This window comes from Nitrosomonas sp. (assembly GCF_021731985.1).
Classification (GTDB): domain Bacteria; phylum Pseudomonadota; class Gammaproteobacteria; order Burkholderiales; family Nitrosomonadaceae; genus Nitrosomonas.
The window spans coordinates 57,672-115,342 of sequence record NZ_JAKFWH010000056.1 but is presented as its reverse complement, the minus strand read 5'-3'; the positions used below and the strand labels follow the sequence as shown (position 1 = coordinate 115,342).

53 protein-coding genes, 1 tRNA gene, 1 other RNA gene and 1 pseudogene (2 of these 56 cut by a window edge) are annotated in these 57,671 nt (G+C 45.6%); 31 read left to right on the top strand and 25 right to left on the bottom strand.

From position 1 onward, the window contains the following. On the bottom strand, positions 1 to 1,177 hold the 5' portion of the coding sequence (gene glnA / locus QZ942_RS07395) for a type I glutamate--ammonia ligase (protein ID WP_292994185.1). It extends 233 nt beyond the left edge of the window; only the first 1,177 of its 1,410 coding nucleotides appear in the window; it begins with the start codon at positions 1,175 to 1,177; its stop codon lies beyond the left edge, outside the window. A 327-nt stretch (positions 1,178 to 1,504) separates the two neighbouring features. Between glnA and recQ the strand changes: the two genes are divergently transcribed. Then, the gene (gene recQ / locus QZ942_RS07390; RefSeq protein WP_292994183.1) at positions 1,505 to 3,307 is read left to right on the top strand and encodes a DNA helicase RecQ; all 1,803 of its coding nucleotides are present in this window, start codon (positions 1,505 to 1,507) and stop codon (positions 3,305 to 3,307) included. A 147-nt stretch (positions 3,308 to 3,454) separates the two neighbouring features. Next, positions 3,455 to 3,802, top strand: coding sequence for a hypothetical protein (locus tag QZ942_RS07385; protein WP_292994181.1), 348 nt, complete (start codon positions 3,455 to 3,457; stop codon positions 3,800 to 3,802). A gap of 120 nt (positions 3,803 to 3,922) precedes the next feature. Here QZ942_RS07385 and aroC read toward each other — a convergent pair whose 3' ends face one another. Beyond that, positions 3,923 to 5,098, bottom strand: a complete 1,176-nt coding sequence (aroC, locus tag QZ942_RS07380; protein ID WP_292994179.1) for a chorismate synthase — start codon at positions 5,096 to 5,098, stop codon at positions 3,923 to 3,925. 338 nt (positions 5,099 to 5,436) lie between these two features. On the opposite strand from aroC, the gene hemF reads away from it, so the two are divergent. Continuing rightward, complete coding sequence (gene hemF / locus QZ942_RS07375) at positions 5,437 to 6,333, top strand: oxygen-dependent coproporphyrinogen oxidase (RefSeq protein WP_292994177.1); 897 nt, start codon at positions 5,437 to 5,439, stop codon at positions 6,331 to 6,333. A 47-nt stretch (positions 6,334 to 6,380) separates the two neighbouring features. After that, positions 6,381 to 7,628 (top strand): dicarboxylate/amino acid:cation symporter, encoded by a 1,248-nt coding sequence (locus QZ942_RS07370; RefSeq protein WP_292994175.1) that lies wholly within the window; start codon positions 6,381 to 6,383, stop codon positions 7,626 to 7,628. Positions 7,629 to 7,649: 21 nt separating this feature from the next. Here QZ942_RS07370 and QZ942_RS07365 read toward each other — a convergent pair whose 3' ends face one another. Next, entirely contained in the window at positions 7,650 to 8,798 is a 1,149-nt protein-coding gene (locus tag QZ942_RS07365; protein ID WP_292994173.1) for an HD domain-containing phosphohydrolase, read from the bottom strand. A 352-nt stretch (positions 8,799 to 9,150) separates the two neighbouring features. On the opposite strand from QZ942_RS07365, the gene QZ942_RS07360 reads away from it, so the two are divergent. Both QZ942_RS07360 and QZ942_RS07355 read left to right on the top strand, forming a co-directional pair. Next, positions 9,151 to 10,017 (top strand): PA4780 family RIO1-like protein kinase, encoded by an 867-nt coding sequence (locus QZ942_RS07360; protein WP_292994171.1) that lies wholly within the window; start codon positions 9,151 to 9,153, stop codon positions 10,015 to 10,017. A gap of 80 nt (positions 10,018 to 10,097) precedes the next feature. Further along, positions 10,098 to 10,174, top strand: a tRNA-Met gene (locus QZ942_RS07355). Positions 10,175 to 10,381: 207 nt separating this feature from the next. On the opposite strand, the gene QZ942_RS07350 is transcribed toward QZ942_RS07355, so the two are convergent. After that, complete coding sequence (locus QZ942_RS07350; RefSeq protein WP_292994169.1) at positions 10,382 to 10,738, bottom strand: hypothetical protein; 357 nt, start codon at positions 10,736 to 10,738, stop codon at positions 10,382 to 10,384. A gap of 70 nt (positions 10,739 to 10,808) precedes the next feature. On the opposite strand from QZ942_RS07350, the gene QZ942_RS07345 reads away from it, so the two are divergent. Continuing rightward, positions 10,809 to 11,114 (top strand): hypothetical protein, encoded by a 306-nt coding sequence (locus QZ942_RS07345; RefSeq protein ID WP_292994167.1) that lies wholly within the window; start codon positions 10,809 to 10,811, stop codon positions 11,112 to 11,114. A 119-nt stretch (positions 11,115 to 11,233) separates the two neighbouring features. After that, entirely contained in the window at positions 11,234 to 11,605 is a 372-nt protein-coding gene (locus QZ942_RS07340; protein ID WP_292994165.1) for a hypothetical protein, read from the top strand. 269 nt (positions 11,606 to 11,874) lie between these two features. Here QZ942_RS07340 and QZ942_RS07335 read toward each other — a convergent pair whose 3' ends face one another. Then, positions 11,875 to 12,519 carry a PEP-CTERM sorting domain-containing protein gene (locus QZ942_RS07335; RefSeq protein ID WP_292994163.1) on the bottom strand — a complete coding sequence of 215 codons (645 nt, stop codon included), beginning with the start codon at positions 12,517 to 12,519 and terminating at the stop codon, positions 11,875 to 11,877. A 285-nt stretch (positions 12,520 to 12,804) separates the two neighbouring features. Between QZ942_RS07335 and QZ942_RS07330 the strand changes: the two genes are divergently transcribed. From QZ942_RS07330 to QZ942_RS07310, 5 genes are all read left to right on the top strand, one after another. Next, positions 12,805 to 13,626: a uracil-DNA glycosylase family protein gene (locus tag QZ942_RS07330; RefSeq protein ID WP_292994161.1), complete on the top strand. Its 822-nt coding sequence runs from the start codon at positions 12,805 to 12,807 to the stop codon at positions 13,624 to 13,626. Continuing rightward, positions 13,623 to 15,326, top strand: a complete 1,704-nt coding sequence (locus QZ942_RS07325; RefSeq protein WP_292994159.1) for an amidohydrolase family protein — start codon at positions 13,623 to 13,625, stop codon at positions 15,324 to 15,326. The genes QZ942_RS07330 and QZ942_RS07325 overlap by 4 nt, the downstream gene beginning before the upstream one ends. Positions 15,327 to 15,573: 247 nt before the next feature. Continuing rightward, on the top strand, positions 15,574 to 15,999 hold the full coding sequence (locus QZ942_RS07320; protein WP_292994157.1) for a hemerythrin domain-containing protein: 426 nt from the start codon (positions 15,574 to 15,576) through the stop codon (positions 15,997 to 15,999). Between the two features lie 5 nt (positions 16,000 to 16,004). Then, the gene (locus QZ942_RS07315) at positions 16,005 to 16,214 is read left to right on the top strand and encodes a hypothetical protein (protein ID WP_292994155.1); all 210 of its coding nucleotides are present in this window, start codon (positions 16,005 to 16,007) and stop codon (positions 16,212 to 16,214) included. Between the two features lie 119 nt (positions 16,215 to 16,333). Beyond that, complete coding sequence (locus QZ942_RS07310; protein ID WP_292994153.1) at positions 16,334 to 17,644, top strand: hypothetical protein; 1,311 nt, start codon at positions 16,334 to 16,336, stop codon at positions 17,642 to 17,644. Between the two features lie 245 nt (positions 17,645 to 17,889). Here the strand turns inward: QZ942_RS07310 and QZ942_RS07305 are convergent, their stop codons facing one another. Continuing rightward, positions 17,890 to 18,282 carry a surface-adhesin E family protein gene (locus QZ942_RS07305; protein WP_292994151.1) on the bottom strand — a complete coding sequence of 131 codons (393 nt, stop codon included), beginning with the start codon at positions 18,280 to 18,282 and terminating at the stop codon, positions 17,890 to 17,892. Positions 18,283 to 18,879: 597 nt separating this feature from the next. Here QZ942_RS07305 and QZ942_RS07300 point away from each other — a divergent pair. Continuing rightward, positions 18,880 to 19,914 carry a PEP-CTERM sorting domain-containing protein gene (locus QZ942_RS07300; RefSeq protein WP_292994149.1) on the top strand — a complete coding sequence of 345 codons (1,035 nt, stop codon included), beginning with the start codon at positions 18,880 to 18,882 and terminating at the stop codon, positions 19,912 to 19,914. Between the two features lie 192 nt (positions 19,915 to 20,106). Further along, positions 20,107 to 20,958 carry an alpha/beta hydrolase gene (locus tag QZ942_RS07295; protein WP_292994147.1) on the top strand — a complete coding sequence of 284 codons (852 nt, stop codon included), beginning with the start codon at positions 20,107 to 20,109 and terminating at the stop codon, positions 20,956 to 20,958. Positions 20,959 to 20,984: 26 nt separating this feature from the next. On the opposite strand, the gene QZ942_RS07290 is transcribed toward QZ942_RS07295, so the two are convergent. The 7 genes and pseudogenes from QZ942_RS07290 to QZ942_RS07265 all read right to left on the bottom strand — a co-directional run bounded on the left by QZ942_RS07290 (position 20,985) and on the right by QZ942_RS07265 (position 27,144). Next, positions 20,985 to 22,901: a DUF4105 domain-containing protein gene (locus QZ942_RS07290; RefSeq protein WP_292994145.1), complete on the bottom strand. Its 1,917-nt coding sequence runs from the start codon at positions 22,899 to 22,901 to the stop codon at positions 20,985 to 20,987. Positions 22,902 to 22,974: 73 nt separating this feature from the next. Then, the gene (locus QZ942_RS07285) at positions 22,975 to 23,496 is read right to left on the bottom strand and encodes a DUF3015 domain-containing protein (protein WP_292994143.1); all 522 of its coding nucleotides are present in this window, start codon (positions 23,494 to 23,496) and stop codon (positions 22,975 to 22,977) included. A gap of 260 nt (positions 23,497 to 23,756) precedes the next feature. Further along, a complete protein-coding gene (locus tag QZ942_RS07280) occupies positions 23,757 to 24,716 on the bottom strand; it encodes an alpha/beta hydrolase (RefSeq protein WP_292994141.1) in 960 nt (319 codons plus the stop codon). Next, positions 24,716 to 25,117, bottom strand: coding sequence for a hypothetical protein (locus tag QZ942_RS07275; protein ID WP_292994139.1), 402 nt, complete (start codon positions 25,115 to 25,117; stop codon positions 24,716 to 24,718). Before QZ942_RS07275 ends, QZ942_RS07280 begins: the two co-directional genes overlap by 1 nt. A gap of 121 nt (positions 25,118 to 25,238) precedes the next feature. Continuing rightward, positions 25,239 to 26,003 carry an HD domain-containing phosphohydrolase gene (locus QZ942_RS07270; RefSeq protein ID WP_292994137.1) on the bottom strand — a complete coding sequence of 255 codons (765 nt, stop codon included), beginning with the start codon at positions 26,001 to 26,003 and terminating at the stop codon, positions 25,239 to 25,241. A 63-nt stretch (positions 26,004 to 26,066) separates the two neighbouring features. After that, positions 26,067 to 26,492 (bottom strand): annotated as a pseudogene (locus QZ942_RS14080) (HD domain-containing phosphohydrolase); the annotation flags it as partial. 196 nt (positions 26,493 to 26,688) lie between these two features. Continuing rightward, on the bottom strand, positions 26,689 to 27,144 hold the full coding sequence (locus QZ942_RS07265; RefSeq protein ID WP_292994135.1) for an EVE domain-containing protein: 456 nt from the start codon (positions 27,142 to 27,144) through the stop codon (positions 26,689 to 26,691). A gap of 103 nt (positions 27,145 to 27,247) precedes the next feature. Between QZ942_RS07265 and QZ942_RS07260 the strand changes: the two genes are divergently transcribed. Next, positions 27,248 to 27,901: a TlpA family protein disulfide reductase gene (locus QZ942_RS07260; RefSeq protein WP_292994133.1), complete on the top strand. Its 654-nt coding sequence runs from the start codon at positions 27,248 to 27,250 to the stop codon at positions 27,899 to 27,901. A gap of 79 nt (positions 27,902 to 27,980) precedes the next feature. On the opposite strand, the gene QZ942_RS07255 is transcribed toward QZ942_RS07260, so the two are convergent. The 7 genes from QZ942_RS07255 to smc all read right to left on the bottom strand — a co-directional run bounded on the left by QZ942_RS07255 (position 27,981) and on the right by smc (position 34,836). Then, entirely contained in the window at positions 27,981 to 28,619 is a 639-nt protein-coding gene (locus QZ942_RS07255; RefSeq protein WP_292994131.1) for an HAD-IA family hydrolase, read from the bottom strand. Between the two features lie 80 nt (positions 28,620 to 28,699). Then, a non-coding RNA gene (gene ssrS, locus QZ942_RS07250) (6S RNA) lies at positions 28,700 to 28,879 on the bottom strand. Positions 28,880 to 28,899: 20 nt separating this feature from the next. Beyond that, positions 28,900 to 29,199: a cell division protein ZapA gene (locus tag QZ942_RS07245; RefSeq protein WP_292994129.1), complete on the bottom strand. Its 300-nt coding sequence runs from the start codon at positions 29,197 to 29,199 to the stop codon at positions 28,900 to 28,902. Further along, positions 29,196 to 29,390 (bottom strand): hypothetical protein, encoded by a 195-nt coding sequence (locus tag QZ942_RS07240; protein ID WP_292994127.1) that lies wholly within the window; start codon positions 29,388 to 29,390, stop codon positions 29,196 to 29,198. Before QZ942_RS07240 ends, QZ942_RS07245 begins: the two co-directional genes overlap by 4 nt. A 133-nt stretch (positions 29,391 to 29,523) precedes the next feature. After that, entirely contained in the window at positions 29,524 to 29,769 is a 246-nt protein-coding gene (locus QZ942_RS07235; protein WP_292994125.1) for a CDGSH iron-sulfur domain-containing protein, read from the bottom strand. Between the two features lie 250 nt (positions 29,770 to 30,019). Beyond that, positions 30,020 to 31,204 carry a cell division protein ZipA C-terminal FtsZ-binding domain-containing protein gene (locus QZ942_RS07230; RefSeq protein ID WP_292994123.1) on the bottom strand — a complete coding sequence of 395 codons (1,185 nt, stop codon included), beginning with the start codon at positions 31,202 to 31,204 and terminating at the stop codon, positions 30,020 to 30,022. A gap of 86 nt (positions 31,205 to 31,290) precedes the next feature. Next, on the bottom strand, positions 31,291 to 34,836 hold the full coding sequence (smc, locus tag QZ942_RS07225) for a chromosome segregation protein SMC (RefSeq protein ID WP_292994122.1): 3,546 nt from the start codon (positions 34,834 to 34,836) through the stop codon (positions 31,291 to 31,293). Between the two features lie 94 nt (positions 34,837 to 34,930). On the opposite strand from smc, the gene queF reads away from it, so the two are divergent. Continuing rightward, positions 34,931 to 35,350 (top strand): preQ(1) synthase, encoded by a 420-nt coding sequence (gene queF, locus QZ942_RS07220; protein ID WP_292994121.1) that lies wholly within the window; start codon positions 34,931 to 34,933, stop codon positions 35,348 to 35,350. A gap of 154 nt (positions 35,351 to 35,504) precedes the next feature. After that, entirely contained in the window at positions 35,505 to 36,794 is a 1,290-nt protein-coding gene (locus QZ942_RS07215) for a LysM peptidoglycan-binding domain-containing protein (RefSeq protein WP_292994119.1), read from the top strand. Between the two features lie 22 nt (positions 36,795 to 36,816). Here QZ942_RS07215 and QZ942_RS07210 read toward each other — a convergent pair whose 3' ends face one another. Beyond that, on the bottom strand, positions 36,817 to 38,274 hold the full coding sequence (locus tag QZ942_RS07210; RefSeq protein WP_292994117.1) for a leucyl aminopeptidase family protein: 1,458 nt from the start codon (positions 38,272 to 38,274) through the stop codon (positions 36,817 to 36,819). A gap of 169 nt (positions 38,275 to 38,443) precedes the next feature. Between QZ942_RS07210 and QZ942_RS07205 the strand changes: the two genes are divergently transcribed. Then, a complete protein-coding gene (locus tag QZ942_RS07205) occupies positions 38,444 to 39,238 on the top strand; it encodes a thymidylate synthase (protein WP_292994115.1) in 795 nt (264 codons plus the stop codon). Beyond that, the gene (locus QZ942_RS07200) at positions 39,235 to 39,753 is read left to right on the top strand and encodes a dihydrofolate reductase (protein ID WP_292994113.1); all 519 of its coding nucleotides are present in this window, start codon (positions 39,235 to 39,237) and stop codon (positions 39,751 to 39,753) included. The genes QZ942_RS07205 and QZ942_RS07200 overlap by 4 nt, the downstream gene beginning before the upstream one ends. Positions 39,754 to 39,868: 115 nt before the next feature. Here QZ942_RS07200 and QZ942_RS07195 read toward each other — a convergent pair whose 3' ends face one another. From QZ942_RS07195 to apbC, 4 genes are all read right to left on the bottom strand, one after another. Beyond that, entirely contained in the window at positions 39,869 to 41,044 is a 1,176-nt protein-coding gene (locus QZ942_RS07195; RefSeq protein ID WP_292994111.1) for a type III PLP-dependent enzyme, read from the bottom strand. 366 nt (positions 41,045 to 41,410) lie between these two features. After that, positions 41,411 to 42,676 carry a TIGR03790 family protein gene (locus QZ942_RS07190; protein ID WP_292994109.1) on the bottom strand — a complete coding sequence of 422 codons (1,266 nt, stop codon included), beginning with the start codon at positions 42,674 to 42,676 and terminating at the stop codon, positions 41,411 to 41,413. Between the two features lie 37 nt (positions 42,677 to 42,713). Further along, the gene (gene dcd / locus QZ942_RS07185; protein ID WP_292994107.1) at positions 42,714 to 43,280 is read right to left on the bottom strand and encodes a dCTP deaminase; all 567 of its coding nucleotides are present in this window, start codon (positions 43,278 to 43,280) and stop codon (positions 42,714 to 42,716) included. A 13-nt stretch (positions 43,281 to 43,293) separates the two neighbouring features. Next, complete coding sequence (gene apbC, locus QZ942_RS07180; protein ID WP_292994105.1) at positions 43,294 to 44,382, bottom strand: iron-sulfur cluster carrier protein ApbC; 1,089 nt, start codon at positions 44,380 to 44,382, stop codon at positions 43,294 to 43,296. A 123-nt stretch (positions 44,383 to 44,505) separates the two neighbouring features. On the opposite strand from apbC, the gene metG reads away from it, so the two are divergent. From metG to QZ942_RS07130, 11 genes are all read left to right on the top strand, one after another. Next, positions 44,506 to 46,614 carry a methionine--tRNA ligase gene (gene metG, locus QZ942_RS07175; RefSeq protein WP_292994103.1) on the top strand — a complete coding sequence of 703 codons (2,109 nt, stop codon included), beginning with the start codon at positions 44,506 to 44,508 and terminating at the stop codon, positions 46,612 to 46,614. A 14-nt stretch (positions 46,615 to 46,628) separates the two neighbouring features. Next, complete coding sequence (locus QZ942_RS07170; protein ID WP_292994101.1) at positions 46,629 to 47,006, top strand: DUF4440 domain-containing protein; 378 nt, start codon at positions 46,629 to 46,631, stop codon at positions 47,004 to 47,006. A 23-nt stretch (positions 47,007 to 47,029) separates the two neighbouring features. Further along, complete coding sequence (locus QZ942_RS07165) at positions 47,030 to 47,779, top strand: YggS family pyridoxal phosphate-dependent enzyme (protein ID WP_292994099.1); 750 nt, start codon at positions 47,030 to 47,032, stop codon at positions 47,777 to 47,779. A gap of 127 nt (positions 47,780 to 47,906) precedes the next feature. Next, positions 47,907 to 48,695 (top strand): hypothetical protein, encoded by a 789-nt coding sequence (locus QZ942_RS07160; RefSeq protein WP_292994097.1) that lies wholly within the window; start codon positions 47,907 to 47,909, stop codon positions 48,693 to 48,695. Positions 48,696 to 49,151: 456 nt separating this feature from the next. Beyond that, complete coding sequence (locus QZ942_RS07155) at positions 49,152 to 50,567, top strand: SEFIR domain-containing protein (RefSeq protein WP_292994095.1); 1,416 nt, start codon at positions 49,152 to 49,154, stop codon at positions 50,565 to 50,567. 12 nt (positions 50,568 to 50,579) lie between these two features. Beyond that, entirely contained in the window at positions 50,580 to 51,749 is a 1,170-nt protein-coding gene (locus QZ942_RS07150) for a MoxR family ATPase (protein WP_292994093.1), read from the top strand. 24 nt (positions 51,750 to 51,773) lie between these two features. Beyond that, positions 51,774 to 54,914 (top strand): formylglycine-generating enzyme family protein, encoded by a 3,141-nt coding sequence (locus tag QZ942_RS07145; protein WP_292994091.1) that lies wholly within the window; start codon positions 51,774 to 51,776, stop codon positions 54,912 to 54,914. A gap of 269 nt (positions 54,915 to 55,183) precedes the next feature. After that, positions 55,184 to 55,555 (top strand): diversity-generating retroelement protein Avd, encoded by a 372-nt coding sequence (avd, locus tag QZ942_RS07140; RefSeq protein WP_292994089.1) that lies wholly within the window; start codon positions 55,184 to 55,186, stop codon positions 55,553 to 55,555. Beyond that, the gene (locus tag QZ942_RS07135) at positions 55,552 to 56,685 is read left to right on the top strand and encodes an RNA-directed DNA polymerase (RefSeq protein ID WP_292994087.1); all 1,134 of its coding nucleotides are present in this window, start codon (positions 55,552 to 55,554) and stop codon (positions 56,683 to 56,685) included. Before avd ends, QZ942_RS07135 begins: the two co-directional genes overlap by 4 nt. Next, complete coding sequence (locus QZ942_RS14075) at positions 56,612 to 56,944, top strand: SUMF1/EgtB/PvdO family nonheme iron enzyme (protein ID WP_366836213.1); 333 nt, start codon at positions 56,612 to 56,614, stop codon at positions 56,942 to 56,944. The genes QZ942_RS07135 and QZ942_RS14075 overlap by 74 nt, the downstream gene beginning before the upstream one ends. A gap of 100 nt (positions 56,945 to 57,044) precedes the next feature. After that, positions 57,045 to 57,671, top strand: the 5' portion of a protein-coding gene (locus QZ942_RS07130; protein WP_366836235.1) for a formylglycine-generating enzyme family protein. 126 nt of this gene lie beyond the right edge of the window; 627 of the gene's 753 nt are visible here — the first part of the coding sequence; its start codon is at positions 57,045 to 57,047; its stop codon lies beyond the right edge, outside the window.

Sequence of the window (57,671 nt, the reverse complement as noted above, 5' to 3'; positions counted from 1 at the left end):
TTGGGTCGCCGGGGTGTATCTTATTCTGGATACCATCCAGACCCGCCATCATCAGTGCGGTAAATGCCAAGTATGGATTCGCTGTTGGATCAGGAAAACGCACTTCGATACGGCGTCCTTTCGGGCTGCTGGTGTGCGGAATGCGGATTGCAGCCGAGCGGTTACTTGCAGAATAAGCAAGATTGACCGGCGCCTCAAATCCAGCAACCAACCGTTTATAGGAGTTAGTGCTGGGATTGGTGATCGCATTGAGCGCTTTGGCATGTTTCAGGATACCGCCAATATAGAATAGCGCTATTTCAGATAAACCGGCGTAACCATTGCCAGAAAACAGATTCTTGCCATCTTTCCAGATGGATTGATGGACATGCATACCTGAACCGTTATCGCCGACGATGGGTTTAGGCATGAAAGTTGCCGTTTTGCCATACGAGTGTGCGACATTGTGTACGACATATTTAAGTAGCTGATTCCAATCCGCACGCTTAACCAGGCTATTAAAACGCGTGCCAATTTCGCATTGTCCTGCAGTAGCCACTTCATGGTGATGAACTTCTACACCGATACCCATTTCTTCCAAGGTAAGGCACATGGCGGAGCGAATATCTTGCAGGGAATCGACGGGAGGTACGGGAAAGTAACCGCCCTTTACGGCTGGGCGATGGCCAATATTGCCGCTTTCGTATTTAATGGCCGAGCTCCAAGCTGCTTCCTCAGATGCAATTTTAACCGAACAGCCTGACATATCGGTATGCCAACGAACGGAGTCGAAAATGAAAAATTCAGGTTCGGGACCGAAATAAGCAACATCACCGATCCCTGTTGATTTTAAGTAAATTTCCGCACGTTTGGCTAATGAACGCGGATCCCGGATATATCCTTTTCCGTCGGCCGGTTCGACCACATCGCAGGTGATCAAGAGTGTCGGCTCATCCATGAATGGATCCATATTGGCGGTATCAGGATCGGGTATCAATAACATATCGGATGCTTGAATGCTTTTCCAGCCGTCTATCGACGAACCGTCAAAGGGATGGCCATCTTCAAATTTGTCGGCATCAAAGGTATGTGCAGGTACGGTAACATGGTGTTCTTTACCATTCGTATCTGTAAAACGTAAATCAACAAATTTGACTTCATTGTCTTGAATCAATTTCAAAACATCAGCTACCACCATTTTTCTCTCTCCAGACTAGCGTCACAAATTTTATAAATAAAGATACATTTGGATAGAATTATACCAGCACAACACAATGAATAATTTGAAACGATACGAACGACTGCTCTCAAACTGGCTGACTGAATATAAACTGCAAGTGCCTGGGTGCGTATTCTACTGTACTATCGCCGGTCAAGTCTTTACGATTCGTAAAATTACGATACGGGGTGTTACATCGTCAGTGCCGCACGATAATGACCGGGGTGAATTTTGTTTTTATCTAAAACCAGGAAGATGGTTCTTGAACTCGAAGAAAATTGAGAATTTGCAGTAGTCTTATCTTGAATGTCCAAAGCGCTTAACATACTCAAAGAAGTTTTTGGTTACCCCGCTTTCCGCGGGCAACAAGCAGAAGTGATTGCACATCTTGCCAATGGCGGCGATTGTCTTGTGCTGATGCCGACGGGCGGGGGCAAGTCGCTGTGCTATCAGATTCCTGCTTTGTTGCGCGACGGAGTTGCTATCGTTGTTTCTCCGCTGATTGCATTAATGCAAAATCAGGTGGCTGCGCTGCATGAAATCGGGGTGCGTGCAGCGGTTCTGAATTCTTCATTGTCACAGCAGGAAGCCGCCCAAGCCGAGCAGAAGCTGCTGGCAGGCGAGTATGATCTGTTATACGTTGCGCCGGAGCGTCTGCTGACTGCGCGGTTCTTGAACCTGATTACACGCATTCCGATTGCATTATTTGCGATTGATGAGGCGCATTGCGTGTCGCAATGGGGGCATGATTTCCGTCCGGAATACAGTCAATTGTCAGTTTTGCATGAGCGCTTTCCCAAAGTGCCGCGTATTGCTTTAACAGCAACGGCTGACATGGATACCCGGAAAGAGATTATTGAGCGTTTGGGGTTGGATGTGGCCAGAGTATTTGTTTCTAGCTTTGATCGCCCGAATATCCGCTATCAAATTATCGATAAGACCAATAGCCGCTCACAGTTATTGACCTTTATACAAGCAGAGCATCCGGGCGATGCGGGTATTGTTTATTGCCTTTCCCGTAAAAAAGTTGAAGAAACAACAGTATGGCTGGCCGATCATGGCATGCGCGCAGTAGCCTATCACGCTGGTATGAACATGCAGGAACGTAGCCAGAATCAGGAAAAGTTTCTGCGCGAGGAAGGCATCATCATGGTCGCCACGATTGCATTCGGTATGGGGATTGATAAGCCAGATGTGCGTTTTGTTGCGCATCTGGATTTACCTAAGAGTATTGAAGGTTACTACCAGGAAACCGGCCGTGCCGGCCGTGACGGACAGGCGGCCAATGCCTGGATGGTATACGGCCTCGGCGATGTCATTCAGCAACGGCGCATGATTGAGGAATCTCAGGCGCAATTAAAATTTAAGCAAGTTGCCGCCCGGAAGTTGGAAGCCATGCTGTCGCTGTGCGAAACAACCACTTGCCGCCGTTTACGCCTGCTAAGTTATTTTGGTGAAGCGACCGATACGGCAGCACCCTGTGGAAACTGTGATGTCTGCTTAAATCCCCCGCAAGTCTGGGATGCCACGGTAGAAGTGCAGAAAGCGTTGTCCTGTGTTTACCGGACCGGGCAGAATTTTGGCGCGGGGCACTTGATTGATGTTTTGCGGGGCAATCTGACTGAACGTGTGAAGCAATGGCATCACGACAGAATCAGTACGTTCGGTATCGGTAAAGACCTGCCCGAGCGAACCTGGCGCGCGGTATTCCGCCAGATTGTGGCGCTTGGCTTATTGACAACGGATAGTGAAGGTCATGGCGCCTTGCAGCTGATCGAAGCAAGCCGTTTGGTGCTGAAGGGCCAGCAAAGCGTGTTTTTGCGGTTGCAAACTAAGCCTGAGCGATCGGCCGGGAAGCGGCAGACTAATGATCTGGTGCCTCTGGATTCTGCAGAACGCTACTTGTGGGAGCAGTTACGCTCATGGCGTGCAAAAACAGCCAAGGAACATGGGGTGCCGGCTTATGTGATTTTTCACGATGCTACCTTGCACGAGCTAGTGCGTTTATGCCCGCAAACGGAAGATGAATTGCGCCTGGTAACCGGTATTGGTGCACGCAAACTCGATAAGTATGGCAACCATCTGATTGAGATTCTTCGCGGTTGTTAGCAATTGTGAGCATTAACTGGCCTAATACGGATAGACCCAAGATCCGCGACTCAAGGATCGCAATGTAAAGGAAGAAACCGGATTTCGTCGAGATCACACCGGCCTGACCACTACTGGATTGAAATCCGTTGTGTCTGGTGTAGTACAGTGCTGAATGAGCACCTCGATTTTCCACATGCCGGGCAAGTGTTCCTGGTCGAGCGGGAGAGCATTTACAAAAGAATCGGAAAAATCACCGACGAAGTTGTTTTGGGGGTAACCAGTCGCACGTCAGAACAGGCAAGTCCAGAGCGCATTCTCAAAGTGAATCGGGGTCACTGGACCATTGAGAATCGTTACCACTATGTGATTGATTGGAATTTCGATGAGGATCGCAGCCGCATCCGAACGGGCCACGGCCCGAGAATATCACTCGCCTGCGCCGTTTCGCATGCGGTATCATTCAGTTCATCTCCAAGGGTAAATCCAGTATCTCTCAGAAAATGCAGCAGTTAAATCGTAATACCCGCTTGGTCTTTGACTATCTTCGTATGACTTTTAACTCAATTCGTACTCGGTCGCATTGATTCCAAGGAGAGAATAAATTTGCCGTGGTATGAATGCTTGTGCTAACGCCTACACATCTTCTTCTGGTTCCGGATCTTCTCGTAATGTTGTTGTTGCTGCCATCGGCGTGGTGATGCCATTTGCAGTGTTAACACTGCCGGGTATCTTCGGTGTTTTGCAACTCACATCAGTGTTTTGCGCACGATGCCGCAAGGCATGATCAATCAATACTAATGCAAGCATAGCCTCGACAATCGGTGTGGCGCGAATACCGACACAAGGATCATGTCTACCATGTGTTTCAACGATTACCGGACTGCCAGTTTTGTCAATTGAGTGGCGTTCAAGGCGAATGCTGGATGTTGGTTTGATGGCGACATTGGCTGTGATGTCCTGTCCGGTAGAAATACCCCCTAATATGCCGCCCGCATTGTTACTTAAAAAACCATCCGGGGTCATTTCATCCGAATGTTCCGTGCCTTTTTGTGTAATGCTGGAAAATCCTGCACCAATTTCAACACCTTTTACCGCATTGATATTCATCATCGCGTAAGCAATTTCTGCATCCAGCCGATCGTATACCGGTTCTCCCCAGCCGACCGGCACACCTTGTGCCACCACGCTGATCTTGGCACCTACTGAGTCACCGGATTTGCGCAGTTTGTCCATAAACGTTTCCAGTTGGCTGGTGTAGCTGTTGTCTGCCACAAAAAAAGGATTGTGATGGATGTCTTCCCATTGTTTGAAAGGGATTTCTATCGGACCCAGTTGCGACATGTAACCGCGAATGACAATACCAAATTTTTCTTGCAGCCATTTCTTCGCAATAGCGCCGGCTGCAACCCGGACTGCCGTTTCACGAGCCGATGCGCGACCGCCGCCACGATAATCGCGAATGCCGTACTTTTGCCAATAGGTGTAATCAGCATGGCCAGGACGGAAAACGTCCATGATCTTGCTGTAATCCTTGCTGCGTTGATCTTCATTGCGAATCAACAATGCAATCGGTGTGCCGGTCGTTTTACCTTCAAACACACCCGATAGAATTTCTACCGTATCGGATTCACGCCGTTGCGTTACATGACGCGATGTTCCCGGTTTGCGCCGATCCAGTTCCAGCTGGATATCTTCTGCGGTTATCGCTAATCCGGGCGGGCAACCATCCACAACGCAACCAATCGCGGGGCCATGAGATTCGCCAAAAGAGGTGACACTGAAAAGTTTGCCAAATGTATTTCCGGACATTCTGTTTTTCTCTTAAAACTGATTGCAGGAGTCTATCATACGCGCCTATATTTTTTTGAATTGGCATAAAGGAAATGGGTGATTTGCTTTCTACAACGCATGAAATTCACGTTATTCAATAAGAAACAATCACGAATCAGATTGAGGAATATCAATAATGAAACGCTTTCATCATGCTATACCTGCGGTAAAATGCAGGCCATTGCCTAAGGGCTATTATAAAAATATACCATTCTTTGGAATATACGAAGATAAACGGGATTGTACGAATTTCTGAAATATCCGAATACGCATACACCCTGCATTGAATACTATTAAAATTAAAACCGGGAGCTGGCATGAATACACCACGAGTTAAAGAATTTCTGATCAATCTGCAAGATAGCATCGTCAAAGGGCTAGAACAGGTGGATGGTAAAACATTCAAACGTGATCAATGGGATCGCCCGGAAGGTGGTGGCGGAATGAGTAGTGTCATCGAAGAAGGCAATGTTTTGGAACGCGGCGGTGTTAATTTTTCTCATGTGTATGGTGCCGGATTACCAGCGTCAGCCACGGCTGCACGTCCTGAATTAGCTGGCCGTTCGTTTGAAGCGATGGGGGTGTCTCTGGTTTTGCATCCGCGTAACCCCTATGCGCCCACAGTACATATGAATGTGCGTTATTTCGAAGCGCGTAAGGAGGGTGCTGAGCCGGTCTGGTGGTTTGGCGGCGGCATGGATTTGACGCCATATTATGGCTATGCTGAAGATGCGATCCATTTTCATCAAACCTGCAAGAATGCATTGCAACCGTTCGGCGATGATTGCTACCCGCGTCTGAAAAAATGGTGTGATGACTATTTTTATTTAAAGCATCGTAAAGAACCGCGTGGTATAGGGGGGGTTTTCTTCGATGATCTGAATCAACCCGATTTTGATAGCTGCTTTAAACTGACCCAAAATGTAGGGGGGTATTTTTTGACAGCTTACCGTCCCATTCTGGAAGGACGCAAAGACATGCCGTATGGCGAACGTGAACGCGATTTTCAAGCGTATCGGCGCGGGCGCTATGTGGAGTTTAATCTGGTATGGGACCGGGGTACTTTATTCGGCCTACAATCGGGTGGGCGGACGGAATCCATATTGATGTCTCTGCCGCCGATTGTTAAATGGCGCTATGACTGGAAACCGGAAGCGGGTACTGCAGAAGATAAGCTGTATACCGATTTTCTGATTGGCAAGGATTGGGTGTAATCAACTTGATACATTTTTGGAGTGCATAGCAGCATGGACATGAACCAGTGAACAAAGTATCGCTGAACACGCAAATTCTGCTCGGTACGCTATTGGGTGTCGTATTGGGTCTCTGGTTTGCCCAGTTAGGGCAGGGATCAAGCATTACACAAAATGGTTTGTATGCTGCCAAACTGGTGGGTACATTGTTCATTGATTTATTGCGGATGGTATTGATTCCACTGGTTTTTACATCAATTGTGGTCGGGGTGGCCAATTTACGTTCGCATCAGCAAATGAATCGTGTTTGGCAGGTGACGCTCATCTTTTTTGTTTCGACGATGGCGCTGGCTGTTGTGTTGGGATTAACGGCTGCTAACTTATTGCAACCGGGTGGTGGTTTACAGATAGCCATGTTTCAGGATGCGATGCAAGGTTTTCAGGCAACGCAGATGTCTCTACCTGACTTTTTTGCACATTTCTTGCACTCATTGTTTCAAAATCCAATTGCGGCGCTGGCGCAGAGCAATGTGTTGGCTGTCGTGATATTTGCTTTATTGCTGGGTATTGCGTTGGTGGTGGGCGGTGAGCGCTATCGCAATATCCTGACATTGATGCAAGAATTTCTGGAGTTGATATTGATGTTGGTTGGCTGGATCATGCGCTTGGCGCCATTTGGAATCATGGCATTATTGTTGCAGCTGGTCGCCACACAAGATACCAGTCTGCTGACGACTTTGATCAAGTTTGTAGCTATTGTTATGGGTACCCTTTTGTTGCATGGGCTTGTGGTGCTGCCATTAATTCTTTATCTGATTACCGGCATGACACCCCTCAAATTCTGGTTGGGTGCACGTGAAGCATTAATCACTGCTTTTGCCACCAGTTCCAGTGCAGCGACACTGCCCGTTACATTACGTTGTGCTGAGCAGCATTTGCATGTCAAACGAGATGTGGCAGGTTTTGTTATTCCATTGGGTGCGACCATGAATATGGATGGTACGGCACTCTATGAAGCGGTTGCGGCTTTGTTTATTGCCAATCTGGCCGGGGTTGAACTGAGCTTTGTGCAGCAGATGGTTGTATTTTTGACGGCCATGCTAGCCGCGATTGGTGCGCCCGGTATTCCCAGCGCCGGTATGGTAACGATGGTAATGGTGCTGCAATCGGTTGGATTGCCGGTTGAGGCGATTGCTATTCTGCTGCCAGTTGATCGAATACTTGATACATTACGCACTATGGTGAATGTGGAAGGGGATTTGGTGGGAAGTCTGGTGGTACAGAAATGGATCAAACAAGACCAATCAAACGAATAAAGCATTTATTATTTCAATTTATTAGATCAGATCGTCATCAATAAAACGTTGTTGAATCTCCCGTACCTTCTCGGCGTTGTTGATCAATGCTTCAACACAATCTCGATCTAATTTGGAATTAGACATTTTTCGCAACATGTTAAAAGCATCTTCATTACTCCACGGTGCTTTATACGAACGGCGTGAAGTCAATGCATCAAACACATCGGCTACTGCGCTGATGCGCGCTTCAATAGGAATTTCTTCACCTTTCAAACCTTGGGGATACCCGCTGCCATCAACCGCTTCATGGTGAAACTCAGCAATATTGCGCAAGATATTGGCGTGCCCAAAAGTACCCAGACTGAAATCTTCAAGAACCGAATCAATAATTTCACGGCCTTTCGCCGGATGAGTTTTCATCACATCGAATTCTTCTGAATTGAGTTTGCTCGGTTTACGCAGAATATTATCCGGAATTCCAATCTTGCCAACGTCATGCATCGGTGAGAACAAGAAAATATGCTCAATTTGTTCATCGCTGATGTTATAGCTTGGAGAAAGCTCGCGAGCAATAAGCCGGGCGTAGTGCGCAGTCCGGTCAATATGTGAACCGGTTTCAAGATCGCGGTAATGTGTCATGTTACGTGCAGCGCGAACCGCAGCAAGCAAAGTGCGTATAGCCGTTAACTCATTGATCACCATCAACGCGATTAAATGTCCATAGATATCAATCTGGCGCAGAGTTTTGGGTACAAATGGGTGTTCTTGAAGTGAATTAAAAAACAGAAAACCAATGAAAGTGCCACTTTGATAGAGTGGCATGGTGTAACTGGATTGATAACCTTTGGCTGCGACACGTTTGGTATGTTCATGAGTGCCTTGGGAAAAAATATTGAGATCCTGAACCAAGCGGGGGCGGCGATGTTCGATAATCGCGTAGAGTGATGGCGCGGAACTGAGTGGTGCATCGTAGGTGGTTACTGGACTGTCATTGCCTTCCGTACTATGGGTATAGGTTTTAAGCATTTCTGTTTTTTCATCAAACAGAGCAATGGCCAAGCGATCAATAAACGGAAAGTCCTGGCGAATGACTTGATGTAAGAAACGCAGCTTTTCAGTCAGTGGTAAATTTTCATGTAAATTCGCCAACGTATCCTGGTGTGTAAAGAGATCTTCTTCCTGTTGCATAAAAATCCTCCCAGCAAGTGATCATGGTAATGATAATCAAGGTTGCTATCACTAAATTCAGTGAGCATTTTAAATGATTTACTTCGAACATGTCGTGCTGGTTTGAAGAACCGATAGACAGAATAGATTTGGTAATTTTCGTTGGTTCGTGGGTAGGACTGATGTGCGGCAAATAGCCGCGCGACAATTTGTCACATTCCAAAAACAACGCATTCTTTTTACAATTCGCTCAACGTGGTTAATTCAGATTTGAAAGTTTTCGAATGCCACGACAAAGATTGAAATTATTTTCATTATAATTCCGGAGGATGAGAAGCGTACAAGAAATCCAGAGTGCGCTGTCATAACACTTATGAGAGTACCCAAAAGACTTGAGCCATTAATTGAAGAAGGTTTAATTGATAGTGTGATATGCCAACTGATGAGCGGCAAAGAAGCCATGATCTATTTAGTGGGCTGTGGGGATGTTATTCGTTGCGCTAAAGTATATAAGGAAAGCAATAAACGCAATTTTCAGCAACGCGCTAATTATACAGAAGGGCGCAAGGTTAAAAACAGCCGACGTGCCCGGGCGATCGAAAAGGGAAGCCGTTATGGCCGTATTGCATGCGAGGAAGCTTGGCAAAGTACTGAGATCGACATGTTATGCCGTCTTGGAATGGCCGGTATACGTGTGCCAAAATTCTATAGTTTTTTTTCCGGCGTCTTACTAATGGAACTGATTACAGATTCAGAAGGAAATGTGGCGCCACGATTGAGTGACCTCATACTGACCCAAAAACAGGCGCGCGTTTATCATAAGGCCCTGATCGACCAGATTGTAAAAATGCTTTGTGCCGGAATTGTTCATGGTGATTTATCACAATACAATGTGCTGATAGGTAGTCAAGGCCCGGTTATTATTGATCTGCCCCAGGCAGTGAATGCGGCGGATAATCATCAAGCACGCCATATGATTAAACGGGATATTGATAATCTAACAGCTTATTTCAGCCGGTTTGCTCCAGAATTAGCTCAATCTGATTATGCGGCGGAGATATGGTCCTTCTATCAACGTGGAAAATTGCCACAGGCTCAATTGAGCGGGAATGCTAAACAACAGGACAAACCTGTTAATGTTAATAGTATTTTGCAGATTATTGACGCAGTAATTAAAAAGGAAGCCGCTTGGCAACGGCATAAACAGACCAAATGGGGTAATCCTTTGTCGCAGTGCTAACGCCGCGCTTGTTAATCTAAAATCGCTGAAGATGTTAATTGACCTGTATACGCCAGCTTGTGCTATAATTCCGCTTCTGACGCGGGGTGGAGCAGTCTGGCAGCTCGTCGGGCTCATAACCCGAAGGTCGTAGGTTCAAATCCTGCCCCCGCAACCAATAAAAACAAGCGCCTATAGAATAAAAATCTAGGTGTTTTTTTCTTCGTAGCATGTAAGATAAACGTAAGAGTATTTGCATCGATGATGCAATGTTTCACTTAGCCGTTTTTTCATAAAAAAATAGAAAATCCTCAAGGTAGCATTTAGCTTTAGTGAATTAATCCATATATGTTCATACCTTTGCTTTGCCCGTGTGCTGAGCATCTCAACGGCATCTCTGCGTATCGGTAACAGGGTTGCAACCGACACTCTCGGCTTTACCATTTCGAACTCTGAATATCTTCTGCCCTGATACATCTGCTGGCAGTTCCAATGCATGCCCTTGCGGACAACGTAAACACAATGCGCCAAACGAGGAAGCTATTGATTTGATCTCGACTGGAATCAAGGTCGGCGTAGTTGTGGCTACTTGCTCGGAACGATAAAACCGCAACCAGTTCGAAAATGTTTTGGAATTCAGCTTGCACTGACGACAATAGGCGCATTTTTTGGCGCTTTCCGTGTATTCTGGCGATGCCGAAAAAATATTTTCTCGATGGGATTGGATGATAGGTGTCATCATTTTCTTCGCCATGACCTTCTTATATTACGCCACACATACTTTTCACAATCTGTTTCCTTGATTGAATATCTTGTGGAAACCCGATGAAGATCATCAAAACTATTTGACACGTATTAACAAAGTGTTAAGCGACCGCGCTTTTCTCACTTCGGCTATTGCATTTGGATTGTTCAACCTTTCGTTCGGGTTGTGGTTTGGCCTGCCGGACGGCAGTAATATTGAAAAAATCTCACTTTGCTGGGGATATTTTTTGGTTGGTTTTGTGTGCGGATTGCCAGCTTGGGGTATTTATGGTGTCATAGACATCATTGCCTACCTCTCCCGTGCAGGTCTTTTGAATTTGAATACACATCTCCCGATGGGTGTAGTGGTATGAGGTTTCTAGGTGATGCGATTATTAAATTCAGTACTGTGACATTGATTGTCGGTGTGCTGATATCTAGCTACATCATTAATACAAATTGGAACAACGAGAGCCTCATAAGCAGGTTTTTCATGTGGGTATGGATTGCATTTCCGTATGTCCTGTCTTTATTGGTTGTAATGATTCCTTCAACTGGGATTAATCAACTGTTGTGCGAATTTAAATTTAAAGAAGATACAGAATTAAAGAATAAATTGGATAAATTACTCAAAAAAATTAACAGTCTAAGTAATGGCGAGTTTTCTCAAACCGGTGATTTGAGAGAGCAGAATGAACATATAATCCAATTGCGAGCTAAATTGTACCAAATGCGGACTTGGCCCTTCGGTTATTCAGAGAATTATAAATATGGCGCTGCATTTATCTCAAGTACTGCAATGTCATTCATCACGCTTCCACCAGCACTGAAAGATGCTGTCGAAAAGATCCTCTCACGGTTATGACGAAATAGCCAAATTCGTCGAGATCGTATTGCGGTGCATTGGCAAACCGTGCATCGGCACATTCTGAACAGGAGGAAACGCTTGTGCGGTATAAAGAGGAGCGCGTCTTTTTCCGTAACCGCAATCGCATCCTTGCATTGATTACGTGCCTACGGAATCAAACTAATGCAGATAAAAGGGAAGAAATCTGGAATTTTCCTTCCATTTAAGCTAGAAAAAACAAACCCCGCTACCAGAGCGAGGTTTATGGAAGTTACAGCGAAATCAAATTATGCGTTTTTTTTCCGGCGGCGTGCTACAAAACCCAGTAAGCCCAATCCGGCTAGCAGCATGGCGTAAGTTTCTGGTTCCGGAATCGGAGCGCCGACTGTAAACCCATGCCAATTTTCACTGGTATGCGTAAACGTAATGGAAGTGAAAATACCTGGTAGCTGGACGACACCATGTACTTCGCCGGAGCCGAAGAAGCCAGTGCCTGAGCCATTCAGGATGGGTGTACCGTTACCCCAGAATCCTGGACCAAAACTATCGATTACGATTGGCACGCCGAAATCCACAGTATTGCTGTTCCAGCTCACCAAGCCGATATAGGGATTCGCAACGGGCGATGAAAATGTTATCGTGACTGTACCGCCCTGATCGAGCGCAATGATATCGGAAGCTGGCGGCGCATTACTGACGGAGCCGTTGGTATATGCCGTTCCAGTCCAGAAATTGGTTCCTGCGCCGGTTGTGACAAAGGAATGTGCACCGGTACCGACGTATCCGACGCTGATAGACCCAATATTTCCAGATGCTGAAAACGAGTCAGGCGAAGAAGTCCAATCAGTCCATGACACGGTCACCGCAAACGCTGATGCAGAAAAAAAGATTGTAATGAGAGATCCAAATACTAATTTTATTATATGTTTCATAATTTTCACCTTCTACACACGTGTGAATAAGAAATAAACTCTACTCCGTCTATATTTAAATAATATTTAAACATTAGCGATTTATGTTAACTGTTCAGATGGTTTAATGCTGTAGTCAGATGCTCCTTGTTTTTCTAGGACACTTGTCCTAATTCTTCTTTTTCAAACAAGATAGTGCATGCTAATACTATTTCGTTCATACAAAAAAGTTTGCGGTATCTTTTATTTTTTTCAGAAAAAGCGCGTTAGAATAGAATCTCATAGATCAGTGAAGGAGAGACAGAGATGGCACATCAATTCGATCCTGGTTATATAGAAGAGCCGTTTAAAAGCCTGTGCGAGAATTATCCAGACTCCGCTGTATATCCAATTGGAAATTTTCGCGTGGAATGGGGGCCGATCTTTCATCGGGGGCGATTGGACGATTCACCCCGTGTTCTTTTGATCGGACAAGATCCGGCGCAGAACGAAGCGGTTGTGCGGCGGATTCTGGTTGGTGAGGCGGGGCAGCGGATTCAAGGGTTTCTGGCGAAGCTGGGAATCGATCACAGTTACGTCATGATCAATACGTTTTTGTACAGCGTGTATGGAAGCGTCAGTGCAAAGAACAAAAAAGCCGTGGGAATCATTGATTACCGGCATCGCTGGTTGAAAGCGCTGCTGGTTAGTCAGAAAATTGAAGCAGTCATTACCCTGGGCGTGCTGGCTGACGAAGCTTGGAAAACATGGTCTGCTACACCGGATAGTCAGAGTGTTGCGGTGACGTATGTACCGATTACGCACCCAACCCAGCCGGAAAGCGCTTCAGACGGTGATAAGGAAAAATTGCGCGTAGCCACAAAGGTAATGTTGGCCAAATGGAATGTCGCACTGCAAACGCTCCACGCCGCTATCCAACATCCTGATCGGGTGCAATCGCTAGTACCGTATGGTGAATCGTGGCAGCCGGGAGATAAGGTCCTTATTCCCGAGTTTGATTTTCCACCCGGACTTCCGGCATGGATGCGGGAATCCGATAACTGGGCGCGCCGTGCGGGAGCCGATGTGAACGCCAAGCGGCGCAATATTACGATTACAGTTCCGAAAGGTTTGGTACCGAAATTATGAGTAGCGCAACGCAGGGTAGCCACTCATCGCCAAAAGTTGTGATTCGCAAAGCGCGTGTTGATCCGATTGATCCTTTGATGGGCCGAAAATGTGCATTGAGCGGACGGATTGTCACGATGGACGGTTCGTTCCGGGTGATTCCGGATGGAACGATCTACATTGATCGAGGCAACATTGTCGCGGTTAATGAATCGCAAGCGCCCTGTCCAGTTGGGTTTGAGGATGTGCCGGTTGTTAAAACCGGTGGGACAATCTACCCCGGTCTGATTGAACTGCACAATCATCTGGCGTATAACGCACTGTGCCTTTGGGACGTGCCGAAGCAGTACAACAATCGCGACCAATGGTCAGGAATTCCTGCTTATCGTAAACTGATCAGCGGCCCCATGCAGATTATTGGCAAATCTCCGGAATTGGTCCCAGCCCTTATTCGTTACGTTGAATGCAAGAGCCTGCTTGGGGGCGTGACGACCAGTCAAGGAATACAGTTGTTCAGTAATGCCGGGATTCGCCGCTTCTACCGTGGTGTCGTGCGGAATGTGGAGCAAACAAATGAAAAAGATTTGCCGGAGGCGGATACCAGAGTTGCTGATATCGAAGCCAAGAATGCGAATCGGTTTTTTGAGCGTCTGCAGAAAGCGACTTGTTTTCTGCTTCATTTAAGTGAAGGCGTTGATAAAACCGCAAATAAACATTTTCAATCCCTGCAAATTTCGGATGGGAAATGGGCGATTAATCAGCAACTGGCTGGAATCCATTGCGCGGGATTAGAAGAAAAGGATTTTGACATCCTCGGAAAAGAAAAAGGTGCCATGATTTGGTCTCCGATGAGCAATTTGCTGTTGTATGGCGAAACTGCAAAGATCAAGGCTGCAAAAGCGGCTGGGGTTCGAATCGGCATCGGTTCCGATTGGTCGCCTTCGGGGAGCAAGAATCTTTTGGGAGAACTGAAAGTAGCCCGATTGGTCAGTCAAGCGATGGGATCTGTATTTAGTGACCGCGATATTCTTGCGATGGCGACACGGAATGCCGCTTCTATTTTGCAATGGGATGCCGTGCTTGGCACGCTCGAAGCAGGCAAACGTGCGGATCTTATAGTCATCTCGAAGGATTCTGGCGATCCCTATGAAAGTATTCTGCAAGCGAAGGAAACTGCTATTCGTATGGTTATGATCAATGGGGTTGCACGCTATGGAAACCCTGGCCTGATGCAACGTCTAGGGGCTGTGGGCGAGATGCTTCGAATCGGAGGATTGAAGCGGATGATTTTCTTGCAACAGGAAACTGCTGATCCATCGGTTGGGAGCCTCTCATTAAAAACGGCCACGAACATGCTTCGTGAAGCACTTCTCCGGCTGCCGGAATTAGCGCGCGAGTTAGAGAAGCCTAAGGCGGAACGACGTACGGTATTGTCGAAATTGGAAAAGAAATTGCCAGCGAAACAAGAGTGGACGCTTGCACTGGATGAGCTGGAGGATGTAGGGGTGGATATACGTCCACGATTACCTCTGCTGGGTGAACGCGAGCTCACGGGCGCATTGCGCGGGTTAGAGCGCGCGGCGGTACCGCTTTCGGAAATCGTTGTGCCGCTGAAACTGGATCCGCTGACAGTTGCTGACGATTCGACATTTCTTGATCGAATTGAAAATCAGATCAATCTTCCTGATTATGTGAAAACCGGTCTAAAAACGATGTATTGACGTACCTGTATAAATAAATCCGTGTCGTTGTGAATTGGACAGTTACCGGCAAAGCTCAGCGATGAAAGACCAATCGACCCTTTTAATTTTTGGGTTGTAAGCACCAATCTAATTCAGCAAGAATGCTATCTTGCGCTGAAGGAATAGGTCGTCAATTTTTTAGCCTATACATCAAATAATTATCGATCTTGCAAAGACAGCAGATAATTGTGCGAGATTGCTTTTTCTAACCAATTTTTTATACAGTATGCCCAGAACTGGCGCTTTGCTTTCGTTGTCACGTGAACACCATACATCGCTGGTAATGGCGCGCGCTGCCCGGAAAGCGGCGGATGTCAATGACAACATCGCTTATTCAGAAGCGCTGAAACGGATTGAAGCGCATTGGCATGGGGTGTTGGCTGCGCACTTTGCGCAAGAAGAACAATTGACCCGGCTTGCGGCAGATGCACTGGATCCGGAGGCTGTCGCACGTATTCTTGCTGAACATGCGGAATTGCATGCGCTTGCCTGCGGCCCTTGTTTACTGGAGCCTGATATGCGTTTGCGCCAGTTTGGCGATTTGCTTGCCGCGCATGTGCGTTATGAAGAACGTGTGATATTTCCACAACTACAGTTGCATTCGGGTATGACATCTGAGGCCCTACTCAATCCAAACCATTCAGAGGGGTAATGATCGTGAGTTCTCCTGATTTTTATGAACAAGCGCCGGTTGTACGTACCTATGATCCATTTGCTGCGATGCTAGGCGCCGCTCGTGATGGTTTGCTCGACTATCACTATCTGGATACCGTTGCGTCTGGCAGGACATTCCTGTCCTGCTGGTGCCGGTGCATTTCTGATCGAGTGCGCGGCACTGACTGCATACTGATTGCTGCTCCACAATAATGCCGTTCCATCCATGGCGAAGGATTCCCGCGTAATCAGATGCCTTAGAAATACCTGTTAGCAGCAAATCGAAATTGGCTATAATCCATCCACATACATTTCTGTAAGAGGTGTTCCCGATGAAACGAACTTCACTTTTGGCTTTGATCCTGGTTTTTACAGTGATCAGTATTGCTGTAGCCGGTCCAACAGCAGCTTCTGCCACAGCTAACCAGCACAAACCTAATCAATCTGCTACCGATTTGAGCAGCGGGTCAAGTGAGTGTGATCCCGACAACCGGCAGGAAAGTGGCGCCATTTACCGCATTTGTATGCCACCCGCCGAGCGCTACAACAACCAGCTGGTCATCTGGGCTCACGGCTACGTGGATGTTACGAAACCGATAGAGATTCCGGAATCTCAGCTTTGCATTGGCAGCTTTTGCATTCCCGATATCACCAATGCTCTGGGCTTTGGCTTTGCCACAACGAGCTATAGTGTGAATGGTCTGGCGATAAAGCAAGGCGTGTCAGATATTCTGGATCTGGTTGATATTTACACTGCGCAGAAGGGCAAACCTGACCGCGTTCTCATCATCGGCGCCTCCGAGGGCGGCCTCGTTACCACCTTACTGACGGAGCAATATCCGAATATTTTTGTTTCGGGTCTGGCGATGTGCGCACCGATTGGGGATTTTCAACGTCAGATTAATTACTTTGGGGATGTGCGCGTAATTTTTAACTACTTTTTCCCCGATCTTGGCGCGCTACTAGGGAGCGATCTAACGAGTATTCCCCCGGCAGTTATTGAAAACTGGCCAGATATTTGGGCGCAAATGGAACCAATCATTTTTGCCGCTGAAAATGCGAATAAATTAGACCAACTGGTGAAAGTTACCAAGATGCCGCATGACCCCAACGATTATCTGGGATCGTTGCATACCTCCGTAGAGGATGCGCTGTGGTACAACGTATTTGGCACCAACGATGCAAAGGAAAAGCTGGGTGGCAATCCGTTTGACAATATAACCCGGCGTTACAGAGGATCCGATAATGATTTTCTGTTGAATCAATCAGCGCAACGGGTAGCAGCCGATGAAGCAGCATCGGTTGAACTGGAGAATTACTACCAAACCGGCGGGGATTTGCACATTCCACTGGTCACGCTGCACACACTGCAAGACCAGCAGGTGCCATACTGGCACGAGCCGCTGTACGGACGAAAATTAGCCGCCGCCGGGAATCAAAGTAATCGCTTTAACATGCCGATCAATCGCTACGAGCATTGCAATTTCACTCCTGGCGAAGCTTTAGCGGCTTTTGGTATTTCTTACTATCTGGCCAATCAGAACCCGTTGGCCGCGAACCGGGTCGCTGAGCTGTTGCCCAACTCCATTGATCTAGCAACCTATGAGCAAACCTTAGCCACGTTCCTGGCCGGGCGCAAATAGGAAAATAGAACTTTTCTGAGGAGATTTTTGCAAGGGGGCCAGTTTTTAATAGTCAGGCTCAAAGAAATGTCGTTTCTTTATGCAGCTTATGCGTACTTAATTCAGGGAGAGAACGGGAGCGGTAATTCTTTGAAATCTGACGGCTGTAGGCCTGTGAGGAATAAATAAAGATTGTGGTGTACAAGCAAGCGCCTGTTACGTTGCATTCAATGACTGATACCTGTGTTTACGGGATGGCTGAGATTCTATTCCCCGCAAGCTATTTTCCATTCCGTTTCATCGATACTTCCAGGCTGTACTGCTTCCCATTTCTGAGGTTGGCTATAAGAACGAATAAGTTCACCGCTCTCCATATTCCAGCCAAATAATGAGTAAGCAAGAACTCTCATCTGCTTTTCCTTGCAGTCGTACTCGCGCCGGATTTTTTCAGATAAAAAGTCCACTCCAGAGACTTTCTGCACGACTTTATAGTCAAATAAAGCCCACATTTTGGCCCTATCGCCTGCCTTACGAATAGAAGCCAAATCAGCATAAGCTGTGTAACCGCCTTTTTTTTCACTTTCGCCCACCCTGGTCCATTCAGCCAACGTACTGGTACTCACGAAGGTCAGCGCTAAAGTTAATAGTAGTTTTTTCACGGTTTATTTTTCGATTCTTATTATCAGGATGAAATTTGCTGCAACGCAGTGAGTTAAATTGCGCGTTGATCTTGGACGCTCAGTGAAGTATAACAGCCCCTGTACGGAATAGCATAACGTAGCGGGACACATTGTCAAATAGGGCGTCAGTCGGATCAGTCTGTCGGCGGATTTTCACATGATCGTTGCATCGATGCAATTGGTGATAGGTCCACAAAATTCTGAGTTCAATTGCTGGTAAAACTGAGTTCGTTGTTGCAGTATCTTACTCACTTAATAGATTTAATCGTTCTAATCTGGGTAATAATTGTCCTTCTATTGTTGGGTAATCGAGCAAAATGCCTATTGATTACTGTTGTATCGACAGGACTGGCGCTAAATCAATTGCTCGATACTAAGTCACCATTAAATTGAAATGCCAGGATTCATATAACCATTTAATTATTAGTATTAATTTATCATGAGATTAGTAGTTGTTTGATTGAAAAAATGTTTGACAATAAATCAGTTATTCAGTAGTGTTCGTAGCGAAAGGTGATAGCCTTTTTATACTTTAAATTCATGCAACAATAAATTATTTTTTGAGGGAGTGTCATTATGAAGATTTCATATATACACATTTTTACCGCGGCGCTGATCGGTGCCAGCGCATTGCCGGCTTCTGCCGCGCTGAATCCTATTAATATCTACTCTGGTAACGTCGGATTAAGCGTAGATGGAATTGGTAGTAATTCTGCTCCGGTTGGGCAGGTACAGGCCAATATTCCAGTGGGCGCGACCATACTTCAGGCCTATTTGTACAGTGCAGGGACACCCTATCCGTGGTACTCAGATAGCCCGACGACTCTAGCGGCCTATAATAGCGCAGGGATTACGCTGGGCGGAAACACGATCAATAACTTCGACACACTTGTAGGTGCCGTGAGCACACCGCGTCCTGATATTGGTCAATGGTATACGGCTCGTGCTGACGTAACTACGGTTGTGCAGTCGTTGGTTAGTGGTTCAGGAACCAATAACTTTTCATGGGATGTCAGCGAAGGCAGTCTGAATAATTTCATTGATGGTGAAGTACTTGCGATCGTATACTCTGATGCCAGTTTACCCGTTGGTAGTGTTGCACTGTTGGACGGCGGACAAAACACGGGTGGAGAAACCTTTGCGGTCAACCTAAGCACGCCTTTGTCGGACCCGAGTGCTTCCGGTTTTGCAGCACAATTGGGATTGGGAATTTCGTTCAGCTGTTGCGGCCAACAGTCGACCATTGATGTTAATGGTACAAACTTGACTACGACAGCTGGCGGGAACAACGACGGACTTATCGGGTCAGACGGTTCTTTGATCACGGTTGGTGGATTGGGAGACGATCCGTCCAATAATGTTGGTTATGGCTCTGATGATGAGCTTTACGATTTGAGCTCATTTCTCCACACAGGCGATACATCGTTCAATATATTTACTCAGAACGCAACAGCAGACGACAATATCTTCTTTGCGAGCCTTTATATCACAGGAGATGTTTCTAGCGTCACTCCGGTACCAGAGCCGCAAACTTACATGCTAATGGGTGTTGGGTTAGGTGTTGTTGGGTGGGCAGCTCGACGCCGGAAAAAACAAAACATTACCACATGATCCAAACCCGCATGCTGCTTTGAACTTATAACCCCACCTTGGTGGGGTTTCTTTTGACGGGCATCGTACTACGCGGTATCCGGATGTCGGTTTTCCTAACGGTTGTGTATATTTTATTGCTTCCAGATCTCATCGGGTTTGTTATCAACTAAGTGATTGGCTTGCATCAAACTCAGAATACCTGGGGTCTCTATGAAAAGAGTATTTACTCGACTGTTTTTTCTGATTATTCCTGGCGTATTTTTACTCAGCAGTTGTTCAAGTGTTTTCTATTATCCCAATAAAGAACATTTGTACTACGATCCTAAAGCCGTGGGATATGCTCCTGAGGATATCTATTTCATCGATAACGCCCAAAGAAAGCTTCATGGCTGGTGGTTTCCTGCAAAAGAATCTCCGGCAAAGGCAACGATTATTTTTTTTCATGGCAATGCTGAGAACTTAACTTCCCACTACTTGCATTTGGCCTGGATTACCGCTGAAGGGTATAACTTATTTATTTTTGATTATCCTGGATATGGGCTATCTGAAGGAGAACCTAGCCCTAAAAGTTGTTTGGAGTCGGGTTACGCGGCATTGGATTGGGTGGTTAAAAATAAATCTCGAGATGGTCCCATTATTATCTATGGTCAAAGTATGGGGGGTATTGTTGCGCTACGCACGGTGATCGATAAGAAATCTGAGGTTAATTTAAAGCTCGTTGTTGTGGACAGTACCTTTGAGTCTTTTCAGCGCATTGCCAGAGTTAAGCTGTCTCACAATTGGTTTACTTGGCCGATGCAACCACTCAGCTATGCTTTATTAAGCGATCAGTGGGCGCCAGCAAATTTGAAATCTATTTCACCCATTCCTGTTCTTGTTATCCATGGGCAAAAAGATGCTGTTGTTGAGCCTGAGCTGGGTGAAAAGGTTTTTGAACAATTGGCTGAACCGAAAACCTTCTGGAGAATTCCGGATGGAACGCATACAGATGTGTTTTGGCGGCACGATCGCAAATATCGTGATGCGTTTTTATTATTTCTAGAAAATCTCGATACGCCTTAGGAAAACCCCAAATTAGATTTGGCAACTTAAAAGAAATAATTGATTGAAAATATTCCTTCATTATTATGATCATAGCGATTTAATTCCAGCCTTAGATCAAGATCTTGTGATAGGGCATAGCGGGTTATAAAATGAGAAGTGAAAAAGCGCTTATTTTCACCCAGAATATAAACCTGATAACTGGCAGCAAGTTTGATTCTCAGATTTTCAGAAATGTTGTAAAACGCGCCCACTTCAACATCGCCGCCTAAACGATAATTTTCTTTCAAATGACTGGAAAATTCTGTTTTTAGATCAACAAAAGAAAATAATAGAAGGGGCGAGAAAAAATCCGGCCGATAGGAAATACCTCTGCCATAACTGCTTTTGATGGAATTACAATAATTACAGTCGTGGTCTCTCAGTGTGTCGATCTCCAGATCGGCGCGCCAGGAGAGTTTGGTAAACAAGGGGTCGTAGGGATTAAACGATGTAATAGAAAGAATTTTTGCCTGATCTAGCCTTAACCGCTCGGATTCTAAGTAATAGCGGAGCTTAAAGTCCATAAAAATGATTTCCGAGTTTTTGTCGTACCCCACATCTTTGGCCATTAAATCGTGGTAAGCCGGGCGATAAGCTAATTCTATGAAAGATTCATGGGAATTGAGTCCCATCCCGAAGCGAAAGCGATCCGTGCCGTGGCCTTGGTGTGGCGGGTTGGAGAAGCGCGTAATTTCACCATTCTCTTCATCGGTAACCTGCAGACGGCTTCTGGCTAGCAGAATTGAATGCGGAATTTTTATTTCTTTGTCACTCTTTTCCTGCATGCTCTGATACTGTAGATAATCCATGTAGGCATTCAACAAAAGGGCCTGTGATCGAGTGGAAAGGTTACCGAAGGAAGTGCTTTCTGGTGAGATTTCCCCTTTGATGATGCCTTGTAATATCCGCTTCTCATCATCGATCATCTTGAAGCGCTTATGATTCATCTGGTTGAGCACCGCGGGCCGGTACACGACCTGTTTTACCAATCCTTCCTGCGCCATCACGACTTTTACCGTATCAGCCGGTATAACACTAAAAAAGAACGAATCTTTCAATCGAAGATTGGGATTGGCGATCTCTAACAAAGAAAGTACATGGTATGAGCAATTTTCTTGGAAATAATAATAATCAAAATAGGTTCCGCCCAATTCCCATAAGTGGAGAAGCATCATATTCAGCTGATCTTGGTTAAACTTAAGTTCATACTCCCAAAGATCGCGGCTTTCCCAATTGTTGTATTCCTGCACCTTGGTGTAATAAGGGAAAATTGCAAAGCGACCCTGGAATGAGCCTATTAATCCCTTCAGCGCATAAAGAAATCCATTATCCGTATCCGGGATCGCGGCATAATTTGCGCCATAGTTCATTAAATTATTACCACTGCTCGTTCTCCGGCTGTCGATGCGTATCAGGGTATGCCCAAACATGGATGCCGGATTATTCATGAAATAAGATGCAAATACCAATGTGACCCCGACGGGATCTAAAGCTGTTAGCCAGCGGTCGAGCCGGTCACATGTTTGTATTTCCAGGCGCTGGGGATCGAATGCTAATTGTTGATTCAACCATTTGAAGCGGGCGGGAAAGTTGCACTGCGGATGCTCTTTGCCTTCTGTAATCTCGGTTAGCGGGACAAAGAAGCTGGCTAGCGTCGCTGCCAGCTCTGATTCCGGATCAGTTTTCCCTTGCGGAGAATTAAAAAACTCCATGCCATCGGCTTCACTGATCATGCCGCCCAGGAATCTTTTGTTGTATTTTAAAAGCAGGTGCCAGGTACGTTCACCGGCAAGGTTATTTTGCCTGGCTTGCTGTTGTAATTCAGCTAGATAATCAGTAGTGTCTTGATATTTTGAATGAGCAGCGGCAGGAAATAAGCAAAAGCAGAGAAGTAACCCAGCTACAAGACAGGCAAGCTGCACAAAGGAACCATAGAGGTGATAATAATATCGAAACGGATACAGGCTTTCACCTATATCCGTTTGCCATTTTTACTTAATTTAATGCAGAGAGCTTGATATTGCAGGATTTTGCAAGTTTCGGGTGATGCGTGAGTTGATTATCAAGCTGAGTCAATAATTCAGCTGAAGTTGTTCGATCGTTCGCTACTAAATGATCGAATTTCTGCTGAACCATTTTACCGAATTCTTGATGACTTTCGGCGGGGCACTGATATAAGCTGGCCAGGGTATATAGATTTTCACCTTTACCTTGCGCCATTTCTTTAACCAAACTGGTGTAGTTTTCTTGTGCGAAAACTTCACGCTCTTTACTCATATTTATTAATCCATGATCACCACAGTTTGAAGTCCCGGATGTAATTCCAAAAGTCTGAGACCCTGATGTTCCATTGGTTGTTGCAGCGAAGACTTGCTCTACACCTGGTTTCGATCCGATAACAATAGAACCCAGTCCACAACCTGCTGCACCATATCCAGCGGCGAAAACAGAAGCAGGGAGTAAAAGTAAAGATGCTGCTATTGCAATCACACTATGTCGCGCCATAATAATCTCCATGAAGAAGTGCTATCACTTCAAACCCGGATCAACGATCCAATAACTCAACGATGGTTTTAAAGCACCAAATTTTAAGTCAAAAATGTCAAGAAAATGCGCTAGGGAAGATAAATAACCTTTTCGCTAGAACAAGACTGAATGTACTGAACGCCTCTTAGGTTGTCAAATATTATATTTATTCTTGTTCAGAGCCAGAGAACTATCCGGGCTTGTATTTGATCTCTGGATTTGCGTCTCGGATTTTTCTGCAATAAGGTCTGTTATTTGCTGTTTGGAGCGGTGCGGTGCGTTCCTGCATCCAGAAATTGTTGCAAATACGGAAGTAAGAGTGACGGCTGCTCTTCTTGAATTGCGTGACCGACATCATTGAGAACAACCATTTTTGAATTGGGAAGATCCGCATGCAGGCGTTCACCAATTTCCAGCGGTACAATTTCATCATCCTTGCTCCAAATAATTAAAGTGGGGATAGTCAAGCTGGCATAATTGTTCGAGAATTGTTGCAGATCTGTAGGCAGCATCTGTCGTGCAGTGGTTAGTGTCGCGTATTTTGCATTGGGTTTGTCCAGATTGCCAGCATAGTGATCTATGGCGCTTTGCGGAATTAGTGCATCATTAAAATACACTTTCTTTAGCAAGCTTTTCACCTGTATCGTGTTCGGAATCGCGTAAATTATCAGCGGCCCGAGTCCGGGCGTAGCAAGCACCTCTACGAAATCCGGAAGATCCTGTGGATAGGCAATGCTATCCATCAATACTAGGCTGTTCTGTAGATTCGGATGCGATGCTGCCAAATATACTGAAGTAACCAGAGCCACGCCACCACCGTAGGAATGTCCAATAATGTGGACATTCTGCAGGTCGTTTTCGAGAATGAAATTCCTTACCAATCTGGCCTGTTCGTAAACGGAATATAAGTCATCACGTGGTTTGGGTGATTCACCAAAGCCTTTCAGATCAATGGTGATTACGCGATATTTCTGAGCCAGGGGTGCAATAATATGCCGCCAACTATAGCTGCTGGCACCGAAGCCATGGATAAGCAGCACGGGATTGCCTTCGCCAATGCTGCTGGATGCCAACTGTAGCTCATTCACTTTATCCGGATTGCGGTATTGTGACCAGCCTGGAATATTCTTGTCCATGACCGCGCAGCCACCAAAACTAAAAATCACAGACCAGAGTACAAGAGCGAGCGCTTTCGTCGAGAAATTTTTCATTATTTAAGAGACCGAATCAGCATAATCATGTCAAATATTCCGCCGGCAACAAAAGCAAGTACGCCAAAAGCAGGGAGTATTGCGATAATTATACAAGCCGATTTCAAATGTTTGGCTTCTGTATTATCTTCAATCTTCATGTGGCGTGGAATCGATAAAATCACGTAAAAGATCAAACTAAGGAAGATGGTATTTCCGATGGTGAGCGGGAGGAGATTGGTAAAATAGATTTCTATCGGGCCAAGTGTTTGTTCAGTGCAGTATCCGCATCTATCGATCAATTCGAACATAATGTCACGTCGCGCATTAATGATCTCAAAGAAACTCAGGGTGGTGCTGACAGCGCCCCATAAGGCTGCCAGTAGTACAATGGGGAGGCCCAATTTATTGATATCGTTCATGTCAATTCTCCTTTTTCCAGCAAAACATGAAGCTTATTAAACAGGGGTGTATCTTTCTGCGCTGATGCTAACTGAAAACTGATCGCCTTTGCTAGAATAAGATTGACTGGATACACCAGTGTCAATATCCGGTTGTCTTAATACACTCTTTGCCAGTTGCAGCTTCCCAGCAAGCAGCGAAGTTTGCTTCAACACTGGCGATGAGGGTGGAGTCAAGGTGCCCGCTAGCAGTCATTCGTGCAAGCACGGCACGAACACCATCCGGTCCGGCTGTCGGACGATAGGGGCGATCTTGTGCCATGGCTTGAAAAATATCCGCTACGGCCACAATCCGTGCCTGTATGGGGATCTCGCTGTCATGCCGGTGGAAAGGGTAACCATTGCCGCAAATCGATTCATGATGGAACGAGGCCCACTCGGCGACATGATCAAAGGCCCGGACACGCCGCAGAATTTGCCAAGTCTCAAATGTATGACGTTCGATTACAGCAAATTCAGCTTCGTTGAGCGGTCCAGGCTTGTCAAGCACTTCGTCCGGAACGCGGAGCTTGCCAATGTCATGAAGGAGTCCGGCGATTTCCAGTAGTTCGCAATCCTTATCGGGTAATCCAGAGAGTTGCCCAAGAAGGCGCGACAGACGGGATACTCCGATTGAGTGTTCGGCTGTGAATCTGCTTTTGTCGTCTACGATTCGAGCAAAGATTTTGGCCAGTTGCATAAGTTCTGCACTGGTTAGCTCGCGAGTATCGGCAAAATGCAAAACGGTCTCATGGATTTGCCGCTCGAGATGATGCGACTCCAGTGTGAGCCAAAACGCCTCACTGGCAGACGTTTCCAGGAACGCCTTCACCAGGGCTGGGTCGAAGAAGCTTCCTGAAAGAGCCATTATGCAAGTGAGGATTGGTTTGCGGGCGAGGAGCAGGTCGGAATTCTGGTGCTGAGTGACGAGTGCATCGACACGGTCAGCGAGATGAATCAAGTTTGAGAGAAGGAATATCTCAGGTTTTATCGCTTGTCGAAGAGGGCTTTCCCAGTGGGTATGATGGTGGAGGATTAGTTCTGCCAAATTGGCAAAAGGCTCGAAATCATGCATCAATTTGTAACCACGTTCGCAATGCTCACGTGATCCGGCCCAGTCAAGTTCATTAACGAGTCGCTTGTGTGTTTCCGAGGAGGAGACGCCGCAGTCGTGAATTAATGCGGCACGAAACAATTCGCGCTGCCATGATTCCTCGATTCCAAAGGCACGAGCAGTTTCCAAAGCCATAAATGCGACACGTTTTCCATGTTGGAGAACATTGATGCCGACCAAGTCGACCGCATCAGAAATGGCGAGCGTTGCTTCGCCTAAATCAACGCGATTGGAATTAACCATCTATTCGACACACGTGCCAACCCAAAAGCCAAGAAAGTGACAACTTTTGTTTTAATAGGACTTTATGATTCATAAGTGGAGATCTCGCTGTTTATTGCCCAAGATGTTTGTTGTAGTCTGGGCAGTTTGAAGTCTACCATTCCATTTAATCAAGCCTTATAAGATTGAAGGGAAAAAACAAAAAGATTCGGCCACGTCACAGAATATCCATAATGAATTGCCATTCTGCCGGATCAACAGGAGTGATCGATAGGCGGTTGCCGGTTTGTAATACTCGCATTCTGCAGAGTGCATTGTATTGCCTGAGTTCCTTGATTGGGATAAGGCGAGTTCTTTTAACCAAGGTGACTTCAACATTAAACCAACGTGGATTGTTGATTGCTGCTTTCGGGTCAAAATACTTGCTGTCGGGATTAAATTGCGTAGCATCTGGATAAGCCGGTTTGCTGACGACCGCAATTCCCATGATACCGGGGTCTTTGCAGCACGAGTGATAGAAGAAAACCTGATCGCCAATAGCCATTTGATTGCGCATAAAGTTGCGCGATTGATAATTACGTACACCTTCCCACGCAATAGTCTGATTCGGGAGTGCTGAGAAATCATCAATGCTGAATTCATAAGGTTCTGATTTCATTAGCCAGTATCTCATTTTCTTGAAGAGTTGTAATATTTTTAGTCAAAATTTTGCACGATAGCGCCCAGCTTCTGTAATATTCCAGAGTTTTTATTTGCTCATTTTAACTATTTTAACAATGAATAATTACTTACTTTCTGATGTTACCGTTGATACTTGGGTACAAGGTGGCCCCATTTCTTTGGCCGATCTGATTGGTTCGGTGGTTCTGATTGAGGTTTTTCAAGTGAATTGCCCAGGTTGTTTTATTTATTCATTACCCAGAGCCATTGATTTGCATGGACGCTATTATCAGCAGGGATTGGTTGTGATCGGTCTGGCTACTGCATTTGAAGATTATGATAAAAATACGCTTGAGAATTTGCAGAAACTAGTCGCGACGGGCGAAGTGGTCGGTGAGACGTTTAAGGCGCTTAACCAACATGGCATCCTATCGCAAGGCAAGCTGCCTTGGAAAATACCGTTTGCCGTAGGTATGGATCGCGTCGTGACGGAAACCGAGCCTGTAACCGAGGAACGAGTGCTGCGTTATGCAAGCGAATTTTTGCCTGAATTTGAGAAATTTAGCGATGAACAAAAAAAATCCGTGTTACAGCAAGTCAGGAATTATATGGAACAAAAGTCTATGAAAGCTGAGACCTTCGAACGTTTCGCGCTGCAAGGGACGCCATCTTGTATTTTGTTCGATCGTAAGGGTCAATTGAAAGATGTTTCGTTTGGTCAGATCGATTATAAACAGGCTATGGTCGAACATTTTCTAGCGGAAAAATGATTTCTTATTTTTCTAAGACGAGTGTATGCCTCGATAGACAATGAAAATGACCGGATACTTGAGAATCAATAACTTTCAATTAGCCGGTTGCTAAAGTTTTTTCGAGCCAAATTTCAAAAGCCTGGTGATCCTTCAAATCGTATTGCCAGCACCGAAAACCGAGTGCTTTACCCGATGCAATGTTTTGTGGCTGATCATCGATGTAAATAGTTGATGATGGATTAAATTGATAAGTTTTGATTGCATATTGATAGATTGCAAATTCTGGTTTAAGAAAACCGATTTCGAATGATAATATTTTATGTTCAAAGTAAGAAAATTCGGGGTATGCAGTAAATATCCAGGGACAGTGGATTGCATTGATATTTGAAATCAGAATCAATGTGTGATTATTGCTAGCAAGTTGCCGAATACAGCGCCACATGGGTTCATTCGCGGTGAAAATTTGTTGCCAGGCTTGATAAAACTGTGGCAGTGCGGCATCGCTTTCGAAGATCTTCAGTGCCCAATTCGCATAATTTTCCGGATCAATTAATCCGGCTTCTAATGCATCTTTCTGCTCAAGTACTTGTTGAATACGTTCTTCGGGATTATTAATCCTTTCGGGTATTAATCTTACCAGTGATGATTCGAAATCAAAATCGAGTAGAACACGGCCAATATCAAACAAAAATGTTCTGGTGGGAGGAGACTCTGGGGTCTTAATGCTTTGTTGCATTTTAGATTCATTGTAAAGTAAGTAGCAAACGGCAAACTAAAAGGACAAGAAACGTTTAATAAACATTTCTTGTCCTGTAATAGCTCCCCACATATGCCGTCAGATCTTCATCTTGAACCATGAGGTCCAAGGCGGTTGCTTCACGGATACATCAGGCACATCCAGTATATCGGTGCGCACAACAGTATCACTAAAGTCCACAACCATTTTCTAATACTTGGTTCAAAGAATATAGATCTTAACAAACACCGCAGGGATAAACTTTATTTGTACAACAATTCTAACTTTCTGTCTTGACCATTACTTCATCAACTTTCTTCTTCAACGAGTTAATTCTACGCCTAAATTCATCCATATCAAAGCCAGTTCCATTACGTAGCATAAGTAATTCATGCGTGATGCTCAGTGCTGCAATAATTGCAATGCGATCAGAATCAATAACTTTACCTTCTGCTTTGATTTCTTGAATCTTTCTGTCTAAATAGGCAGCTGCAAGTTGAATTTCTTCTCGCTCTTCATCGGGGCAAGTAACACAAAATTCACGCCCCATGATATCGAGATTCAGCGGTTTATTGTTCATTTATCCGGAATATTTAGAAGTAGCGTCTCAAGCCGACCAGCTGCAACATGTATTTTTTCATTTAATTTTTCACATTGGGCGTGCGAGTCTGCAAGTTCCTCACGTAATTTTTTATTTTCTATGCGAGTATCCTGATACAAGCGTAAAAGCAGAAAAACTTTTTCTTCTAAAGATTTCAGTTCTGTTTCCATGGAGACACTACTTTCCGAACTATTAAAAGGCTAATGAGTAACCAAATTTTAAATTCTGTTGACGTGCCTAAGTACTTGATAGCACTCGCGATAATTGTTTTTGTTTTATGAAAGTACAGTGCCTGTTTATTATTTATAGTTTGAGATGAGTGCCATCACAAAAAGGAGCATTGCTGGTTTTCTTGCAAGTACATAACCAAGCCGTTTTATTCTCACTAACGCTGAATTTCTTAGGTGTGAATTCGGTATTCTTATGTGAACCATCGCAAAAAGGTTGGGATTTGCTCCGGCCGCAAGTGCACCAATAGTAGTCTTTTCCTGATTCCAGCTTGACTTCAATGGGTGAGAAAGATTGTCCTGTATTCGAAGATTGGTTCATTGTTATCACTTTATCGAGGAAGGTTATTTGTAGTATTAATCATCTAATTAAAACGTGCTACTGCGATTTAAAATTAGTTCTCATGCCAAATCAGCATATTTATCATCCGCATAGCCTGTCATTTGCAATTTCTGCTAAACAATATTTCCTAACTATTTGTTGCATAATAAATTTATTAAGACGGGTTGTTGCCCTGATAGCGATTACGGATGCTTAAGTATTTATCTTTAATTTTTTAGTGAAAAGTTTTTTATACAAATAACCTCAAAGCACTTGGGCTACCTGCATTAATATGATTCTTTTTCATCGAAGTTTGTATCTCAATTAATTGTTGTTTACTTCTAAGGATCCCGCTATCACTTAATGGAACCCGATTATCATCGACCATAATCCCGCCAAGCGTATTGGAGAAAATCTTCGCCAAGTGGGTCATTTGGTCAAACACTCTTTCTCCATGCGCAACTCTTGGAACATCCAACAGGAAAGTCACACCGTGTGTTGTGAGTGATTTTATGTTATCGGGCAAGAATGGAAGTGATTCATAATTGTTGAGTGTGAACAATACATTATTATTATCATCGCGATATTTGAAAATTCCTTCCGATTCGAGCCGGAACCCAGACGCTTCTGCCAATGCCCGAATTTTTGTGCCAACAAATGCGCCGTCATCTTTACTAATGATATTAATGCCTATCATAACATCCACTTCAGCGCAGAATTTATCCAGCATTACAGCTTTTTCATGCGTACTGACAATGTCTGGACATTCTGCTGTAGCATGTACTTGCGACGCAAAATCTAGTACTAGATCCCTGAACTTGGATAAATTAACTTCGCTAATAGGGCCAGCTCTATCAGCAAGCTGCAAGCAGCCTCTCAAATGACTGTAGCCATCACTGTCGACATTGGATTCATTGGTGATTTCTTCCCAAGAATCATTTTTATCGCGCTGACCCAGCCAGTAAACAGGTTTCCCGAAGTCAAATTTTCTTTGCAGTAGTTTGGCGATATAGGTATTGGCAATAACCGATTCTGATCGAACGTTGATAACGTAATTTGTATTACTATCGTAATCTAAAATGGGTGAGATGGTAGATGAATTTGTAACGGCACTGGTCGAAATATTGACAAGGGTGTTAGTTGGTGATTTTGCCGGTGATTTCTTGGATTCAACGGAGGGTAATTCGGTTTGAGTAAACGGATCGAATGATATATCTGGTGGCGTTTTATTGAATTTTGGTTCAATACGTTGAAAATTTTCTTCAGAATTATGAGTATCTAAAAGAATATCATCGTGCTTGTGATCAAACGCGGCTTGTACTTTACGCCGGTAACGCAGTTGTTGTAGCCAATTGAAGACAGCAACACCGGTAATAACTAGTATGCCGATGATAATCAAGCTTATTTGCAAGTCACTCATATTCAATATCTCCATAATACCTCCTTGCTATCTCCTAAAAATACCGTTATGCAAAGCACAGATATCAGATTATGTCAGTTTTATACGCTAAACTACAATCACTAGATCACAGGTTGTTCATTCCGCTTTCCCAATTTAATGGCATCAGCGAGATCAACAGCTACAATTCTTGATACCCCTTGCTCTTGCATTGTAACGCCTATTAATCGTTGTGCCATCTCCATGGTTATTTTATTATGACTAATAAACAGGAATTGGGTTTGTTGCGCCATATTTTTTACTAATTCACAAAAGCGTCCAGTATTGCTGTCATCGAGTGGTGCATCTACTTCATCCAGCAAGCAGAACGGTGCCGGATTTAACCGGAATAAAGAAAAGATCAGTGCCAATGCAGTGAGGGCTTTTTCTCCGCCCGATAATAAATGAATAGAGCTGTTCTTTTTCCCTGGTGGTTGCGCCGTCAATAATAAACCGTCATCGGGCACCTTATCATCACAAAACTCAAGCCGGGCTTTCCCGCCGGTAAAAATAACCGGAAAAATCTCGCTTAAATAAGTATTGACCAATGTAAAAGTTTCTTGCAATTGCAATTGAGTGTCTCGATCTATTTGCTGGATAGCATTCTCCAGAGTTGCAATGGCTGTATTGATATCCTGTAATTGATTAACTAAACTAGTTTCACGTGCGCGAGCAATCTCCAGCTCATCTAAAGCAGCAAGATTAACCGTTCCTAACGTGGCAATCTCTGCATTAGCTTGATGAATCTCTGATTGTAATGCAGCAATATCTTTTTTCTCTGATAAGGGTAACAATTGTTTCGTGTCAACGTTCGCATTATTGATCAGTTCATCAAATTGGCTAATTGCAATATTGGCCGCTTGTTCCTTGAGCCGGGTTTGATTGATGGCATCTCGTAATACATGCGATTCTTGTTCTGATGCCATGCGGGTATTTTCAATTTCACGTAAATAGCGTGCAGTATCATCGACTTCTTGACGCGCCAGTAAGGTTGATTGTTCAATCGATTTGCGTTGTATCTGAGCAGCCTCTAATTGTTTATTGAAGGGAGTTTCATCAAAACCATCTTTTTCTTTGAGCAAATCGGCATGATTCCCTGTTAATTTTTGTAAATCTTCATCGATAGATTTTATGCTAAGTTCAATTTCATTAATTTTACTCTGGCAAGTCTTGGCATGAAAGGCAATCTCCTGCATTTCCTTTGTTGATTGTTGAATGTCTTGCCGTTGACTGATGAGTAAACGATCGGCTGCCTCCCAAGCTAGCTGAGCCTGTTGTACATTTTCTTTAGACGTATCAATTTGCTCCAGATTTTTTGTTAATCTTGCTTTCGCTGATTCTTGTAACGAAATCTCATTGACGAGTGCCTGCTTGATTTCAATCAATTCAGAATTGATCTGGTCATTGCGATGAGCGCTACGCTCATTAATTTGTGAAAGCTTTACTATCTCAAGTTGTAACTGATGCCAACGCTGCTGTATTTTTTTGCTATTCTCTTTAATTATCTGGAGGGTGCGATTAAATTCAGAACACTGTTGTTCAGCTTCTACTAGAAAACCATGCTGATGATGGAGTAGAGATTCAATCTGATCAATTTCTTTTTGTAAATTGGTAAGTTCTTGTTGTCTGGACAGAACGCCATGTAATTGAGAATCCGGCGCATAAAAAGTGAAACTATTGTGCGTAATAATATGCCCCTGCCGCGTTACCAGCATTTCACTTGAGCTTAGCATGGATCTTTTGCTGAGACCCGCTTGAACGTCCGCTATCACATATACTTTGCTTAACCAATCTTCCAGTACATTATTGGTTTCGTGCTGATTTGCCATGACATAAGCAAGCAGTCTCTCACAGTTTATCTGGTTAATGATTGGTTGATGCCTAGTATCACATGAGGCAGCCCGGGTTTGCTCAAAAATTGTCCATTTCCCAGGCGGTACCTCATCAATCCAGTTCCGAATACTATCTAATTGCTCCAATTCGATACTATTGAGCCGCTCGCGCAAAACTGCTTCCAAAGCATTTTCCCATTCAGGCTGGATTTGTATTTTTTGCCAGAGGCGAGGTAAAACATCCAATTGCCGTTTGCTTAGCCAAGCAGTTAAACTTGGATCGTTTTCCAGTTTTTGTTGCAGATTCTGCAATGCGTTGAAGCGGGCAGTTGTCTGCGATAAGGTATGTTGCAGTTCTTGAATTTTGCTAGTTATCTGCTGTTTAAACTGGGTTGCCGCAGTGAATTTATTTTCTATGTCCTGATGTTTGCGGTTTTCTTCATTCAAAGCATGTTCAGCTTGATCCATTTCTAGCTGAAGCTTGGTTAATCCATCTGGATCAATGGATACAAGCTCACTCTGCTCTGTCAGTAAACGGGTGTATCGCGCTTCAAGCTGCTGGATATTTTTTTCGGTATGGGAGATGTGACTGTCTTCAAGTTGATTGGCTTGTTCGGTTAAAAGAAGATTATGCCGGCACTCGTTTAATTTCGCTTGGAAAGCGAGAAAATTCGCTTCAATAACAAGAAATTTATTGTTTTCTTCATCACTTTTAAGAATGGTTTCTTGGTGATTTAATTCCGCTTTCGTTTTTTCCTGATGCCAATGCGCGAGGTTTTCTAATTTAACTTTTTTTAATTCATTGCTTCTTTCCAGTTGATTCTCAGCTTCCTGAATTTGGTGTGCTAAACGGTTAATCGTGTTTCTTAGGTAACCTATTTCTTGCTCCAGGCGTCCTATCTGAGCATCGGTAGCATACAATTGCCCTTGTAATTGGAGCAATTTGTCATTGACGGTATATTCTTTTATTCGGGTTTTTTCATATTCCCTTTCTGCGTTGTGTTGATTCGTTAGCGCAATCTCCAATTCGGCTTCAAGTCCTTGAATTTCATTTTGTGCGTGCGTTCGTTGGTCAATTGCATCGGTTCTCCGCTGCAGCCACAATAGGGATTGTGATCTCTGCAATTTTTCTTGCAATGACTTATACTGCTGGGCGATTTTTGCCTGAATTTCGAGATGTTGCAGCTGAGATTTTAATTCCTGACAAATATCTTCTAAACGCGTGAGATTTTTCCGGGTTTCTACAAGACGCAAGAAAGTTTCTTGTCTTCTTTCCCGATATTGGGAGATTCCTGCTGCTTCCTCCAGGAAATTCCTTAATTCTTGTGGCTTTGCCTCAATAATCCGTGAGATCATGCCTTGCTCAATAATTGCATAACCTCGACCCCCGACTCCAGTGCCCAGGAAAAGATCGTAAATATCACGCCGCCGTACTTGCAGGTTATTAATATAATAGCTTGAGATACCATCGCGCTGAAGTACGCGTTTAATAGCGATTTCTGCATAACTAGACCATTGTCCGGTTATTTTGCTGAGGTGATTGTCAAAAACTATTTCAACACTGGCGCGCCCAACAGCTTTCCGGTTATCTGATCCGGCGAAAATAACATCTTGCATCGAGTCTCCTCGTAAAGCAGATGCTTTGGATTCACCCAGAACCCATCGTACCGCATCAATAATATTTGATTTTCCACAGCCATTGGGCCCCACGATACCTACTAGATCTTGGGATACAGAAATTACAGTTGGATCGACGAATGATTTGAAGCCGGCGAGTTTGATATGGGCTAAGCGCAATTTTTCGTTTACGGGATAAGGCAGTTATAATAGAAGAAGCGCATAGCGCAAACTATTTATTGTAACTGAATTAATTTAAACATGAGCATGAAGAATGACCAGTAAACCTAAGAAGAAGCTTGAGACATTTCCGAATCCATTTATAGACCGGGATTATCATATCCATATGGAAATTCCTGAATTTACTTGTTTGTGCCCCAAAACGGGGCAACCTGATTTTGCCACCTTAATTCTGGACTATATTCCAGATAAAAAATGTGTTGAGCTGAAAAGCCTCAAACTTTATATCTGGTCATATCGGGACGAGGGGGTATTTCATGAAGCAGTTACTAATAAAATTCTCGATGATCTCGTTGCAGCTTTAAAGCCAAGATATATTCGATTAATCGCGCGTTTTTACGTGCGTGGCGGAATTTTTACCAACGTTACAGTTGATTATCGAAAAAAAGGGTGGCAGCCAAAACCAACAGTTTTACTTCAAGAATTTAATGGCCAATCTAATATTCGAGAATGATTCTTAATGTCTTGCTTAAAATAAATAATATAACATTATAATTATAATCATAATTTCATGATTGTAGATATTTTTTTATGTAAAAAATAGTTTGCAAAGATCAAAAATTTATATATCCTATCAGACGGTATGGATATAAAAATAGTATATATAAATGATTTTAAAAAGAAATAGCCTTTTTGTTTTACTGATATTACTACTTTTCTGGACTTGTACACTTATATCGCTGGATGCATTTGCGGAGAAATTAGTACAAAACAAGATTCAGTATCATACAAATTTGTGGAGTCGCTTACAGAACGGTTTTGCACTAGCACTGCCACCCGATAATAAAATAATTCACAGAATAGGTACCTCCTATTCGCAGAATCCGGAATTGTTTAATCGTATTATTGCGAATAGCGAACGGTATCTTTTTTATATTGTGGAGGAAGTAGAACGCCGGGGCATGCCGATGGAGATTGCGTTGATTCCGGTCATTGAAAGTACTTACAATCCTCTGATTAAATCTAATAGCCAGACTGCCGGTTTGTGGCAATTTCAACCAGAAACAGGACGAGTCTTAGGGTTAGTACAAAACGTATGGCATGATGATCGCCGTGACATTATTGCATCAACTCAGGCTGCTCTTGATTATCTTCAATATCTTTATCAGAAGTTTGATAATTGGAAGTTGGCCATTGCGGCATACAATTTAGGTGAAGGTGCTGTAAGTAAAGCATTATCTAGGAATATTCATAAAGGTAGACCAGGCAACTTTTATGATTTGAATCTGCCTATTGATGCGAAGCACTACGTATATAAGTTGTTGGCGGTTAAAGATATCATTATTAATTCTAAAAAATATGGTGTGAAAATTCGACCCATAGCGAATCGTCCGTATTTTGACCAAATTAAAATACATGAACCTATCGACATCTCATTAGTTACTCGCCTAGCAAACATTTCAGAGGTTGAATTTAATGCCTTAAATCCGGCCTATAATCGCTATGTCATCAAAGTGTCTGATGCACCCCGTACTTTACTATTACCGAAAACCAATAAAGAGATCTTCTTAAGAAATCTGGAAACTTATCAAGATCCGCAAGTGTCCTGGCAGATCTATCGCGTCAAGAAAGGGGAGAATATAAATGAAATTGCAGCCCGGCATTGCACTACCGTAAAGCAATTAAAGACAATTAACGGTATTGCCAGACATAAAAATGTCACGCTTGGACAGAAAATACTGGTTCCGCATGATGCGACTGAGAATCAGGCCGGTAATATTGCACGAAAGAAGGAACAGTTACAAAATTATCAGTCGAATGTTTATGTCGTAAAAAAAGGCGATACTTTGTATGAGATTGCAAAGCGTTATGGTACAACCGTTGATCAGATTAAATCATGGAATGATAGTGATGACAATCTATCCATTGGCCAGAAACTGGTGCTCGTGAAAAGTTAGTTGCAATAAGCACTTTACCTGTTTAAATAGTTTTCAGAAATTCAATAGCCCAACTGACACCGAATCCGGTGATCTCACTGTCCACAGCGCCCAACCCATCTTTATGACTGCTGGCAGATAAATCCATGTGTAGCCAGGGCGTATCGTTAACAAATCGTCGCAGAAAACACGCGGCGAGAATATGATCGAATTCTCCGCCTAGCTCACATTGTTTGATATCTGCGACATTGCTTTCAAGATTTTCTTCATAATCCGCGTCCATTGGGAAAACACAAACACGTTCGCCGCTTCTTTTGCCTGCAGAAACAGCTTTTTGGGACAAATCATCGCGGTTACTAAAAATACCACTATAACGTGATCCCAGAGCGGTTTTCATACTGCCGGTTAGGGTAGCGAAATCGATGATCAGATCTGGCTTCAGTTTGTCTGCCAATGTTAAGGTATCGGCTAGTACCATACGTCCTTCAGCATCGGTGTGGACTATTTCAATTGACAATCCATTCAGCGCTGAAATGATGTCATTCTGTTTATAAGCGCGTGGACTGATATGATTCTCTGCTATCGCTAGCCAACAGTCAATTCTGACTGGGATTTCAGCCCGCGTGGCAGCAAGCAGAATACCCAGTGCGACAGCGGAACCATTCATGTCCTCGTGCATGCCCTGCATATGCCGGGCTGGTTTTAAATTATGACCACCGGTATCAAAACAGATGCCTTTGCCGACAATGGCGACATTTTTATTCTGTGTATGTTGGGTACAGTGATGTTGCAAATGAACAATGACAGCATCTTCGGAATCACTGCCTTGTGCAACAGCGACAAAAGCGCCTGCGCCGATTTCCTTTAGTTTGTTTAAATCATACTCCTGATATTTCCAGCCCTCATTCTCAGCCAGTTTCTTAATTTGCTGGCGATAGGTTTTGGGTGTTAGTTCGTTTGCTGGCAATGCGGTTAAGCCGCGCGCTAATAAATTTCCCTCAGCTAGTGCGCGTTGCAGGGTAAAGCTATCATTATCTTTATAACCATATAAATAAATTTTATCCAGCGGTTTTCGAACTGGTTTGTTTTTACGTACCGGAAGGGCGGCGCCATTGACCCAGGTGGCATAGACCGCTAATTCAGAAAAATCTCTTCGTTGTTGAGTCGTGCCATAGACATTGATATGTATTTCGGAAGGATTTTCTGACAGAAGCAATTTAAGTGCTTTCCGCATGCAAGTTTGTTGATCGAAGACGGTCTTGCTTGTATCGAGCATGACCCAAGCGCATAGCTCACCCTTCTCAAGATTTGCACTCACTGGTGTATCACTCAGATCAGTCAATTGCATTTCACGTCGCAACAGCAGCTTTCTCAGCGGCTCTTCACCAGTGATGTCGAACTTCTTGGGGATTTCTTCTAATTTGGGGAGTATTACGAGAATATGTGATGCTTTAATAGATTGATCGATAGGTGATATATTTTGGAAAAGTGATGCCAGCATTGAAAGCTTTCCTGTTGGATATTATTTTTTGAATGACAATACCGGACGTCATTGCATTAAGTTGATTATTGATAATCTTGTTATTATATACGGCTTATGTCCCTTATGGCTGAGATAGCCTGCAGCGGATGGACTTTATTCTGATTCTAATGAGGAGTTTCAACTAAGGATGCGCCAATATCTTGAGTTAATGCAGCATGTTATGAATCACGGACATCAGAAATCCGATCGAACGGGTACCGGTACACTCTCGGTTTTTGGCTATCAAATGCGTTTTAACTTAGCAGATGGTTTTCCATTAGTGACGACCAAGAAGTGCCATTTGAAATCTATTATTCACGAGTTATTGTGGTTCTTGCAAGGCAATACAAACATCGGCTATCTTCACGAGAAAGGTGTATCCATATGGGATGAATGGGCTGATGCGAGTGGTGATCTTGGGCCAATCTATGGTCATCAATGGCGATCCTGGACAGCAGCGGATGGTCAGCATATCGATCAGCTTATGCAAGTCATTGAGCAGATAAAGAATACACCTGATTCACGGCGTATGCTTGTTTCTTCATGGAATGTAGGGGATCTGCATAAAATGCGATTACCGCCGTGCCATGCATTTTTTCAGTTTTATGTGGCGGACAATCGATTATCGTGCCAGCTTTATCAACGCAGTGCTGACATTTTTCTCGGCGTGCCTTTTAATATCGCATCGTACGCATTGCTTACTTTAATGATCGCGCAAGTCTGCAATCTTGAGGCAGGGGATTTTGTGCATACCTTAGGTGATGCACATCTGTATCTGAATCATCTTGATCAAGCACATGAGCAGTTAAAGCGTGAGCCGAGATCATTGCCGTTCATGCAATTAAATCGAGACATCAAAGAGATACTGGATTTTAGCTATGAAGATTTTACTCTGGAAAATTATGATCCTTATCCGGCTATTAAGGCACCAGTAGCCGTATGACATCTTTGCGTTTATCCCTATTAGTAGCCATGGCAAGAAATCGCGTGATCGGCCGGAATAATAAATTACCTTGGCATTTACCAGCCGACTTGAAGCATTTCAAATTCCTGACGATGGGACAAACCATTGTGATGGGACGTAAAACATATGAGTCTATTGGTAAACCTCTGCCCGGTAGGATTAATATTATTATCACGCGTCAGGCAGGATATGAAGTACCTGGGGCGACTGTGGTAAGCTCGATTGACGATGCGCTTCTAATGTGCGAAAAAACCAGACCGATCAATGGTGAGAATTTTATCATTGGGGGCGAAGAGCTTTACCGGCAGACTCTTAAGATTTGCCAGCGCATATATATTACGGAGATTCAAAGAGATTTTGAGGGAGATGTTTGCTTTCCTGAAGTTGATCCTAACGAGTGGGAGGAAACCCAGCGGGATAAACATATTTCGGAAAACGATGCTAATTTGGAATACCATTTTGTCGTCCTTGACCGTAAGGTAAGTGCGCTATAACTGTTATTTTGATGATTTTCTCTACTAGTAAATGAAGAAATGGTGAAGTGCGCTGAAGCTACTTCACCATTTTTTATTTAGGACTGCCGATTGATCAGCTATTAATAGCGAATACTTATATCACTTTCACATCGGGTAAAGGAAACCCATTAAAATTACTGGCGTAGGCAGTCGTATAAGCGCCTGCGTTAGGAATATAAATGAAATCACCTTCCTGTATATCGCTTGGCAGCATGAGGTCATGCATTAGAATATCGACTGAATCACAAGTTGGGCCGGCAACAGACCAGGGAATATCGTTACCTTTTCGATCAGTCAGGATTTCATAGCGTAAACCTTCAGTAATTTCTATGACGCCGCCAAACATGCCTGCATCCCAATACATCCATCGTTTCCCATTACGGGTTGCTGTACCTACCACTCGACAAACAAAATAGGCTGAATCGGATACCAAATAACGGCCAGGTTCTGCCATGACATGGATATTGTCCGGCAAATCAGCAATGGCATCGTTGATGACTTCAGCAATGATTTCAATCGAAGGAATGGGTTTAATATGACGAACCGGATAACCGCCACCAATATTAAGCAGTCGAGGATTTAAGCCTGCATGTTTCATATCAGCAAAAACTTTTTTGGCACGTTCAATACCGACCCGCCAATTCTGCGGGTTACGGCACTGTGAACCTACATGAAATGTAACGCCAGCTAGATCTGCATTTAGCTTTACCGCTTCTTGAATGATTTCATTAATGTCGGCAAGATGCGTTCCGAATTTTCCCGCTAATGGCCAATCACTGCCGATATTCGGCGTGTCAATGCGTAAATACGTCTTGGCATCGGGTTTGACACTGACAATTTTGCGCAATTCTTCAATGCTGTCTAGCACATACCATTCAACGCCTTTCTTCGCGGCGTATTCCAGATAGGCGCGTGATTTCATTGGATTGCTGTAGAATATTTCAGCAGCAGATACACCCAGATTCATCAACAAATCAAGCTCGGCAATAGAGGCAATTTCAAAGCCAGCACCTTCTTCAATGAGTGTTTTCAGTACGCGCTCATCGGGATTGGCTTTAACTGCATAATGCGGATGGACTCGTGGCATGGCAGCTTTAAAGCGCCGGGTTTTTTGCCGGACAATGTTGCGGTCAATCAGTAAAAAAGGGCGTTGATAGTCTTTTTTCAGTTCATTCTGAACGTGCTTAAAATTCAGACTATTTTCAGGATGGGTGTCAAACAGGACTTCAGATTGATCGGATTTCTGAAGTGTAGAGGGAAATATATGCATGGGTGTCTTCCTTTAAAAATGGCTACGTCACAGGAATATGAACATTGACTAAATCAACTGCAGCAAAAAAGTTCTTGATACTTTTCATGATGACCTCCTTATCGGTAAGTTAGCTTGTTTTGAATTTGCACGCATTATAGTCCGCATTTCAGGCAAATCAAGTATTTTTTTATAGGAGAATAAATTTTTATATAGTGCAAATTAATTATTCTAAAACAATGGATTATGCAATTTATTTTTATGTGGGATTGGACGGATATTTTTCAAAAAAGTTTAGGCAGTTCTTTTATTAATTGAAGATTGTTTTCAACACTATGATATAGGGGATTTTTTATTTTTCAGATTAGGGCATTCCCTGACGATTGATCAATACCATTGTAACTTCAAATAACCATCTGACTTTTCATTAAACCTGAAATGAATAAGATTTTTTCCTCGGCGGATTGACTGTTGCCTCGAATGAAGTTTGAATGGCCCAGCGGCAGAAAGTGATTTTTCAATCCTCAGCCGTCCTGCGCGGGGTGAGAAAATCGTCAATTCATAGCGTCCGGGGCTGATTTCCCGCAATAGCGGAGCAAATGGTTTAGCCAATGGTTCACCGATGAATGTACCTTGCCCCGGCCAGGCTACACTTTTCCAATAGGCTTCGATAGCAGTAGCCCCCGATGCATAATGAAACATGGCAACTGCAGGGGAAGGAAATTTCTGTGGATAGCTGCAAGGCTCAACAACTGTCCCATAGCTTGCGGTGGCCCCAGCCTCCAGCCAACGCAAGCTGCTCATTTGAGGAGAATCGGTCAGCATGCCGCCGAACGAAGTTAAATGATCTGCTAGTGCGCCGGGCAGAAAACTAAGTGTTTCCAGCATGGGCACTCTGATTATTCCGGTAAAGTAAAAAAGAATATCTTTCTGATCAGAAATGAAATTGGTTTCCAGTATCTGAAGAGAAAAAATACCAGCCAGGCCCTTTGCAGTCTGTGCATAACTCATTGCGCGATTATTCCGCGCTTTGTCTGAAGTGCTGAGTAAATAGGCCTGGCCCTTTGGAAAGCTGTGGTCTGAAGCAATACCCCGGTCAATTAGCGCTTTAACTTGTTCAAAGGATGTTCCCGCCAGCATCATGGCAGGCCGAAGTTTATAATCAGTGGCTGGGTACTGGCTTGGCGCATTGAAATAAGGGCTTGGTGCTGTTGGCGCACATTCTGTAGAGCAATATTTTTCATCGAAACCGAATGCCAATGCGGAAGTCAACGACATACAGCCCACCCGGTAGGGGCTGGTCCAGGCAATCGCGTAAGCTTGCACATGATCAGGGGTAAGCCGATCGATCGTTGTCTTCAGTTGTTGGAATTCTTGTGGCGTCATCACACTGCGCTCAGATGAAAAACGCAGGCGTATTATGTTGTCTTCAGGGATATGCCGTGCTTGCTGGTAGTAATTACCAATTTGCCGGGATAAAGGATCGTCATCATTGATGATGACTGCAATATCTTCCGGAGTGAATCCGGTCTTAGGTAAAGAGATTCGTGTTTGCGCTTGTACTTGCACAGAAAAAGCTGTAGAGAATAGAATAAGCGCTAAAAAAATGGAAAGTTGTCTGATTCGTTTTAAACCTTCTCGTGCTGACATCATAAAAGATTCTCACACATCAGTTGTTGACTTCCACCCTTTATATTTTGGGCAATGTAACACCATGCTGTCCTTGGTATTTGCCACCGCGATCCTTGTAAGAAGTTTCGCAGACTTCATCTGATTCAAAGAAAATAACTTGTGCGACGCCCTCGTTGGCATAAATTTTAGCGGGCAGGGGGGTTGTGTTGGAGAATTCCAAAGTGACATACCCTTCCCACTCCGGTTCAAATGGGGTGACATTGACGATAATGCCGCAACGAGCATAGGTTGATTTGCCCAAACAAATAGTCAGCACATTGCGCGGGATACGGAAATACTCAACGGTGCGGGCCAATGCGAAAGAATTGGGTGGAATGATGCACACATCGCTTTGGACATCAACAAATGAATTGGAGTCAAAATTCTTCGGATCGACGATGGTGGAATTAATATTGGTGAATAGCTTAAATTCATCCGAACAACGGATATCGTAACCATAGCTTGAAGTGCCATAGGAAACAATCCGCTGATCGTTTTTCTGACGGATCTGATCGGGTTCGAAGGGTTCGATCATGCCATAGGTTTGAGCCATGTGGCGTATCCATTTATCTGATTTAATCGTCATTCCTTAGCCCTTTTTAGTCATCTTCCATTACGATCTTAGCGAATAATTCTGAGTGGTCTTCAGCGGATTCGGCCACTTTAACAGCGACTCGCCGTGCAATCAGTCGATAGATATCGGCTATTTTTCCGTCCGGTTCAGCAACTACGGTGGGTTTGCCCATGTCCGTATGTTCGCGAATTTTGATATCAAGGGGTAACGCACCCAAAAATTCTACGTTATAGTCCTGACACATCTTTTCTCCGCCACCGGTTCCAAATATGGGTTCTGTGTGACCACATTGAGAACAGGTATGTGTGCTCATGTTTTCCACAATGCCGAAAATCGGAATTCCCACTTTCTCGAACATTTTTAATCCTTTGCGTGCATCAAGCAAAGCAATATCTTGTGGTGTGGTGACAATGACAGCACCGGTTACGGGAATTTTCTGTGCAAGCGTGAGTTGAATGTCACCGGTGCCCGGTGGTAAATCCACAATCAAATAATCCAGATCTTTCCAATTGGTATCATTGAGTAACTGTTGCAATGCCTGTGTAACCATCGGACCGCGCCAAACCATGGGAGTTTCAACATCAATTAACAGTCCAATAGACATCGCTTGGATACCATGCGCCAGAACCGGTTCCATAGTTTTTCCATCGAGCGATTCCGGGTGGCTTGTGATTCCCAGCATTTGCGGTTGTGAAGGACCATAAATATCCGCATCCAGTATTCCCACGGATGCGCCTTCCGTCGCCAATGCTAATGCCAGATTAACCGCAGTTGCCGATTTGCCGACACCGCCCTTGCCGGATGCCACCGCAATGATATTTTTAACGCCAGGGATCAGCTTGACGCCCTTTTGTACGCTGTGCGGAATAATTTTGCTGCTGACCGAGATTTGGATATTTCCAATCCCCGGTATGGATTTCAGTGCATCAACAATTTGTTTTTGGATGGTGTCTCTGACACTGTTCGCCGGGTAACCCAGCTCGACTTCGAGGGATACATTGCTTTGATCAATTTGAATATTGCGTACTGTCTGCGAGGTCATATAATCCTTGCCCGTTGTGGGATCAATCACTTGCTTGAGTACAGATTGTATTTGTTGCTCAGAAATAGTCACTACAAACTCCTTTTACAGCCAATTTACGGTTAATAATTGAATAAGGGGATGGTAACAAATATCAGGAATGCCCACACAGTTTGTTACAATTCACCTTTATCTAATCTGATTTCTTGAGAGTTAATGAATAAGCGAAAAATTTTGGTTACCTCTGCGCTGCCTTATGCCAATGGCAGCATCCATTTAGGCCATTTGGTGGAATACATTCAAACGGATATCTGGGTGCGATTTCAGAAAATGCGCGGACATACGGTTTATTATGTGTGCGCGGACGATACGCATGGCACACCGATCATGCTGCGCGCGGAAAAAGAGGGCATAACACCAGAAGCATTGATCGCGCGCGTACACGATGAGCATTCGGAAGATTTTACCGGCTTTCATATCCAGTTTGATAACTATTACAGTACGCATTCGCCGGAAACACGTCATTTTTCCGAAATCATTTACGGCAAACTCAAGGCTGCCGGATTGATCGCAATACGTGGCATCGAGCAACTCTATGATCCGGTTAAAAACATGTTTTTGCCCGACCGGTTTGTCAAAGGGGAATGCCCGAAATGCGGCGCAAAAGATCAGTACGGCGATTCCTGTGAAGCCTGTGGTGCGGCCTACACGCCAACGGAACTGAAAAATCCCTATTCAGCCGTATCCGGTGCCAAGCCAGTCAAGAAATCATCGGAACATTATTTCTTTAGCTTGTCCGATACGCGCTGTGCTGATTTTTTGCGTAGCTGGACCCGCGAAGCAGACCATTTGCAGCCAGAGGCAGCGAATAAAATGCGTGAATGGCTGGGCGAAGTAGGGGAGAACAAGCTATCCGACTGGGATATTTCCCGGGATGCGCCTTATTTCGGTTTTGAAATTCCTGATGCGCCGGGTAAATATTTCTATGTCTGGCTGGATGCTCCGATTGGCTACATGGGCAGCTTCAAGAATTTATGCGTTCGCGAGCACATCGATTTTGACGAATTTTGGCAGCAACAATCGGATACCGAGCTGTATCATTTTATCGGTAAGGATATTCTGTATTTCCACGCCTTATTCTGGCCTGCGATGCTGGAAAACGCAGGTTACCGGACACCCACGAAGATTTTTGCGCATGGCTTCCTCACCGTGAACGGTGAAAAAATGAGTAAATCCCGTGGCACGTTCATTACCGCGGAAAGTTACCTGAAGCAAGGTCTGAATCCGGAATGGCTACGCTACTACTACGCAGCCAAACTCAACAGCACGCTGGAAGATATTGACCTGAATCTGGAAGATTTTGTCGCACGGGTCAATTCCGATTTGGTCGGCAAATTTATTAATATTGCCAGCCGTTGCGCCGGTTTTATCAGCAAACGGTTTGACGGCAAGCTTGCGGATGGTGTGCAGTATCAACAATTGCAGTCCTTGGTGAACGAACGTTTTGCCACTTGGCGGCCCGATTCCATTGTGAAAGCGTTTGAAGAAAGAGAATTTTCATCTGCGATTCGCCAAATCATGAAATTTGCCGACGAAGCGAATGAAATGATTCACGAACTGGCACCGTGGGAAATCGCCAAGAATCCCGATCGTGGAGAAGAACTACAGCGAGTCTGTAGCCTGGGAATACAACTTTTCTCTGTGCTGTCGCGTTATCTGAAACCCATCTTGCCGGAAACAGTGAGGCAGATTGAGCTTTTTCTAAACTGTGGAACGCTGACATGGCCTGAACTGCGGGAAGATCAACCGGTTTCGGATTTGTTATTGCCTGCCGGTCACACAATCAATGTTTATCAGCATTTGATGACACGCATTGACGCCAAACAAATTGATGCATTGGTCGCAGCCAATACACAAAGCCTAACACCCTTTGTTCAAGCTCATTCTCCTGCGCGGCATGCAGAAAAACAGCAACACGCCGTGACACCGATTGCCGATACGATCTCCATCGATGACTTCAGTAAGATTGATTTGCGCGTGGCAATAATCGTCAATGCCGAGCATGTGCCGGGGGCGGATAAATTACTGAAATTGACGCTGGATATTGGCAGCGAACAACGTACGGTTTTTGCCGGCATTAAATCGGCGTATGACCCGGAACAATTGAAAGGCCGCTACACAGTGATGGTGGCAAATCTCGCGCCGCGCCAAATGAAATTCGGGCTATCGGAAGGCATGGTACTCGCAGCCGGTGGCGGCAATCCGGGCGAATTATTCATCCTGTCACCCGACGCAGGTGCGCAACCGGGAATGCGGGTTAAATAACCGGTATCCTTTGTATGGAATTACAAGGTATCGCGGAACATATCAAACAACGGGAGCTCGAACTATTGCAAACGGACTGGCGAGCAAACCCCTCCTTGATAGACGACTGGTTATCCGATGGCTTTGAAGAAATCGGCAGCAACGGGCAAATAAGCACAAGAAATGACGTGGTCAATTGGCTGTTGAATAAGGATAACGCTATTCAATGGTCACTAACGGAATTCAGAATTAAGGCATTAGCGGATGGTTTGGTAATGGCAGTTTATATCGCAAAAAAACGCAATGCCCCGAACAATACAAGTAAAGGATCGATCAGAACTTCGATCTGGCAGCGGCAGGGAAATAATTGGAAAATGGTTTTTCATCAGGCAACTCAGCGATTAGAAACTTAAGCGCAATGGATCAGGAGAATACTTTGGAACTCAACGAAGAGCAGCAATTCAACGAAATTAAAGCCAATCTTGCAATGGTTAAGCAACGCATTGTCGATACCTGCCAGCGAATTGGGCGTGATCCCGCCAGTGTGCGGCTACTGCCTGTCACCAAAACAGTGCCGGCCGAAAGGTTGCGCATTGCCTTTGCCGCTGGCTGCCTTGAGATGGGCGAGAACAAAATTCAGGAAGCGCGTGAAAAATCCGAAGTGATGAAAGACCTTGATATCAAATGGTCGATCATCGGTCATCTGCAAACCAACAAAGCCAAGTATCTGGCACGCTTTGCCAATGAGTTCCAAGCGCTCGATAGCCTGAAAGTCGCAGAAGAACTCGACAAACGTCTGCAAAATGAAGGGCGCGCGATCGACGTCTATGTGCAGGTCAACAGCTCCGGCGAAGCCAGCAAATTCGGCCTGGCACCGGAAGATGTGCGCGCTTTTGTCATGGAATTGCCCAAATTCTCATCGCTGCGCATCAAAGGACTCATGACACTGGCGATTTTCTCTGCCGATCACGATAGGGTGCGCGAATGTTTCGTCAAAATGCGCGAAATCCAAGCCATGTTGCGTCAGGAAGCACCGGCTGGTTTGTCATTTGACGAGCTCTCGATGGGTATGTCAGGCGATTATGAACTGGCGATCGAAGAGGGTGCGACCGTAGTTCGCGTAGGACAAGCTATTTTTGGAAAGCGGCCATTGCCGGATAGCCATTATTGGCCGGGGTTGGGTTAAACGGGACATTGCTGTACAACGATTTTGTCTTGTTCAATGATTTTTCTGAACGCTTAGCTGGTCGTGGCCCAATCCGCTACTTCGGCCAATCATCCGAGATTCAGATTTCAGCGCAAGCGAATTACCCATGAAAGTATTCATTCTAATCTGGTGCAATAATCTTGCGAATGCGAACAACTCCCTGCTGACCTTTCGCACGCTGCGCACCGGATTTCCTACAGCAGAGGTTGTCGTTTATGACAACGCCAGCATCATCGGCGATCAAGTCCAACGGCTTTGCCAAGAAACAGGCGCAAAATACTGCCGCCTAAACAAGGAAATCAGGCATCACGAGTATCTCAAGTCAATTCTATTGAATGAACCCAGCGCAATACTGGTAGATCCGGATATCATTTTTTGGGAACAAGTAGAGCATTGGGATTTCTCCAATTATTTGATAGCCGGGCGCCTAATCCCGAATTTTTATGACAACTATACGCGATGTCATACGGTCAGCCGCATTCATTCAAGTCTTATGTGGTTACCCGATTTGAAGCAACTGCGTGCCCGTTTTGCTGATAAGACTGCACGCTATTTCGATCCCATTACGCACCAGACAGCCATTGTGGGCTCCGAATGGGTTTTTTGGGATACTCTGGCGGGACTTTATCACCTGTTCAAAGATCAGTCGCATTGCTTTAACGATCACGAATTGAACGCCTACGACCACCTATTCTGCGGCACACATTTGGATCTGGTCATCAACGACATCGGTGCTGACTCCATCATCGCCAAAGGTTCTCGCATGGCGATGGCAGACGTGGCTTCTCTCAAAGGATACTGGCGGCAACAGGATGAATATTTCGCCGCCAATCCAAGTCCCTTTCTGGATAATTTGTATGAATTGGGGTTAAACCAACCAAAATCACGCAAGTAATGCATTCTAGGACTTCACAAAGTGACAGCGAGCGATGCAAGCAACATCAAATTGAAAATCGGTTAGTCTGCCGGATTTAAGGAATCGTAGCGAACTGGTAACTTGATGGAGCGAATCGGATAGCACAACATATGGAAAAATAACGGTCTGCACCACAAAAATGTCAATTACTGAAGTTTATGTGAAGTTGTGCAAAGAGAATCAAGACTGCTATGTGAATTCAACAAATCATGGTGCAATGCCCATACTTAGGAAGACGCTGAATTATTAGGAATGTGTCATTCCGGCGAAAGCCGGAATCCGGAAGAATCAACGAACTGGGTACCGGCTTTCGCCGGTACGACGAATATTTCAATAGTTCCTTAGTTATCTGCCTTAAACATTCTTTCTGAACCGGCAGTTCAGCTGCTTAGCCACGCCTTTGACAACGCATTGGACTTTCAGTACATTTGCTCCATGACCAAAGTATTCATCAGCTACAGCCACGATTCCGACGAGCACCGCGAGTGGGTACTTGGCTTGTCCGAGCGCCTGCGCCAAGATGGCATCGTAACGATACTTGACCGCTATGTCGAAAACGGCTCTCCGCCGAAAGGCTGGCCACTCTGGATGTTGGATTCGCTGGATGAGGCACCACATGTCTTGTGCGTTTGCACGGAAACCTACTACCGCCGTTTTCGCGGATTCGAGGTTCCCGGAAAAGGTAAAGGCGTGGACTGGGAAGGCACGATGATCACGCAAGCACTCTACAATGCGCGCAGTGTTTCCAGCAAATTCATCGCAGTGCTGTGTAAATCTGACGACGAACCGTATATTCCGGAACCGCTCAGGCCACGAGCCCATTATGTATTGAGCAGCGAGGGCAATTATCAAGCACTTTACGATGCCTTGTTGAATCAAGGCGGCGTGAAACCGGGTAATGTCGGGCCGCTAAAAATAAAGCCACATGAGGACGTCAAACCGTTGAACTTCGATGCACAACCTCAACTAACTGCATCGCAAGTGCGCGCGCGTGAGAAAAAATTTCTCTACCATTCTGGAGATTTGGATCAAGTCGATCAAAAAAGCAAACCAATACGTGACCCAGAATACCTATTGGGTTTGTTAGATAGAAAACCTCAGCATGTGCATTTTGATTATCAGATTCCTGAAAAGCGACCTGTCGACGAAGGAAAAGCTTACGGATTTTGTATTTTTGGCCCCCGGAATGAATGGCCTAACGCTGTGCGATTTACACTGTCGCATTTACTTGAAGAACATAAGATTTCTTATTCCAAACATTCTCCAGAAATAAAACCATTGGAAACCAGACTAAATCTTACTAACAATAGTGCAGAATTGTTATCGATAGGAGAAACTCATTTATGGAAGCTTTTGGGGCGCCGATTAGACTGCCGTTCTGAAAAAACAGATATTTTGAAGATACTTCAGAGTAAAGAAGAATCACATATTTTTTTCCGCGAATTGGCCGGAGACGAAGTTAAAAATCATAACTTTATCGCCGGAGTGCTTTTGGCATGGTCAAAGTTAACATTTGGCGTCAATTCCCACAGTCATTTTCTCCTGCTGATCTGTGAATCGGATTACTTGAGTGATTCAAGGTTTAGCCGGTTATTTCATAAGCGATCATCTTCCAGATGGTATGAGGATCTGCAAAAGCTACTATCCCGTCACCAGTTACAAAATTCGTTGCTGCCAACATTATGCTCACCGACCGTTGCCGAGGATATCGAAGATTGGTTTAAAAATCACGAAATGCCGGAGCATTTGCGTAGCACGATTCGAAAAGAGCTACCCAAGCATTCCGCCATCCCGCTTGGGGATTTGAAAGAAAAATTACTTCCTATTTTACAAAAACATCATTCACACTAAGAGCCAACCACCATGTCGATCATTCTACAGCCCCATTATTATTCAGGTCGCGGCAAGGATTTAAAGCCGGAGAAATGGCGCAGTCTGCCGGGATTCGATCCCGACGATTTGACGCATCCAAAAGATTATCTGGCCCCGGCGGGCTTGGTTTCCGCCGTCAATGTCGCGCTGGAGTTGGGCATGCCGCTGCTGCTGACCGGCGAGCCGGGTTGCGGCAAGTCGCAACTGGCTTATAGCCTGGCTTGGGAATTGGATCATCCGCAAAATCCGGATGATGCCTGGCAAAAACCGCTGGCTTTCACCGTCAAATCGGATACGCAAAGCCGCGATTTGTTTTATCACTTTGATACCTTGGGGCGATTCCGCGCTACCCGCAGGGATGGCGAAAACGACGATCCGCGGCGCTTTTTGCGGTTTGAAGCGCTCGGCATGGCGATCTTGCAAGCATTGGGAATAGACGCAGTCAGCAAGCTCGGATTGTACGATTGTCTTGATGTGTCGGGCGAATCGCAACCGGTTGCGGAACCGCGGCGTTCGGTGGTATTAATCGATGAAATCGATAAAGCGCCGCGCGAGGTACCGAATGACATTCTGAACGAAATTGAACGCATGAGTTTTGATATTCCGGAATTGTTCGAAACCGCGCGCAAGAAAACCACGATATCGCTGCAAGCAGCAGCAATGCGGCCGATCGTGATCATCACCAGTAATCGCGAACGCGAATTGCCGGATGCTTTTCTGCGCCGCTGCGTGTATTTCCACCTCGATCTGCCCGCTTTCCGCAGCAAACTGGACAGTACGGTAGCCGGCACCGCAGGGGGTGGGGAGGGCGGCGATGTTACCATCGAAAGCATTATCGAGAAGCGCTTGAATATCAAAATCCCCAGCGAAGAGACTGTGCCGAATGCGCAGAAAAGCGTGTGGGCGGCGGGGATTTCTTTTTTCCGTTATCTACGTAGTGAAGGACAATTGGAAAAACAGCCATCGATTGCGGAATTGCTGAATTGGATGCAATTGCTGCAGAAACGCAGCCAACGGCTGACCGAAACGCCGTACCTGACCAATGCGGCATGGCTGGAAGTCTTTACTGCCAGCGCCGGTGTGACTTTATTTAAGCGTAAGGAAGATCAAGAACACCTCCCTCAATTAATCGGCCGCTGGAAAGAACGGCCGGTTGCCTAATCTAACCTGAGCTAACCGAATTCCGTGGATAGCCGAGAATTTTATTCCCGCATCGATGAATTCGGTGTGTTGCTGCGCGCCGAAGGCATGGCGCACGGTGTCGATGTCTGGCTGTCGGTCGCACGCTTGCTTAATCGATTGCAACAGCAAAATAAGCTGCCAGAAAAAGCCAGTGAATTGGCGCCGCTGCTGGGGCCGTTGTTTTGCCGCAACCCGGAAGAGCAAGCGCGTTTCCCGGTGCTGTTTGAACAATGGCTAAAAGGCGAAAGCCAATCATCTCTGTCAACGGAAAACCGCATCAGCTCACCAGGCCGCAGTGCTTTTAATGCCGCGCAAGAAGCCGCGCAAAAATCGCAAAAAATCTGGATCATGGGCGGCATCGCGCTGATCGTTTGCGTGATCACCGTATTTCTGGTCAAGACACCGAACTGGTTCCTGCCAAAACCACCGCCGCCGCGAACTATAGAACTCCCCAAAGAGAAATCGTCACAACCGATCCCCCGGCGCAAACCGCAACCGGCTACTGCATCCGTTGCCATCGTTGATCACATCGCGCCACGACCGCAACCGGAGCCGGATTATGTGGGATTAGAATGGGAAAGTATCGTGCGCAATATTGGCTGGGCGTTGTTCGCATTGCCGTGGTTGCCGGTGCTATTGATTTTGGCTTGGCGCTATCAACGCAATGCGGTTTTGCGCAAACAAACCGCATCGGTTGACGACCTGCTGCATCATTCCCGCTTCGATCGGATACTGCAACCCTTTTTTGGTGGTGCCAAGGCCGAGCAGGCATTACGCGAATTGCATGCAGCGCAGCTGGTGCCGACGAGCCGCCTGCATATTGCCGCCACCATCGAAGCCACCGCGCGCAGCGGTGGTTATTTCCAGCCGGTATACCGCAACCGTCGGGTTTCCCCCGAACACTTATTGCTGGTGCGCAGCCAGCATCGCGACGACCAGCAAGCGGCATTGGCGGAAGAATTGGAGAAGCGCTTTAAAGCACTCGGACTGCCCATCAACACCTATCGCTTTCGCGACGATCCGCGCTGGCTGGTGCGCTGGCATGACGACGACAGCAAAGCCAGCTATTACCAACTGCAGCAACTGGTGGCGCGGCACGAAGCCGCGCGCTTGCTGATTATCAGCGAAACGGCGATTCTGTTTCATCCGTACAGCGGGGAGATTCGCACCTGGCTCGATGATTTGTCGCCTTGGCAGGACAAAGTTTGGCTGCACCCGCGCGATGCCGGTACCGCGCACGCAGCATTATTGGCGCAGCACCACTTTCTGATGCTGCCGCTGGCGCAAGACAACCTGCCGCAACTGGTCGAACACCTGACCACACCGCAACCGCACAAGCTGATGCTACAAAAAACCGACCCATCGCCGCTGCCCGCATTGATCGCTGCCGAACCCGATGCTTGGCTTGGTGAGCGCCCGCCTTATGGGGCGGATCTTGCCTTGCTGGTAGAGCAATTGCAACAATTCCTGGCTGCCGATGGCTTGCGTCTGTTGCGTGCAGTGGCGGTGTTTCCAAAACCGCACTGGGCGTTGACGTGCGCGTTGGATTATTTGTTATTTGAGCGCCTGAATACCGCCGATCCGCTATCGCAGCGCGAACAGCGGCTGGCACGCTTGAGCCGCTTGCCGTGGTTGACGCACGCGCATTTGCCGGATTGGCTGCGGGAATACCTCCTGCTCGGCATGGACCGTGACGAAAGGCAACGGGTAGCCGCTGCCTGGCAGCGCTTATTCAACCGGCTGACCGATAAGGACAGCCCCAATTCGCTGAGCCTTGAAGTCAGAACACCGCCTAAGCTGCAACTCAAACTAAAGCTCGATGACTTGCGCGCACTCTCTCAGGACGATGCCATCAACGATCCAATTTTCGCCAATATCCTGTTGGGTGGGAAACTCGGCTTGCTGGATTTCCGCATCCCGCAAGCGCTGACCAAGCTACTGCCTAAAACCAATCAAGCGCTGATTCTGCGTCCAGCTTTAATCATGCTGTTTTTGGCGCTGCTCGGAACCGGTACGTTATACGCGGCCTGGCATTACGTTGGTCAGCACGCCTTCGTTGACTATCAGCGCAACCAAATGGCGCAGGAAAACACCCAGTGGCGCGTTACGCTCAACCACCGCGAAGATACCCAAGCACTGATGGAAGCCTTGCAAAGCAAGCTGAAAACCGCTCAGTTTCCCGTATCCATCGAATCGGATGCCCTTAATGTCAAGCCGGCGATCAACACCATCCGCTTTGCGCGCGGCGGGCAGGCTGCTGCCGAACAGATTGCACGTAGTTTGGCTTGGCTGACGTATGGCGCAACCATCAACGTGATCGAGTCAGCGGACTTATCTGAGAAAACTATTCAAGTACAGCTTAACCGCACGTATCAGCACGGGGCAGGATTCAATGATGAATTGCGCGCTGCACAAGAATCCCGGCTTCCATTCGAACCTGAAATGGTAGCCATCCCGCCCGGCAAATTCCTAATGGGTTCGCCTAAAACCGAAGCTGGTCGAGATCCTGACGAAGATCCGCAACACGAAGTCACCATCGCCTACGCTTTTGAAATCAGCAAATATGAAGTGACGTTTGACGAATACGATGCGTTTGCCAACGCCACCAAGCGGCAATTACCCAGTGATAGCGGTTGGGAACGCGGTAAACGGCCGGTGATCAACGTGAGCTTTGACGATGCACAAGCCTATGTCAAATGGTTGTCAGATCAAACCGGCAAGCAATACCGCCTGCCAACGGAAGCCGAATGGGAATACGCCGCACGCGCAGGTATGCAAACCGCTTACTGGTGGGGTAATGACATCGGGGAAAATAATGCAAACTGTCGTGGTTGCGGCAGTGAATGGGATGGTAAACAGACTGCACCGGTTGGTTCGTTCAAACCGAATCGCTTTGGGCTTCATGATACCGCCGGTAACGTGTGGGAGTGGGTGGAGGATTGCTGGCATGAGAATTATCAAGGCGCGCCAGCAGATGGGTTGGCGTGGAAAGGAGCTAATGGCGGAGTTTGTGATCGCCGGGTGGTTCGGGGCGGTTCGTGGGGCAGCGATCCACGGTACTTGCGGTCGGCTAACCGTGACGGGGGCAGCTCCGATGAGGCCGCCGGCGGCCTCCTGGGTTTTCGTATTGCCAGGGCTTTTTGACCTTTTGTTCTTTGTGCTTTGATTCTTTTTGATTTGTGTTTTTTTGGTTTTTGTAGGATGGATGAGCGCAGCGTAATCCGTCATTGCTGCGGTTTCGTGCACCGCCCGTCCGGTGCATTGCGCTGTGCTTAATGGCACCCTACCTGTTTTGGGTTGCTGTCATTCCGAACGCAGAGAGGAATCTTTTGCAGCGGTACAAGATTTCTCCCTTTGGTCGAAATGACATAATGGGGTCATTTGTATGTTCGCAGTTCTTTTAGAGGGTAAAAATGAAACAGCAAAATCAAACCATGCCCAAAGCGGTGGAAGATTGCCATGAGTTATTGGCCTGGATCATCCCGAAATTGGATCAATTCCCGCGCAACCGGCGTTATACCTTGGGTGAGCGCATCGAAAACGGCTTGTTGCTGGTGCTGGAAAATTTGATTCATGCGGCCTATCAAAAATCGCAAACGACTTACTTGCAAACGGCCAATTTGCAATTGGATGTGGTGCGCCATTTGTGGCGCTTGAGCCATACGTTGCAATCGATCACGCACCAAAGTTATGGACAGGGCGCTGAGCGCCTGTCCGGACTCGGGCGGCAGATCGGCGGCTGGCGTAAGCAGAAAGAAGCCAATACACCCGAGAGCACGGCATGATTCCTTTGCAGAATACCTGGCAATCCATTCTTGATTGGGAAAATCTGCTGTTGGCTTACCGCAAAGCGCGTCGCGGCAAGCGCAATCAGGCGGAAATTCAGCAGTTCGGATTTGATTTGGAATACGAATTGACCAGTATCCGTCAGGCGCTGTTACAAAAAACCTATCAACCCGGCGGTTTCCGGCAATTCCAGGTGTGCGACCGGAAAATCCGTTTGATTTCGGCAGCGCCTTTCCGCGACCGGGTGGTGCAGCATGCGCTGATGAATCAAGTCGAGCCGGTGTTGGACCGGGAATTTATTCCTGACAGCTACGCCAGCCGCAAACTGAAAGGCGTACATGTGGCGGTGCGGCAATATCGCGTTTGGGCGAATCGCTACGCGTATGCATTGAAAATTGATATCAGCCGCTATTTTGATAGCATGGATCATCAGATTCTGAAACAAAAATTGGCGCGTTTAATTGCTGATCAGGATGTGTTGTGGCTGTTTAATACGATTATCGATTCCAGCCCGTGGCCAGCTCATCCATTTGTTGTCAAATATCCCGGCGATGATTTGATGGATCTGGCACAGCGCGCTATTGGCCTGCCATTGGGGAATCTGACCAGTCAATTTTTGGGTAATGTGTATTTGAACGATTTGGATTATTTCATTAAAGAAACTTTGCAGGTGCCAGCTTATTTGCGCTATGTCGACGATATGATTTTATTGGCGGATGATAAAGCCACATTGTGGGATTGGTGCAAACAGATCGAGTGTTTTTTGGCCAAGGAACGGATCGGCATTCACCCGCGCAAGAAAATGCTGGTGCCGGTAGCAACCGGATTGGATGTGCTGGGATACCGTGTTTTCCCGGATAAAACGCGATTGAGCCGCGGCAGCGGGTATCAGTTTCGCCGCAAACTAAAACATTTGGCCAAAGCTTATCATGCGAATCGTATGACATTGGCTGAAATCAAACCCCATGTCGCCGGTTGGCTGGGGCATGCCCGACAAGCCGATAGCCGTGGCTTGTGCAAAGCCATTCTGGCGCAGGTATACTTCAGCAAGGGGGATGCCGCTAAACGATCGCCGGGTGGTTCGGGGCGGTTCGTGGAACAACAATCCACAGAACTTGCGATCGGCTAACCGTAACAGGAACAACACCGATGAAGCCAACAACAACCTGGGTTTTCGTATTGCCAGTACGCCCGCAATTGTGCCTGAGCCGGATCATTCAAGGATTATCCGGGCGTGCCGCGGGTGCCCATACGCGGCGTCTCCCGGTTGCGCAGTTTTGCCAACCAAAGAGAGTGCTGTGTTCGGCAGGCGGCAGCTTGTTGCCAGGCTGCCGCTTTTTATTTCTGCTGCTGAGTTTGATATTTTGTCAGGGAACCTACGCCAATGAGGATGTTTTGCCACGAGGTGGTCAAAGCTCCAAAGAAAAAGCAGTTACCAAGCAATTAGCGCAAACTTGCTATGCCACCGATGCCAAACTGGCACCTGCGATGGTAGCGATTCGTTCGGATCGATTTTTGATGGGGTCACCGGAAAACGAAAAAGATCGTCAATCGGATGAAGGCCCGCAGCATTTAGTTTCAATTCCAAACCCCTTTGCCATCAGCCGTTGTGAAATTACCGTGGGGCAGTTCAGGCAGTTTGTTCAGGAAACCAATCATCGAACTACTGTTGAAGAGAACAACAAAGGTTGTTTTGTGTGGAATGTAGACCAAAATACATATGAACAACAACCGGAGCGCAACTGGAAGAATCCTGGGTTTGCACAAACTGACGCCCATCCGGTGGTCTGTGTTTCCTGGGATGATGCGCAAGCCTATGTGAAATGGCTGTCGCACCGCACGGGCGCGGTTTACCGGTTGCCAACCGAAGCGGAATGGGAATATGTAGTACGGGCAGGCACGAAAACGACACGTTATTATCAGGACGACAAGCAATGCGATTATGCCAATGGTTCGGGTCAAGAAGCAAAATCGATTGCTGACGCTGGCTGGACGCTGGCGGAATGTTCCGATGGACATGTTTATACCGCACCGGTTGCCAGTTTTGGGGAAAATCAGTTTGGTTTATTCGATATGCTGGGTAATGTTTCTGAGTGGACTGAAGATTGCTGGCAT

Bases quoted from the DNA above. Each gene is read 5' to 3' on its own strand.
- avd (WP_292994089.1), top strand. From the start codon at position 55,184: ATGAAACAGCAAAATCAAACCATGCCCAAAGCGGTGGAAGATTGCCAT.
- QZ942_RS07235 (WP_292994125.1), bottom strand. From the start codon at position 29,769: ATGAACCAATCTTCGAATACAGGACAATCTTTCTCACCCATTGAAGTC.
- queF (WP_292994121.1), top strand. From the start codon at position 34,931: ATGACCAGTAAACCTAAGAAGAAGCTTGAGACATTTCCGAATCCATTT.
- hemF (WP_292994177.1), top strand. From the start codon at position 5,437: ATGAATACACCACGAGTTAAAGAATTTCTGATCAATCTGCAAGATAGC.
- QZ942_RS07320 (WP_292994157.1), top strand. From the start codon at position 15,574: ATGCCCAGAACTGGCGCTTTGCTTTCGTTGTCACGTGAACACCATACA.
- QZ942_RS07360 (WP_292994171.1), top strand. From the start codon at position 9,151: ATGAGAGTACCCAAAAGACTTGAGCCATTAATTGAAGAAGGTTTAATT.
- QZ942_RS07280 (WP_292994141.1), bottom strand. From the start codon at position 24,716: ATGAAAAATTTCTCGACGAAAGCGCTCGCTCTTGTACTCTGGTCTGTG.
- QZ942_RS07365 (WP_292994173.1), bottom strand. From the start codon at position 8,798: ATGCAACAGGAAGAAGATCTCTTTACACACCAGGATACGTTGGCGAAT.
- QZ942_RS07160 (WP_292994097.1), top strand. From the start codon at position 47,907: ATGAAAGTATTCATTCTAATCTGGTGCAATAATCTTGCGAATGCGAAC.
- dcd (WP_292994107.1), bottom strand. From the start codon at position 43,280: ATGACGATTAAATCAGATAAATGGATACGCCACATGGCTCAAACCTAT.
- QZ942_RS07240 (WP_292994127.1), bottom strand. From the start codon at position 29,390: ATGGAAACAGAACTGAAATCTTTAGAAGAAAAAGTTTTTCTGCTTTTA.
- QZ942_RS07230 (WP_292994123.1), bottom strand. From the start codon at position 31,204: ATGGAGATATTGAATATGAGTGACTTGCAAATAAGCTTGATTATCATC.
- recQ (WP_292994183.1), top strand. From the start codon at position 1,505: ATGTCCAAAGCGCTTAACATACTCAAAGAAGTTTTTGGTTACCCCGCT.
- QZ942_RS07350 (WP_292994169.1), bottom strand. From the start codon at position 10,738: ATGATGACACCTATCATCCAATCCCATCGAGAAAATATTTTTTCGGCA.
- QZ942_RS07330 (WP_292994161.1), top strand. From the start codon at position 12,805: ATGGCACATCAATTCGATCCTGGTTATATAGAAGAGCCGTTTAAAAGC.
- QZ942_RS14075 (WP_366836213.1), top strand. From the start codon at position 56,612: ATGCCGCTAAACGATCGCCGGGTGGTTCGGGGCGGTTCGTGGAACAAC.
- QZ942_RS07335 (WP_292994163.1), bottom strand. From the start codon at position 12,519: ATGAAACATATAATAAAATTAGTATTTGGATCTCTCATTACAATCTTT.
- QZ942_RS07255 (WP_292994131.1), bottom strand. From the start codon at position 28,619: ATGCAACAAAGCATTAAGACCCCAGAGTCTCCTCCCACCAGAACATTT.
- QZ942_RS07270 (WP_292994137.1), bottom strand. From the start codon at position 26,003: ATGGCTCTTTCAGGAAGCTTCTTCGACCCAGCCCTGGTGAAGGCGTTC.
- QZ942_RS07300 (WP_292994149.1), top strand. From the start codon at position 18,880: ATGAAGATTTCATATATACACATTTTTACCGCGGCGCTGATCGGTGCC.
- metG (WP_292994103.1), top strand. From the start codon at position 44,506: ATGAATAAGCGAAAAATTTTGGTTACCTCTGCGCTGCCTTATGCCAAT.
- QZ942_RS07195 (WP_292994111.1), bottom strand. From the start codon at position 41,044: ATGCATATATTTCCCTCTACACTTCAGAAATCCGATCAATCTGAAGTC.
- QZ942_RS07205 (WP_292994115.1), top strand. From the start codon at position 38,444: ATGCGCCAATATCTTGAGTTAATGCAGCATGTTATGAATCACGGACAT.
- QZ942_RS07310 (WP_292994153.1), top strand. From the start codon at position 16,334: ATGAAACGAACTTCACTTTTGGCTTTGATCCTGGTTTTTACAGTGATC.
- QZ942_RS07150 (WP_292994093.1), top strand. From the start codon at position 50,580: ATGTCGATCATTCTACAGCCCCATTATTATTCAGGTCGCGGCAAGGAT.
- QZ942_RS07260 (WP_292994133.1), top strand. From the start codon at position 27,248: ATGAATAATTACTTACTTTCTGATGTTACCGTTGATACTTGGGTACAA.
- QZ942_RS07170 (WP_292994101.1), top strand. From the start codon at position 46,629: ATGGAATTACAAGGTATCGCGGAACATATCAAACAACGGGAGCTCGAA.
- QZ942_RS07190 (WP_292994109.1), bottom strand. From the start codon at position 42,676: ATGATGTCAGCACGAGAAGGTTTAAAACGAATCAGACAACTTTCCATT.
- QZ942_RS07200 (WP_292994113.1), top strand. From the start codon at position 39,235: ATGACATCTTTGCGTTTATCCCTATTAGTAGCCATGGCAAGAAATCGC.
- QZ942_RS07245 (WP_292994129.1), bottom strand. From the start codon at position 29,199: ATGAACAATAAACCGCTGAATCTCGATATCATGGGGCGTGAATTTTGT.
- QZ942_RS07325 (WP_292994159.1), top strand. From the start codon at position 13,623: ATGAGTAGCGCAACGCAGGGTAGCCACTCATCGCCAAAAGTTGTGATT.
- QZ942_RS07135 (WP_292994087.1), top strand. From the start codon at position 55,552: ATGATTCCTTTGCAGAATACCTGGCAATCCATTCTTGATTGGGAAAAT.
- QZ942_RS07285 (WP_292994143.1), bottom strand. From the start codon at position 23,496: ATGGAGATTATTATGGCGCGACATAGTGTGATTGCAATAGCAGCATCT.
- QZ942_RS07340 (WP_292994165.1), top strand. From the start codon at position 11,234: ATGTGGGTATGGATTGCATTTCCGTATGTCCTGTCTTTATTGGTTGTA.
- QZ942_RS07275 (WP_292994139.1), bottom strand. From the start codon at position 25,117: ATGAACGATATCAATAAATTGGGCCTCCCCATTGTACTACTGGCAGCC.
- QZ942_RS07295 (WP_292994147.1), top strand. From the start codon at position 20,107: ATGAAAAGAGTATTTACTCGACTGTTTTTTCTGATTATTCCTGGCGTA.
- QZ942_RS07215 (WP_292994119.1), top strand. From the start codon at position 35,505: ATGATTTTAAAAAGAAATAGCCTTTTTGTTTTACTGATATTACTACTT.
- QZ942_RS07210 (WP_292994117.1), bottom strand. From the start codon at position 38,274: ATGCTGGCATCACTTTTCCAAAATATATCACCTATCGATCAATCTATT.
- QZ942_RS07155 (WP_292994095.1), top strand. From the start codon at position 49,152: ATGACCAAAGTATTCATCAGCTACAGCCACGATTCCGACGAGCACCGC.
- QZ942_RS07265 (WP_292994135.1), bottom strand. From the start codon at position 27,144: ATGAGATACTGGCTAATGAAATCAGAACCTTATGAATTCAGCATTGAT.
- aroC (WP_292994179.1), bottom strand. From the start codon at position 5,098: ATGTCCGGAAATACATTTGGCAAACTTTTCAGTGTCACCTCTTTTGGC.